The sequence below is a fragment of the Micromonospora sp. RTGN7 genome, assembly GCF_033804645.1.
Lineage (GTDB): Bacteria > Actinomycetota > Actinomycetes > Mycobacteriales > Micromonosporaceae > Micromonospora.
The window spans coordinates 278,910-320,951 of sequence record NZ_JAPZLF010000009.1 but is presented as its reverse complement, the minus strand read 5'-3'; the positions used below and the strand labels follow the sequence as shown (position 1 = coordinate 320,951).

Annotated in this window: 36 protein-coding genes (1 of these 36 cut by a window edge); 10 read left to right on the top strand and 26 right to left on the bottom strand. The window is 71.6% G+C overall.

Annotated features, from left to right (window positions below):
* The first annotated feature begins 336 nt into the window (after positions 1–336).
* The 3 genes from SNR22_RS16585 to SNR22_RS16575 all read left to right on the top strand — a co-directional run bounded on the left by SNR22_RS16585 (position 337) and on the right by SNR22_RS16575 (position 6,431).
* On the top strand, positions 337–2,640 hold the full coding sequence (locus tag SNR22_RS16585; RefSeq protein ID WP_320067464.1) for an immune inhibitor A domain-containing protein: 2,304 nt from the start codon (positions 337–339) through the stop codon (positions 2,638–2,640).
* Between the two features lie 314 nt (positions 2,641–2,954).
* A complete protein-coding gene (locus SNR22_RS16580) occupies positions 2,955–5,375 on the top strand; it encodes an immune inhibitor A domain-containing protein (RefSeq protein ID WP_320067485.1) in 2,421 nt (806 codons plus the stop codon).
* A 123-nt stretch (positions 5,376–5,498) separates the two neighbouring features.
* The gene (locus SNR22_RS16575; protein ID WP_320067463.1) at positions 5,499–6,431 is read left to right on the top strand and encodes an alpha/beta hydrolase; all 933 of its coding nucleotides are present in this window, start codon (positions 5,499–5,501) and stop codon (positions 6,429–6,431) included.
* Positions 6,432–6,471: 40 nt separating this feature from the next.
* On the opposite strand, the gene SNR22_RS16570 is transcribed toward SNR22_RS16575, so the two are convergent.
* A complete protein-coding gene (locus SNR22_RS16570; protein WP_320067484.1) occupies positions 6,472–6,837 on the bottom strand; it encodes a hypothetical protein in 366 nt (121 codons plus the stop codon).
* Positions 6,834–10,244: an SseB family protein gene (locus tag SNR22_RS16565; protein ID WP_320067462.1), complete on the bottom strand. Its 3,411-nt coding sequence runs from the start codon at positions 10,242–10,244 to the stop codon at positions 6,834–6,836. Before SNR22_RS16565 ends, SNR22_RS16570 begins: the two co-directional genes overlap by 4 nt.
* A gap of 152 nt (positions 10,245–10,396) precedes the next feature.
* On the opposite strand from SNR22_RS16565, the gene mycP reads away from it, so the two are divergent.
* A complete protein-coding gene (gene mycP / locus SNR22_RS16560) occupies positions 10,397–11,647 on the top strand; it encodes a type VII secretion-associated serine protease mycosin (protein WP_320067461.1) in 1,251 nt (416 codons plus the stop codon).
* Positions 11,648–11,890: 243 nt separating this feature from the next.
* Here mycP and SNR22_RS16555 read toward each other — a convergent pair whose 3' ends face one another.
* Together SNR22_RS16555 and SNR22_RS16550 are read right to left on the bottom strand one after the other, a co-directional pair.
* Complete coding sequence (locus SNR22_RS16555; protein WP_320067460.1) at positions 11,891–12,184, bottom strand: WXG100 family type VII secretion target; 294 nt, start codon at positions 12,182–12,184, stop codon at positions 11,891–11,893.
* 25 nt (positions 12,185–12,209) lie between these two features.
* A complete protein-coding gene (locus SNR22_RS16550; protein WP_320067483.1) occupies positions 12,210–12,527 on the bottom strand; it encodes a WXG100 family type VII secretion target in 318 nt (105 codons plus the stop codon).
* A 280-nt stretch (positions 12,528–12,807) separates the two neighbouring features.
* Here SNR22_RS16550 and eccE point away from each other — a divergent pair, with 280 nt between their 5' ends.
* The 4 genes from eccE (at position 12,808) to rarD (ending at position 16,644) form a co-directional block, all read left to right on the top strand.
* Positions 12,808–14,670, top strand: coding sequence for a type VII secretion protein EccE (eccE, locus tag SNR22_RS16545; RefSeq protein ID WP_320067459.1), 1,863 nt, complete (start codon positions 12,808–12,810; stop codon positions 14,668–14,670).
* A gap of 42 nt (positions 14,671–14,712) precedes the next feature.
* Entirely contained in the window at positions 14,713–15,099 is a 387-nt protein-coding gene (locus SNR22_RS16540) for a phage holin family protein (protein WP_320067458.1), read from the top strand.
* A 127-nt stretch (positions 15,100–15,226) separates the two neighbouring features.
* Positions 15,227–15,715 (top strand): GNAT family N-acetyltransferase, encoded by a 489-nt coding sequence (locus tag SNR22_RS16535; protein WP_320067457.1) that lies wholly within the window; start codon positions 15,227–15,229, stop codon positions 15,713–15,715.
* A complete protein-coding gene (gene rarD, locus SNR22_RS16530) occupies positions 15,712–16,644 on the top strand; it encodes an EamA family transporter RarD (protein ID WP_320067456.1) in 933 nt (310 codons plus the stop codon). Before SNR22_RS16535 ends, rarD begins: the two co-directional genes overlap by 4 nt.
* Before the next feature lie 99 nt (positions 16,645–16,743).
* Here rarD and SNR22_RS16525 read toward each other — a convergent pair whose 3' ends face one another.
* Positions 16,744–17,442: a zf-HC2 domain-containing protein gene (locus tag SNR22_RS16525; protein ID WP_320067455.1), complete on the bottom strand. Its 699-nt coding sequence runs from the start codon at positions 17,440–17,442 to the stop codon at positions 16,744–16,746.
* Entirely contained in the window at positions 17,439–17,933 is a 495-nt protein-coding gene (locus tag SNR22_RS16520) for a sigma-70 family RNA polymerase sigma factor (protein ID WP_320067482.1), read from the bottom strand. Before SNR22_RS16520 ends, SNR22_RS16525 begins: the two co-directional genes overlap by 4 nt.
* Between SNR22_RS16520 and SNR22_RS16515 the strand changes: the two genes are divergently transcribed.
* The gene (locus SNR22_RS16515) at positions 17,886–18,185 is read left to right on the top strand and encodes a hypothetical protein (protein WP_320067486.1); all 300 of its coding nucleotides are present in this window, start codon (positions 17,886–17,888) and stop codon (positions 18,183–18,185) included. The genes SNR22_RS16520 and SNR22_RS16515 overlap by 48 nt on opposite strands.
* 36 nt (positions 18,186–18,221) lie before the next feature.
* On the opposite strand, the gene SNR22_RS16510 is transcribed toward SNR22_RS16515, so the two are convergent.
* Positions 18,222–19,004 (bottom strand): IclR family transcriptional regulator, encoded by a 783-nt coding sequence (locus tag SNR22_RS16510; RefSeq protein WP_320067454.1) that lies wholly within the window; start codon positions 19,002–19,004, stop codon positions 18,222–18,224.
* A gap of 154 nt (positions 19,005–19,158) precedes the next feature.
* On the opposite strand from SNR22_RS16510, the gene SNR22_RS16505 reads away from it, so the two are divergent.
* On the top strand, positions 19,159–20,358 hold the full coding sequence (locus SNR22_RS16505; RefSeq protein ID WP_320067453.1) for an MFS transporter: 1,200 nt from the start codon (positions 19,159–19,161) through the stop codon (positions 20,356–20,358).
* 94 nt (positions 20,359–20,452) lie between these two features.
* On the opposite strand, the gene SNR22_RS16500 is transcribed toward SNR22_RS16505, so the two are convergent.
* The 19 genes from SNR22_RS16500 to SNR22_RS16410 all read right to left on the bottom strand — a co-directional run.
* Positions 20,453–21,535, bottom strand: coding sequence for a polyprenyl synthetase family protein (locus SNR22_RS16500; protein ID WP_320067452.1), 1,083 nt, complete (start codon positions 21,533–21,535; stop codon positions 20,453–20,455).
* An 88-nt stretch (positions 21,536–21,623) separates the two neighbouring features.
* The gene (nuoN, locus tag SNR22_RS16495) at positions 21,624–23,177 is read right to left on the bottom strand and encodes an NADH-quinone oxidoreductase subunit NuoN (RefSeq protein WP_320067451.1); all 1,554 of its coding nucleotides are present in this window, start codon (positions 23,175–23,177) and stop codon (positions 21,624–21,626) included.
* Positions 23,178–23,298: 121 nt separating this feature from the next.
* Complete coding sequence (locus tag SNR22_RS16490) at positions 23,299–24,831, bottom strand: NADH-quinone oxidoreductase subunit M (RefSeq protein WP_320067450.1); 1,533 nt, start codon at positions 24,829–24,831, stop codon at positions 23,299–23,301.
* Positions 24,832–24,895: 64 nt separating this feature from the next.
* Positions 24,896–26,839, bottom strand: coding sequence for an NADH-quinone oxidoreductase subunit L (gene nuoL, locus SNR22_RS16485; protein WP_320067481.1), 1,944 nt, complete (start codon positions 26,837–26,839; stop codon positions 24,896–24,898).
* A gap of 27 nt (positions 26,840–26,866) precedes the next feature.
* On the bottom strand, positions 26,867–27,166 hold the full coding sequence (gene nuoK / locus SNR22_RS16480; protein ID WP_320067449.1) for an NADH-quinone oxidoreductase subunit NuoK: 300 nt from the start codon (positions 27,164–27,166) through the stop codon (positions 26,867–26,869).
* A gap of 118 nt (positions 27,167–27,284) precedes the next feature.
* Positions 27,285–28,055, bottom strand: a complete 771-nt coding sequence (locus SNR22_RS16475) for an NADH-quinone oxidoreductase subunit J (RefSeq protein ID WP_320067448.1) — start codon at positions 28,053–28,055, stop codon at positions 27,285–27,287.
* Positions 28,052–28,693, bottom strand: coding sequence for an NADH-quinone oxidoreductase subunit NuoI (gene nuoI / locus SNR22_RS16470; RefSeq protein ID WP_320067447.1), 642 nt, complete (start codon positions 28,691–28,693; stop codon positions 28,052–28,054). Before nuoI ends, SNR22_RS16475 begins: the two co-directional genes overlap by 4 nt.
* Before the next feature lies 1 nt (position 28,694).
* Positions 28,695–30,047, bottom strand: a complete 1,353-nt coding sequence (gene nuoH / locus SNR22_RS16465; protein WP_320067446.1) for an NADH-quinone oxidoreductase subunit NuoH — start codon at positions 30,045–30,047, stop codon at positions 28,695–28,697.
* Entirely contained in the window at positions 30,044–32,539 is a 2,496-nt protein-coding gene (locus tag SNR22_RS16460) for an NADH-quinone oxidoreductase subunit G (protein ID WP_320067445.1), read from the bottom strand. Before SNR22_RS16460 ends, nuoH begins: the two co-directional genes overlap by 4 nt.
* A 118-nt stretch (positions 32,540–32,657) precedes the next feature.
* The gene (gene nuoF, locus SNR22_RS16455) at positions 32,658–33,974 is read right to left on the bottom strand and encodes an NADH-quinone oxidoreductase subunit NuoF (RefSeq protein ID WP_320067444.1); all 1,317 of its coding nucleotides are present in this window, start codon (positions 33,972–33,974) and stop codon (positions 32,658–32,660) included.
* A complete protein-coding gene (nuoE, locus tag SNR22_RS16450; RefSeq protein ID WP_320067443.1) occupies positions 33,971–35,047 on the bottom strand; it encodes an NADH-quinone oxidoreductase subunit NuoE in 1,077 nt (358 codons plus the stop codon). Before nuoE ends, nuoF begins: the two co-directional genes overlap by 4 nt.
* A 109-nt stretch (positions 35,048–35,156) precedes the next feature.
* Positions 35,157–36,482, bottom strand: a complete 1,326-nt coding sequence (locus tag SNR22_RS16445; protein WP_320067442.1) for an NADH-quinone oxidoreductase subunit D — start codon at positions 36,480–36,482, stop codon at positions 35,157–35,159.
* A 52-nt stretch (positions 36,483–36,534) separates the two neighbouring features.
* Positions 36,535–37,272 (bottom strand): NADH-quinone oxidoreductase subunit C, encoded by a 738-nt coding sequence (locus SNR22_RS16440; protein ID WP_320067441.1) that lies wholly within the window; start codon positions 37,270–37,272, stop codon positions 36,535–36,537.
* A 121-nt stretch (positions 37,273–37,393) separates the two neighbouring features.
* Positions 37,394–38,071, bottom strand: coding sequence for an NADH-quinone oxidoreductase subunit B family protein (locus SNR22_RS16435; RefSeq protein ID WP_320067440.1), 678 nt, complete (start codon positions 38,069–38,071; stop codon positions 37,394–37,396).
* A gap of 14 nt (positions 38,072–38,085) precedes the next feature.
* Complete coding sequence (locus SNR22_RS16430) at positions 38,086–38,451, bottom strand: NADH-quinone oxidoreductase subunit A (protein WP_088997021.1); 366 nt, start codon at positions 38,449–38,451, stop codon at positions 38,086–38,088.
* A gap of 136 nt (positions 38,452–38,587) precedes the next feature.
* Positions 38,588–39,865, bottom strand: coding sequence for a geranylgeranyl reductase family protein (locus tag SNR22_RS16425; protein WP_320067480.1), 1,278 nt, complete (start codon positions 39,863–39,865; stop codon positions 38,588–38,590).
* 132 nt (positions 39,866–39,997) lie between these two features.
* A complete protein-coding gene (locus tag SNR22_RS16420) occupies positions 39,998–40,228 on the bottom strand; it encodes a hypothetical protein (RefSeq protein WP_320067439.1) in 231 nt (76 codons plus the stop codon).
* Positions 40,229–40,295: 67 nt separating this feature from the next.
* Positions 40,296–41,006 carry a demethylmenaquinone methyltransferase gene (locus tag SNR22_RS16415; protein ID WP_320067438.1) on the bottom strand — a complete coding sequence of 237 codons (711 nt, stop codon included), beginning with the start codon at positions 41,004–41,006 and terminating at the stop codon, positions 40,296–40,298.
* A 132-nt stretch (positions 41,007–41,138) separates the two neighbouring features.
* A protein-coding gene (locus tag SNR22_RS16410) for a cell wall anchor protein (protein WP_320067437.1) crosses the window boundary here: on the bottom strand, positions 41,139–42,042 show its 3' portion. Its footprint extends 356 nt past the window's final position; 904 of the gene's 1,260 nt are visible here — the last part of the coding sequence; the start codon falls outside the window, past its right edge — the gene reads right to left on this strand; it ends in the stop codon at positions 41,139–41,141.

The following is a 42,042-nucleotide window of genomic DNA, read 5'->3' as shown; positions in this document are numbered from 1 at the left end:
CTCGCGCGCGCCCGGGTGGGGGGGGCCGCGGGGGGGCCCGCCGCGGGGGGCCGCCCCCCGTCGGGGGGCGGGCCCCCGCGCCTTCGCTCCGCCCCGGCGCCCCGCCCCCCGCCTCTCGTCGAATGATCGTGGCCGAAAAGTAATATGCAAATGCCTCACATCGACGCACCCATTAGCCCCGATTTGATGACCTTTACCGACCGTCCCGCCCGGTTGTCCACACTCTTCGGCCAGTGACAACGGCCGCCTCCTCTGCGAGGGTGGCAGACGAATCTCATGACAGCGCCGACTTCGGTCGAACCTGTCATGTAACAGTTCCAAGGAGGAGGAGGACCTTTGAGGAGACGAGTCACAGCCGGTCTGGCTTCGGCCGCGGCCGTGCTGCTGGCGGCCGGTGTCGTCACGGCCCCGGCGTCCGCCGCCCCGGCGGCAGAACCCACCCCGAGCGCTGACAAGGCCCAGCACCGCAGCGACAACCTCGCCGATCCCAAGGCCGATCAGCACCAGGAGCTGCGCAAGCAGGCGGTCGCCGACCTGCTGGCGGGCAAGGCCAAGCTTCTGACGCGCAACGGGTCGAAGGTCATCCAGGTCAAGAACGACAAGTTCGTCGAGTACCAGCAGGCGCCGAAGACCGACCCGATCTTCACGATGCTGGTCCAGTTCGGCAACCAGACCGACCCGCGGACCGCCGGAAGCGCCGGCCCGAAGGTCAACGAGATCCCCGCGCCGGACCGCAACTGGGACGGCAGCGCCGACGACGACAACAGCACCATGTGGCGGTCCGACTTCAACCGGGCCCACTACATGGACATGTTCTACGGCGAGGGCGAGTCGTTCCGGGACTTCTACCTCAAGCAGTCCGGCGGGCGTTACACCGTCAGCGGTGACGTGAGCGACTGGGTCACCGTTCCCTACAACGAGGCCCGGTACGGCAGCAACGCCATCTCCGAGGCCGACGGCTACTGGAACTTCGTCAAGGACAGCTCCACGTCCTGGTACGACTCCCAGGTCGCCACGGGCAAGACGCCGCAGCAGATCAAGGACTACCTCAAGCAGTTCGACATCTGGGACCGGTACGACTTCGACGGCGACGGCAACTTCAACGAGCCCGACGGCTACGTGGACCACTTCCAGGCGGTCCACGCAGGTGAGGGCGAGGAGGCCGGCGGCGGCGCCGAGGGCGAGGACGCCATCTGGTCGCACCGGTGGGCGGCGTTCCCGAACCTGGCCGGCAGTGCCGGCCCGGCGGGGAACCTCTCCGGCGGCGTGCAGATCGGTAACACCGGCATGTGGATCCGTGACTACACCACGGAGCCGGAGAACGGTGGTCTCGGGGTCTTCGCCCACGAGTACGGCCACGACCTCGGCCTGCCGGACCTCTACGACACCAACGGTGGCGACAACGGGGTGGGCTACTGGAGCCTGATGGCTTCGGGTTCGTGGCTGAGCCACGGCACCGACGACATCGGTTCGACCCCGGGCTACATGGACCCGTGGTCGAAGCTCTTCCTCGGTTGGCTGAACTACTCGACGGTCGACTACGGCAAGGGCACCACCATCCTGCCGCTCGGCCCGGCTGGCGACAGCAACGGGCCGAAGGCCCAGGCGGTCGTGGTGAACCTGCCGCCGCAGACCCAGACCACCTCGTACAACACCCCCTTCGCGGGTGCCAACGAGTGGTGGGGCGGCAGCGCCGACGACCTGAACACCACGCTGACCCGTCAGCTGGACCTGACCGGTACGACGTCCGCGTCGATCACCGCGAAGGCCTGGTACGACATCGAAGAGGACTACGACTACCTGTACGCCGAGGTGTCCACCAACGGTGGCGCCACCTGGGCGCCGCTGAGCAACTCGCTCATCGACGCCGGCGAGACCGGGCTCGACGGCTCCAGCAGCGGCAACTGGGTCGACCTGACCTACGACCTGTCGGCGTACGCCGGGCAGACCGTGCAGTTCCGCTACCGCTACCAGACCGACGGCGGCCTGAGCCTGGCCGGCGCGTTCCTGGACAACATCTCGCTGGTCAAGGGCAGCACCACCGCCTGGACCGACGGCGCGGAGACGCTGGACGCCGCGTGGACCGCCAAGGGCTTCACCCGGATGGGTGGCTCGGTCACCGACTCGTACCCCCGCTTCTACGTCGCGGAGAACCGGACGTACCTCGGGTACGACGACACCCTGCGCACCGGTGGGTACAACTACGGTTTCGCCAACACCCGCCCGAACTGGGTGGAGCGGTTCTCGAACCAGCCCGGCCTGCTGGTCTGGTACGTGAACTACGCGTACGGCAACAACAACACCTCGCAGCACCCGGGCTACGGCTTCAACCTGCCGGTTGACGTCCGCCCGGCCCAGATCAAGATCGGCGACCGCGCCATCACCAACCGGCGCAACGGTTACGACGGCACGTTCAGCTGGTACGCCAAGCCGGCGCAGACCTTCCACATCAACGGGGTGGCGGGCACTGTGCCGAAGCTCAACCCGAACCCGCAGTTCAGCGACAGCCAGATCGACCGTTACTGGTCGGCCGGCAACCCGCAGAACTCGGTGAAGGTGGCCGGTTCCGGCACCACGATCACGATCGTGACGCAGGGCAAGCAGCCGACCAGCAACATGATCGTTGCAGTCAAGAACTGATCTTCCGTGCGACGAAGGGGCCGGTGGCGGCGACGCCACCGGCCCCTTCCTTTTGCGCCGAACCCATTTATCGAAGATTGTCACTGCAATTTTCGGTGGGCGTCCCCGCTACTCAGCCACCCGGGAAGGGCAAGCGGTGTGACACCGAAGCGCATTCACCACAAAAGTTGGCAACAAATCGACGCGTGCATCTTCCCACCCGTCCCACGAAGTTCTATGTTCACCATTGGTCCCACTAGTGGGACGTCTCACCGGCCCGTACCCCCGTTGGGCCGGTTCCCTCACACCGGAGGTACCACGTGCGGAAAGTCGCAGTGGGTCTGCTCGGGCTTTCGCTGACGGCGACGGGGCTGGTGATCGGCACGTCCGCCAGCGCCGCGCCGACGCCGAAGCTCCCGGCAGCCGCCCCGTCGGCCACCGAGGCCGCAGCGGATCACGATCTGCCGGACAAGCTCGAGGACAAGCGCCGCGCGCTTCGCCAGGAGGGGGTCAGCAACGTCCTCTCCGGCCGGGCCAAGGCCCAGAAGATCAATGGCAGCACCGTCGTCAAGGTCGGCGAGACCGCCGGCGGCGCGGCGGCGGCCGTCGGCGCCCGCAGCGCCAAGGCAGGCCAGCAGGACCAGTACGTCGAGTTGGCCCGGGAGCGGACCGACAAGATCTTCGTGATCCTGGCCGAGTTCGGCGACGACCGGGACCCGGCGTACCCGGACAAGGACATGAACCCGACCATCGCGGGTCCGACCACCTTCGACGGGCCGGTGCACAACCAGATTCCCCAGCCCAACCGCGCGGTGGACAACTCGACCGTGTGGCAGGCGAACTACAGCGCGGACTACTTCCGCCAGCTGTACTTCGGCACCGGGCAGGGCGACGAGTCGGTCAAGCAGTACTACGAGGCCCAGTCGTCCGGGCGCTACACCGTGGACGGCCAGGTCACCGACTGGGTCAAGGTCAAGTACAACGCCGCCCGCTACGGCCGCTCGAACGACCCGAAGGCCGACAATGACCCGTCGGGCGACCCGGCGGTCTGCTCGGCCAACAACTGCCAGAACACCTGGGACCTGGTCCGCGACGCCGCCAACCAGTGGGTCGCCGACCAGAAGGCCAAGGGCCGCACCGACGCCCAGATCAAGGCCGACATGCAGTCCTACGACCAGTGGGACCGGTTCGACTACGACGGCGACGGCGACTTCAACGAGCCGGACGGCTACATCGACCACTTCCAGATCGTCCACTCCGGCGGCGACCAGGCCGACGGCGACCCGCACCAGGGTGAGGACGCGATCTGGAGCCACCGCTGGTCGGCGTACAACACCTCGCGCACCGGCCCGGTGAACTTCCCGATCGGCGGCACCCAGATCGGCAACACCGGCATCTGGATCCGCGACTACACGGTCCAGCCGGAGAACGGCGGCCGGAGCGTCTTCTACCACGAGTACGCACACGACCTGGGCCTGCCGGACGACTACAACAACATCAACGGCGGCGACAACAACAACGAGCACTGGACCCTGATGGCCCAGAGCCGGTTGAACGCCAAGGAGGACGCCGGCATCGGCGACCGCGGCGGCGACCTCGGCGCCTGGAACAAGCTCCAGCTCGGCTGGCTCGACTACGAGGTGGTCAAGGCCGGCCAGAAGAAGACCCTGGAGCTCGGCCCGCAGGAGTACAACTCCGCCAAGCCGCAGGCCGCCGTGGTGGTGCTCCCGAAGCGGGAGTACACCTTCGGCTACGGCGCGCCGTTCGAGGGCACCAAGCAGTTCTTCTCCGGCAACGACGACGACCTGGACAACAGCCTGACCAGGACGATCGACCTCACCGGGAAGACCTCGGCGGCGCTGTCGCTCAAGGGCCGGTTCAACATCGAGTCGGGCTACGACTACCTCTTCTTCGAGGCGTCGACCGACGGCGGGGCCACCTGGGCCGCACTGCCCGGCACCGTGGACGGCAGGCCGATTCCGCCGGTGTCGAACACCGACCCGACGCCGGGCCTCAGCGGCAGCAGCGCGGGCCGGTGGACCGACATCAACATCCCGCTGAACTCGCTGGCCGGCCAGGTCGCGCAGTTCCGGTTCCACTACCTCACCGACGGCGGCCTGTCCCCGGGCGGCTTCTTCGGTGACAACATCACGGTGACCGCCGACGGTCAGACCCTGTCCACCGACGGCGCCGAGACCGGCACCGGCGACTGGGCGGCCAAGGGCTGGAGCATCGTCGGGGAGAGCTACACCCAGCTCTTCGACAACTACTACATCGCCGGCAACCGGTCGTACGTCTCGTACGACAAGTACCTCAAGACCGGCCCGTACTACTTCGGCTACGGCACCACCCGCCCGGACTACGTGGACCACTACGCGTACCAGGAGGGCCTGCTGATCTCGTACTGGAACCTCCGGTTCGCGGACAACGACACGTTCGCGCACCCGGGTGAGGGTCGGAACATGATCATCGACTCGCACCCGCAGCCGATCTACAACCTGACCGGCAACCCGTGGCGGGCTCGCGTCCAGGTCTACGACGCGACGTTCAGCCTGAAGAAGGCGGACTCGTTCACGCTGCACATCAACGGTCAGGCCCAGTACGTCCGGGGCCAGGCCGCGCAGCCGCTGTTCGACGACACCAAGCAGTACTGGTACCCGGAGCTGCCGAACCACGGCGTCAAGGTCCCGGCCACCGGCACCAAGGTCAAGGTGCTGGAGCAGAAGGGGACCTCGATCAAGGTCCGCTTCTCCTGATCCACTGATCGACCGCACCACCGCGATGCCCGGGCGAGCCAACTGCCCGGGCATCGCCCTTTTCCACCCGAGAACCGGCAGCGGCCGGATCGGGCGGGCCCACCGGGGTCATAGGCTGTGGACATGACCGAGCAGCGTGGCGGGGCCGTCGACGAGTCCTGCGTCCTCACCGAGGGGCCGTGGACGCACCGGTTCGTGGGCGCGAACGGCAGCCGCTTCCACGTGGTCGAGGCCGGCGCCGGCCCGATGGTGCTCTTCCTGCACGGCTTTCCGGAGCACTGGTGGGCGTGGCACGACATCCTGCCGGCGGTCGCCGACGCCGGGTTCCGGGCGGTCGCGGTCGACCTGCGCGGCTACGGGGCCAGCGACAAACCCCCGCGCGGGTACGACGGCTACACCCTCGCCGCCGACGTCGCCGGACTGATCAGGGGCCTCGGCGAGCGTTCCGCCACCGTGGTGGGCACCGGGGCCGGCGGCATGATCGCCTGGACCGTCGCGTCGTTCCACCCGTCGCTCGTCCGCCGGCTCGTGGTGCTCGGCGCCCCGCACCCGCTCCGGCTACGGGCGGCGATCTTCGCCGACCCGCGCGGGCAGTTCGCCTCCTCGACACCGACCCTGAAGTTCCAGCTGCCCCGGTACGAGCACGTGCTCGCCCGGGACGACGCGGCGGCCGTCGAGGAGATGCTGCGCCGCTGGGGCGGGCCGCGCTGGGTGGACGGGCCTGACTTCGAGGCGTACGCCGAGCGCTGCCGGGAGGCGATGCGGATCCCGCAGGCCGCGTTCTGCGCCCTGGAGGGCTACCGGTGGGCGTTCCGGTCGGTGCTGCGACTGCACGGCTACCGGTTCGTCCGGCTGATGCAGAAGCCCCTGGTCACCCCGACGCTCCAACTGCACGGCGCACGGGACGTCGCCTCCCTGCCGCGCACCGCCCAGGGCTCCGGCCGGTACGTGGTGGCCCCCTACGAGTGGCGGCTGCTGGACGACGTGGGGCACTTCCCGCACGTCGAGGCCCGGGACGTGGTGCTCGGCGAGATCCTGCGTTGGGCCAAGTCCTGACCGACTCGGGCCCGCCTGCGACGGGGCGACGCCCGCCCGATCAGAGGCGCTGCTCGCGCAGGTCGGCGACCTCGCTGGCCGGAGCCCAACCCTGGTACACCCCGAAGTCGAAGATCTCCAGCCCCATCGCGCGGGCGACCGGCCAACGCCCGCCGGTGTATTCCACCCGCAGCCAGCCGTCGTGCTCGGCCAGGACGATGAACGGCTCCCCCTGCCAGGTGCAGGTGGTCCGGACGTACGTCAGCTCGTCGACCTCCGTCGCCGGGAGCACCCGCACATACCGACCGGGGCGGATCTCCTCGAACCCGTCGTCGGTCTCCGGCTGGTACAGCCGGACATCGTCACCGTCCGGGCTGGCCTGGTACTCCCGCCCGTGCCAGCGGGCCACGTAGCCGTCGCGCATCAGGACTCACCGACCCGTCGCCAGAGCAGGGCGTCGGTGTCCAGAATCGCGACCACCCGCTCGGTGCCGTCCGCGCCGATCCGCCACAGCTCCGCCCCGTGCGGGAGCCGGGCGCTGTCCACCTTGAACTCCGCCACCACGTCACTGCTCTCCCCCGGGGCGAAACCGTTGCCCCTGAACGGTGGACGCTCGATGACCCAGCCCTCCATGGCCCGCATGGCGCCCTCGTTCTGCCCGCCGTACGGGATCCGGTAGAGGCTCGGCCGGTGCGCCGGCCAGCGCAGCACGTAGATCTGCTCCGCGTCCTCGAAGAACGGCGAGTCAGGGTAGCCGAGCCCCAGTGCGGCGTGGAGCTCGACGGGGGTGCTCAGGTGGGCCAACTCGTTGGCCCGGTGCACGAAGCCGGAGACCCGGTCGTAGCCGCGCTCCAGGTAGTAGGAGAGCTGACTCGGGGCGATCGCCTTCTGCATCACGACCGGTCGGTTCGGGTCGACGGGCGGCGGGACGTGCCGCGATGTCTGGGTGAACACCTCGGCGGCGGGCGGCTCCGGTTCACTCCCGGCGTCGTCACCGAGCCCCACCTCGGCGGCCCAGTTGGCCAGCGCCACGATCTGCTCGCCGGGCAGCTTCGCCCCCACCGGCGTGTTCGGGTTCACCGCGAACGACCAGGCGTCGTCCGGCCAGCGGCGGATCAGCTGGACGAACTTGACCCGTACGGTCTCCACCGGCTCGTCGACGTGGTCGGCCAGCCGTTCCGGGGAGGTGTGCACCACCACGTACGTCTCGCCGTCCAACTGCTCGGTCCGCCAGACGAAGCCCGGGTCCCCCGGCCGGCTGTCGGGCGCCGAATCGGGTGCGACCGGCAGCAGCACCCGGGCCAGCAGCAGGGTGGACAGGAAGGTGTCGGTGCTGCCGGTGCCGGCGGCGGCGAGCAGGTCCTCCTCCACCTCGTTCGCCGGCTGAAAGTCGGGGGCCGGTGCCGTCGGCTCCGGCTCCGGGCCCGCCGCTCCGCCTACCGCCGGCTCGGCCACGATCGGCTCAGCCACCGCCGGCTTGGCCACCATCGGCTCAGCCACCGCCGGCTTGGCCACGATCGGCTCAGCCACCGCCGGCTTGGCCACCATCGGCTCAGCCACCGCCGGCTCGGTCGGCATGACACCGGCGTCGGGCCCCGCGTCGGCACCCGCGTCGGCGGCGGACAAAGTCGGGCGGAACAGGGACTCGGCCGACGGACCGGGCGCGGGCGGCGCCGACAGGGTGAACAGGGAGGCCGCCGGGCCCGGACCGCCCGTGACGGGCGGCGCGGAGTCGGCTCCGGCGTCGTCCCTGGCCTCTGAAGGCGGCACCGGGTGGCTCTCCACCCTGTCGAAGTCGACCTGCGCCGGGCCGAGACCACCGAACTCCCGGTCGAGGTCGCCCTGACTGAAGACACCCGGGCCGGGGTGGGGCAGCTGGTCGGGCCGGCCGTGATCGGGCGCGGGCGTCGCACCCGGGGCCGGAGCCGCCGGCCGGGGCCCACCGAAGACGGGCGCAGCGGGGGCGGGGCCCGGCGCAGCGAACGGCTCGGTCGCCGGCATGTCCCGCGACTCGATGATCGTTCCCTCGATCACGATGGGCGAGAAGGGGCGGCGGGACGAGGACGGCACGGAGGCCGGCTCGTCGAGCGTGTGCAGGTCCTCCGCCACCTCCTCCCCGGGCCCGGCGACGGGTTGCTCCGGGACGAACCGGGTGGGCTCCTCGTCGGCGGCACCGGGGCGGGGGCGCGGGAACGCCTGGGCGGCGCCTGCTCCCGGACGACGGGGCGGAAGCTCGCCACCCGTCCCGGCACCGCTCCTTCCCGAGGGTCGGGTCGGCTCGGCCCCCCCGTTGCGGCCGAGTGGACGGGTCGGCTCGTCCGCCACCGCGTCGCCGGTCACGCCGAAGGGGCGGGTGGGCTCGTCGTCCGGTGCGGCAGACCGGAACGCCCGGGTCGCCTCGTCCTGGGGCGACGGGCGGGGCGGCTCCGGCGACACGCCGACGCCGGCGCGCAGGGGCTGGGTCGCCTCCTCGGAACCGGCGGCGCCGGTGCGAAACGTCCGGGCCGCATCCCCGGGCCGGAACGCCCGAGTAGCCTCCCCGGAACCGAAAACGCCGGTACGCAGGGCCTGGGTCGCCTCGTCGGGACGGCCGCCACCAGGCCGGAACGCGCGGGTCACCTCATCGGCACCGACGCCACCGGGCCGGAACGCGCGGGTCACCTCATCGGCACCGACGCCACCGGGCCGGAACGCGTGGGTCACCTCATCGGCACCGGCACCATCGGGCTGGAACAGCTCGGCCGGCGGCGCGGCCGGGACCGCCACCGTGGGCGGTTCCGCGGCGGCGGTGGGTCGGAAGCCCTGGGGCGGTTGCTCGGGCGCGTCCGAGGCCGGGCGGCGGCGGGGGAAGGGCTGACCACCGCCGGCGAACCGCGATGGCGGGGCGGCCCGCTCAACGGGACGACGGGGCTCACCGATCGGCCGGCCGGCCCGATTCCGGCCGGACGCCGGCTCGAAGAAGGAGGCGGGCGGGGTAGGCGAGGTGGGCGGTGCCGGGCGTTCGACGGGTCGGCCGTTGCCGCTCGCCGACTCACCGGCCGGCGCCACCTCGGGTGTCCGTCGGCGGGGGACGTTCAACCACCCCGATCCGCTCGGCACGGGGTCGGCCGCCGCCGTTGCGCCGTCGGCCGGCTCGCCGGCCCGGGGCCCGGTGGACACGGGCCGGACCTCCGCACCCGCGCGTGCGTCCCCGTACGGACGGGCGGTTGCGGGCCCGTTCGCCTCGGCGGACGACCGGTACGACGAGGCGGGTGGGGCCGGCTCCGGCGGTGTGATCGCGGGCGGTGTGGCGGTGAAGGGCTCGGTCGTGGGGCGGCCCGAGGGTGCTCCCGGGGCCTGCTGGCCGGGCACCGGAACGTCCCGGCCGGGGACCGCCGCGGTGGCCCGGGTCCTGGCGACGTTCTCCGCGCGTTCAAGGCGGGCCCTGGCCCCCATCGTGCGGCCGGGCAGCCGCACGTCACCCCGGGACAGTTGGGAGACGAACCAGGCGGGAAGATACCCCTCGATGGGTAGGCCCGGGTTGACCGCCAGCCACCACTCGTGGTTCGGCCAGTCGGCGGCGAGGTCGGCGTAGGCGCTGCGCCGGCTGGCCGCAGGACTGCCGCCCAGACATGCCTGCAGCGCGGCGGGAGAGGTGAAGGCCAGCACGTGCGTCCGGTCACCGGTGGTCCAGGTCCCCCAACCCATCGGGGCCTGCCCCGCGAGCGCCTCCGCGGAGACCGGCAACAGCAGGTCGGTGCGGGCCAGGACACGGAAGTAGAGCTCTTGGTTGTTGGCGCGGAGCGCGTCGCGCATCGCCGCTTCGGCCTCGGTAGCCGGCTCCCAGTCGGTCACGGCCACCTCTCCTCCCGTGAACAGGCCATAGGCATCGCGTACAACCTACAAGGTGGTAACAAGATCACAATGGCTGGCCAACGACGCCCCGCCGGGCAACCCGACTGGGTCTAACATCCTGTTCCGGAGCCGACACGATATGGAGGCGATCGATGCCCCGGCCCATCGCGCGCCCGGCCCTCGCCACAGCAGCGGCGGCGGCGGCCCTGCTGACCGCGCTGCCTGCCGGCCCGGCCCACGCGACCGCCCCGGCGCACACGACCGGGCCCGTGGATGCGGCCCGCCCGGTGCCACGCTGCGCCGTCCCGCTCGCTCCCGTGCCGCCCGTCGCGGCCACCCCGTGGCCCCAGCAACGGTACGCCCCCGAACGGCTCTCCGCTCTGGCCACCGGTGCCGGGGTCACCGTCGCGGTGATCGACTCCGGGGTGGACCGGCGCCACCCTCAGCTGGCCGGGCGGGTCCTCGACGGGGCCGACTTCCTCGACGAGGGCGGTGACGGCAGCCGGGACTGCGCCGGGCACGGCACCGGCGTGGCGAGCGTCATCGTCGGCGTGCCCCGCCCCGGCGTCGCGTTCCAGGGGCTCGCCCCCCGCGCCCGGATCCTCCCCGTGCGGGTCAGTGAGCAGCAGGTCGTCGAGGGCCGCGAGTCGGGGCGCACGGTCGACGCGGTGGACTTCGCCCGGGCGATCCGCTGGGCGGTCGACCACAACGCGGATGTGCTGAACCTCTCCGTCGTTCTGTACGCCGACGACCCGGCCGTCCGGGCTGCGGTCCGCTACGCGGTGGCCCGGGACGTGGTCGTGGTGGCCGCCGCCGGCAACCTGCACGAAGGCGGGGACCCCCGCCCGTACCCGGCCGCGTACGACGGGGTGCTCGGCGTGGGCGCGATCGGCCCCGACGGCCGGCGCGCCGGCTTCTCGCAGACCGGCCCATACGTCGACCTGGTCGCCCCCGGCGGTGAGGTGCTGACGGCCGCGCCCGGGCAGGGCCACCGCCGGGCCGAGGGCACCAGCTATGCCGCCCCGTTCGTGGCGGCCACCGCGGCGCTCGTCCGGGAGCACCGGCCGGAACTGACCGCCGCCCAGGTGTCGCAGCGGATCATCGCGACGGCCGATCCCGCCCCGGGCGACGGCTCCGGTGACGGGTACGGCGCTGGGGTGCTCAACCCGTACCGGGCGGTCACCGAGACCGGGGCGGGCCGGGCGGAGCGTGCGCGTCGCGCCGGGTCGCTTCCCGCGGACCGGGCCGATCCGGCCCTGCTCGCTCGGCAAGCCCGGCGCGCGGCGGCCCGGGAGCGGGCGGTGGCCGTCGCCGCCCTCATCGGCGCCACCGTGGCGGGCGTGGTGCTACTCGCCGTGGTGCTCCCTCGGGCCACCCGCCGACGGTGGCGGCCAGCGGCCTGACCCGCCCTCCACGCAGTCCGACGCCGGTCCGCCCGCCGGGAAGGCCGCGCAGCTTACCTCGCGCCATGGCAGACATCAGCGGCGAGCGGCCCCGGGGTGCGACGGGAAAACGGCGAGCCGGGACCGGGCGGAACGGGTAAACCGCGAGCCGGGACGGGGAGGAACGGGAAAACGGCGAGCCGACCCCGGGACGGGACTTCCCGGCGGCACCCGAACTTCCGGCCGGACGCCGCCGGGGACGGCTCACTGGAACAGGTTGACGTTCCGCTTCTCCGTGTCGAGGTAGTCGGACGCGGAGTCGTCGACGGCGAGCTTGATGTCGCGCAGCATCGCCTGAAGGTCCTGCGACGCGGACCGCCACCGGGTCTGGCGCTGCTCGTACGCCTGCCGGGCCTCACCGTCCCAGCTCGCCACCAACGGCGCGGCGTCCCGCTCGAGCTGCCCGAGTTGGTTCTCCAGCGTGTTCAACGCCCGCTGGATGTCCGCGCCGGCCTGCTGCAACGCGGCGAAGTTGACGACCAGCACACCGTGGTCCATCGAATTGTCCCCTTTCCGGGAGGTTCTACAGCGGCAACTGGATGCCGCGGTTGGTGCCGGCGACCCGGCCGGCGGCCTCGCTGTCGGCGATGTCGTACTGCTGGCCAGCGGCGCGGATGGCGGTGGCGGTCTCCCGAAGCGCCCGCTGCAACGCCGACTGGTCCTGCGACCACTGCTGCTTCACCTGCTCGAACGAGCGCCCACCGGCGCCCCGCCAGGCCTGCTGCAACACTTCCAGCTCGGCCAACAGACCGGTCAGCATGGCTTGCAGGGACTGATCCACCTGCTCGAACTTCGCGGCGGCCTGCTGCATCACCGCGGCTTCTGCCTGGGTCTGGGACACCCCGGACGTCACCTCGTCTCCTCGATCGTGGCTGGCCGCCGGCGCGCCCGCTAGTGGACGCACCGCTCATCCCGCCGCACGGGCGGCGCCGGGGTGGGCAAGGCCGGGAACTCGTCGCTGACGGTAGCGGCCCTGTGCGGGTTTTGCTACCCCGCTGCGCTCCCCTGTGGACAACCACGGGCCCCGCCCTGTCGGGCCGGAGTCATACGATGACCCTGCGGTACCGACCGCGCCGGCCCGCCCGTTCGCGGCGTCGCCGGGTGAGCGCTGAGGAGGCGCGGTGACGGCCAGCACGACCACGGCCCCGGCCCAGCGGCGGGCCGCACCACCCGTCGGCCGGGAGCCCACCCCGGCGCACCGGCAGCCGCTGCCACCGCAGTGGATCCCCGCCAGCCTGCGGCGGTCGGCCGGGGCGCGCGCCGGCCAGGTGGTCGCCACGCAGGTGGCGGTGGCGCTGGTCGCCGCCGCGGCCGGCCGGGGGGCGGCACTGACCGGGGCCGCCGTGCTGGTGGCCGCACCGCTGTTGGCAGGCGCGTGGGTCCGGGTCCGAGGCCGCTGGCTCTTCACCTGGCTCGGCGTCGCCGCCGGCCACCTCTCCCGGCGGCACGCCCTGGCCGCCGGTGCCGGCCCGGACGCGCTGCTGGCCCTGGTTTCCCCCGGCGCGACGGTGCGCGAGGCGGAGCTGGCCGGCGGGCCGGCTGCGGTGGTCGACGACGCCGGTGGCCTGATTGCCGTGCTGGAGATCGGTGACCCGGGCGACCTGCTCGGCGACGGCCCCCGGGCCCTCCCCGCGCCGTCGACGCTGCTGCCTCCGGCCTCCCCGGAGCTGCCCCCGGTCCGGCTCCAACTCCTGTTCACCGGCTCCCCCGCCCCGGCCGCCACCGCGGGCGGCAGCACGGTGGCGACGTCATACCGGCAGCTGACCGACGGGCGGCTTGCCGGGCGGGACCGGGCGCTGCTCGCGGTCCGGGCGCTGCGGGTGGACGGGTGGACCGACGAGGACCTGCGGGCCGCCCTCTCCGGGGTGGTCCGGCGGATCATGCGCCGGCTCCGGCCGGTGACCGTGCGCCCGCTCGGCGCGCCCGCCACCCTGCGCGTACTGGCGGACCTGGCCCACCACGACGACGGCGAGCCGGTGCTGGAGTCCTGGCCGACGGTGCGGACCGGGCCGTTGCTGCAGACCACGTTCCGGGTGCGCCGCGGGCCGAACGTGCACACCGACGGCGGACGCCGGCTGGTACCCCGGCTGCTCGTGCTGCCTGCGGCGGCGACCACGGTCTCGCTCTGTCTCGGGCCGCGCACGGGCACCGACGACGCGGACGCACCAGCCGAACTGACCGTACGGGTGGCCGCCTGGACCCCCGGTGAGCTGTCGACGGCGGCGCAGGCCCTGCGGCGGCTGGTGGACTCCGCCGGCGGCGAGGTGGACCGGCTCGACGGCCAGCAACTCCCGGCGCTGGCCGGCACGTTGCCGCTCGCGTCGGCGGTCCCCGGCGCGGCGGTCGACGCCGCCGTTCTGGCCGGCCTGGAGCTGCCGATCAGTGCTGCCGGGCTCGTGATGGGCACCAACCGGCACGGCGGGGCGGTGACGATCCGGCTGTTCCGCCCGGAGGGCACCCGACTGGTGCTGGTCGGCGGGGTGCGGGCCGCGCAGTTGGTGGCCCTGCGGGCGATGGCGTTGGGAGCCCGGGTGGCGGTGCAGACGACCCGGCCGCGCGCGTGGGAGCCCTTCGTGCGGGGCGTCGGCGCGCCCGGAGGGCCGATCCCGGTGCTCCCGCCCGGCCGGCCGGTGGGCATCCCCGCCTCCCCCCTGCGACCGCTGCTGCTGGTGGTGGATGCCGGGCCGGCACCCTCGGCCGCCGGGCCGGAACCGGCCTGGCAGTCCACCCTGGTGGTCCGGGACGACCTCACCCCCGCAGACGTCGAACCGCTGGGCCGGGCGGACCTGGCCGTGCTGCAGCCACTGAGCCCCGCCGAGGCCACACTGGCGGGGGCCGCGCTCGGCCTCGGCGGCTCGGCGGAGTGGCTGACCCGGATCCGGGAGGACATGGTGGCGGTGGTGAACCGCCGGGCGCTGCGGTGGGCGCTGCTCTCGCCGACCCCGATCGAATCGCAGCTGATCGGCCGGCCGGGTCGGGGCTGACCGGGTTCCCCCGGTGGCGGGTCCGTGACACCATCCGTGACCATGGGTTTCCTGATGGGTCTTCTGGTCCGGCTGGGCAGCACGGCGGTAGCCTTCTGGCTGGCCACCCTACTCATTCCGGGCATCACGCTCGACACCGGCTCGGCCACCGAGGCCGTCGCCACGCTGCTCCTCGTCGCGGTCATCTTCGGCGTCGTGAACGCCGTGCTCCAGCCGCTCATCAAGACCGTCGGTTGCGGCTTCTACCTGCTGACCCTGGGCCTGATCGCGGTGGTGGTGAACGGCCTGCTCTTCCTGCTGACGAGCTGGATCGCCGGCGAGGCCGGCCTGCCGTTCCACGTGGATGGTTTCTGGCCGGCCGCGGTCCTCGGCGCGCTCCTCGTCGGAATCGTCACCTGGCTCCTGGGTGCCCTCCTCGACCGCGAGTGAACGTTCGACCGGGTAGCCCCGGACGGTCGTCGTCCCTCGGGTGGTGACCCCCGAGGTCCCGGGGAACTGGGCCGGCTGGCGGGAATTGGCTGGCGGGTGGCCGGGGCGACAGGGTTAGCGTCGGGGCGTGCTCACCCTGACCCGCGAAGACGGCCACCTGCTCAGCACCGACCCGTCCCGGCTCGACCTCGACCTGGTGCACCACTGGCTCTCCACGGACGCGTACTGGGCCCTCGGGCGGGACCGGGAGGCCGTTGAACGGGCGTTCGCCGGCTCGCTGCCGTTCGGCGTCTACCGGCCCGGTGACGGCCGCCAGGTCGCGGTGGCCCGGATGGTCACCGACGCAGCGACCTTCGCCTGGCTCTGCGACGTCTACGTGGACCGGGCGGCCCGGGGTCGCGGGCTGGGCACCTGGCTGGCCGAGGCAGTCCGCGACCACCTGGCCGAGCTCGGCGTACGCCGGATCGTGCTGGCCACCGCCGACGCGCACGAGGTGTACGCGAAGGTCGGCTTCACCCCGGTCGACCCGGGCCGGTGGATGGAGTACGACCAGCGGGTGAGCCGGGTCACCGGAAAGGAACCGGTGGCCGGTTCACCCCTTACGGTGGAGACGTGACCCCGCTCCGCCTCGGATATCTCTACGGCCTCGGCGCGTACCTGCTCTGGGGCTTCTTCCCGCTCTACTTCAAGCTGCTCCAGCCGGCCGGGCCGCTGGAGATCCTGGCGCACCGGATCGTCTGGTCCATGGTGTTCGTGACGCTGCTGCTCGCCGCGCTGCGCAACATCGGCTTCCTGCGCGCACTGGTCCGCCGTCCCCGGACCCTGGCCGGGATCGCCGCCGCAGCCATGCTGATCGCGGTCAACTGGGGCACCTACATCTACTTGGTGAACTCGGAGCGGGTGGTGGAGACCGCGCTCGGCTACTTCATCAACCCGCTGGTCTCGGTGCTGCTCGGGGTGACCGTGCTGCGGGAGCGGCTGCGCCCCGCCCAGTGGCTGGCGCTGGGCATCGGCGCGGCGGCGGTGGGCGTGCTTACCGTCGACTACGGCCGGCTGCCCTGGCTGGCGCTCACCCTGGCGGTCAGCTTCGCCGCATACGGGCTGGTCAAGAAGCGGCTCGGGCTGCCTGCGGCGGAGGGGCTCTTCGTGGAGTCGGCGGTCCTCGCCCTGCCCGCCCTCGGCTACCTCGGCTGGCTCGCCACCACCGGCGACCCCGCGTTCGGCCACGTCTCCGCCGGGCACACCGCGCTGCTGGTGCTGGCCGGGGCGGCGACCGCGATCCCGCTGCTGTTCTTCGCCGGGGCGGCCAACCGGCTACCGCTGACCGCGCTGGGCATGCTCCAGTACGTCGCGCCGATCCTCCAGCTCGGCTGCGGCGTGTTGATCTTCCACGAGCCGATGCCCCCGGCCCGTCTGGCCGGCTTCGCCCTGGTCTGGCTGGCTCTGCTGGTCTTCACCACGGACGCCCTACGCCGCTCCCGCCGCTCCCGCCGCACCGCAACCCCCGCCGATCTTGCACTCGCGGCCCCCGGTTCGCCGGGTTAGTCGGATTCGCCCGGGCCACAACTGCAAGATCGGCGGGGTGGGGGTGGGGTGGGGTTGGGGTGGGGTTGGGGGTGGGGTTGGGGTTGGGGTGGGGTGGGGTTAGTGGGGGTCGTAGGTCAGGACTGGGGTGCCGTCGGCGCGGAGGAGTTCCAGGCGGACCAGTTCGGCGCCGGTGAAGTGGGTTACGCCGGTGAAACGCAGCTCGTCGCCGGGGGCGGCCAGCCAGGAGCCGAGCTGCTCCGTCGCGCCGTCCGGGCCGTGCGCCACCAGCCGGAACGTGTATGCCTCGCGGTGGCCGTCCCGCCGGTCGTACCCGCAGCGCATGGTGACCTCGGTGCCCCACGTGGCACGGGTCAACGCGACCTCGGCGTGCACCGGCACCGCGCCGGCGATCGGCCGCATGGCGGCCATCGTCGCCTGCGGGGTAGGTGCCGGGGTCACCTCGACGGCCGGCCGGGAGGCGCCCGCGCCGAGCCCGGCGAGCAACGCCAGCACGGCGGCGGCCAGCGCCGTCAGGGCGTACCGACGGCGGGTGGCCGACCGCTCGCGGCGCCGGCGGTCTCGCGCGGCGGCCAGCAACGCGGGGACCCACGCGACCTCGGCCGCAGGCTCCAGGAACTGCTCCAGCCCCGCCGGGTCCAGGCGGCCGAGCAGGCCGGGCAGCACGGCGACCTCAGCCACCGATTCCCGGCAGGAGGCGCAGCCAGCCAGATGCCGCTCGTAGGCGGCCCGCTCGGCGGGGGCGAGCGCACCCAGCACGTACGCGCCGTCGTCGTGCGCGAACTCGCAGCGGGTCATTCGGTCACCCCCATCTCGGCCAGCACCAACCGTAGTGAGCGCAACGCGTAGTGGGTGCGGGACTTGACCGTCCCGGGTGGGACGCCCAGCCGCGCCGCCGCCTCGGCCACCGAACGCCCCCGGTAGAAGCACTCGACCAGCACCTCGCGGTGGGTCGGGCTCAGCCGGTTCAGCGCCTCGGCGACCGTCCACGCCTCCACCGCCCGCTCCGCCTCGTCGACCGCCTCCGGGGGCTCAGGCAACTCGTCGGTGAAGACCTCGCCGACCCGGGCGGAGCGCCGCCGCCACGCGTCGATGGCCAGGTTCCGGGCGGTGGTGAAGAGCCACGCCCGCACCGACCCGCGCGCCGGGTCGAGCGACTCCGGGTGCCGCCAGGCCCGCAGCAGCGTCTCCTGCACCAGGTCCTCGGCCCGCGTCCGGTCGCCGTTGACCAGCCGCAGGGCGTGCGAGTAGAGCGCGTCGGCGTGCTCGTCGTGCAGGGCGCGCAGCAGTTGGGCGTCGTGGTCGCTGATGTCGGCCTCCTCGGGCGTCGGGGAGTCCAGCGGTGCGTTCGTCCGAAGGCACGTCCGGCGGCCCCGATCGGTTCACCCGCAGGCCGACGGGTGTTCGTGGCGGTTCAGCACCCGGATGAGATCACCGGCGCGACGGTGGAAAACCCGGCCTCGACCTGGCCGGACGGCGACTACGCCAAGCCCGGTGTGGTGGTCGCCTGGCGCCTCGACGGTGGCCCGATCGGCAGCTGACCCGCCCGCCGCCGGCCCGGCACTCCGCTCACCTGGTCAGCTCTCGCCGGCGGCGGCGTCGGCCACGGCGCGGGCAACGGTGAGCAGCTTGGCCCGGACCACCCGGGCGGAGGTCATCATCTCGCTGGCGGGCAGCGAGCAGGCCAGCACCACCCGGCGTTCCATGTCCTTGTCCGGGGTGACCAGCACCGCGGCGCACGCCACGCCCTGCCGGTACTGCCCCATTTCGAGCTGCATCCCCCGCCGATCGCCGGCCGCCAGGTCCGCCTCGAGCGCCTCCCCGGTGGTCAGGGTGGCGCTGGTGAACGGGCGCATGCCGTACTCCCGCAGGTAGCGGAAGCGCTGCTCGGCGTTGAGGGTGGCCAGCAGCGCCTTGCCGAGCGCGGTGGCGTGCGCCCCCTCGTCGAAGCCCGGGACCAGGTCCTCCAGGTACGGAGAACGGTGCCCCTCGACGACGGCGGTGATCGCCACCTGGCCGCCGACGAATCGGCCCAGGTAGTGGCTATAGCCGGTGTCCAGAGCGGCCCGCCGCAGGCACTCACCGACCGATGCGGGCCCCCGGAACGCGGTGACCAGCTCACGGTAGCGGTCGGCAATCTGCAGCCCGACGATGTACGTGCCGTCCTCCCGACGGATCACGTAACCCTCGTACGCCAGGGTGCGGACCAGGTGGTAGGTGGTGGCCACGGTCAACTCGCAGCGCCGCGCGATCTGCTTGACGGTCAGCCCCTTCGGGGCACGACCGACCGACTCGAGCACACGTAGTGCGCGGGACACGCTCCGGATGAGATCCGAAGGTTCCGCCAAGGGGTCGCGCACAACCACCTCCGCCGAAGGGGACTTACACCATATGAAATCCAGGCGTTCGGCGAAATGCCTGTTCGGATCGACGACGCCAGATCATCCTAAACGGTCAGTGCCTCAAGCGACACGGTGAGTTGTCCGAGGTGGACTCACGTAGGTTTGTGGGACCATGAGCAGTACGATCCCGCTTTCCGCGTCTCCGGCCACTGACCACCACCCCCTCCGAGCCGGCGCGGGGGCCGTCGCCACCACGATCGCCTGCGTCCTACCGGTCTTCCTGGTCGGCGGTCTCGCCGTGCAGATGGGCGAGGACCTCGACTTCTCCCCGGCCGGGCTGGGGCTCGCGGTCTCGGTGTACTTCGGCGTCAGCGCGCTCGCCTCGGTGCCCTCCGGCGCCGCGGTGGAGCGGCTCGGCCCGGCCACGGTGGCCCGCGCCGGCATCCTGCTCTCCGCCGGGTCCATGCTGGCCGTGGCGGGTCTGGCCCGGTCGTACCCGGTGCTGGTCGTCCTGCTGGCGCTCGGCGCCGCCGCCAACGCCCTGGGACAGCTGTCCAGCAACGCGGTGCTGGTCCGGTACGTGCCGCCACGCCGGCAAGGGCTGTCGTTCGGGGTGAAGCAGGCGGCGATTCCGCTCTCCACCCTGCTGGCCGGCCTGGCGGTGCCGACCGTCGCCGTGACCGCCGGCTGGCGGTGGGCCTTCGTGGCCGGCGCGGTCGCCGCGCTGGCCGCGCTGGCGCTCGTACCGGCGGGGCAGGCCCACCCGGGGCGGCCGGCCGGCGACCGGCGGGCCGGTGGGGCGACGGGAGCCCTGGTGCTGGTCGGGGTGGCCGCGACGCTCGCCGCGGGCGCCGCGAACGCGCTCGGCACGTTCCTGGTCGACTCGGCCTCCGGCCGGGGCCTCTCGCCGAGCATGGCCGGGCTGACCCTGACCCTCGGCAGCCTGGTCTGTGTGGCCGCCCGGGTCGGCTTCGGTGCGCTGGCCGACCGCCGGGACGACGGCAACGTCACGCTCATCGCCGGCATGCTCGTGGTCGGCGCCCTCGGGCTGATGCTGCTGGCACTGAGCGGGCCGGTGCCGCTCGTGACGGGCGTGCTGCTCGGCTTCGGCCTGGGCTGGGCCTGGCCCGGGCTGATGACCTTCACGGTGGCCCGGCTGCACCCGCAGGCCCCGGCCGCCGCCACCTCGATCACCCAGACCGGCGTGTACGCGGGCGGCTGTCTGGGCCCCCTGGTCCTCGGCGCGACCGCCACCAGCTTCGGCTACCCAACGATGTGGCTCACCGCAGCAGCGGCCATGCTCATCTCGGCCACCCTGATGCCCACAGCCGCCCGCCTACTATCCCGCCACCCGGGCCCTCACCCTCGCTGATCATGAAGTTATTGCGGCCATCCTCGGCGTGTCGCGGGCAATAACTTCATGATCAGCGAAGCTCGGGGCGGGGTGGGGTGGGGTGGGGTGGGGTTTAGCTGGTGCGGTCGGCGATGTAGTCGCAGAGGGACTCGAGGGCGTGGCGGGACGGGCCCTGCGGGAGGGGTGCGAGCTGGTCGCGGGCGTCCTCGGCGTAGCTGCGGACGGTCTCCCTCGCGCGCTTGAGCGCGGGGGACTCGCGGAGCAGGCCCAGGGCCTCGGCGTGCAGTTCGTCGTCGACCAGCGGACCTGTTGCCAGGACCTCCCGCAGGCGCACCGAGGCTGCGTCGGAGTCGTCCGAGGCGAGCGCGTAGAGCACCGGCAGGGTCGGCACCCCCTCGCGCAGGTCCGTGCCGGGGGTCTTGCCCGACTGCACCGACTCGCTGGCGATGTCGAGCAGGTCGTCGGAGAGCTGGAAGGCCACACCGATGGTCTCGCCGTATCCGGCCAGGGCCTCGGTGTGCTCGGCGGGCGCCCCGCCGAACATGCCGCCGAAGCGGGCCGAGGTGGCGATCAGCGACCCGGTCTTCTCTGCGATCACTTGCAGGTAGTGCTCGACCGGGTCCTGCCCGTCGCGGGGACCGACGGTCTCGGCGATCTGGCCGTGCACCAGTCGGGCGAACGTGCGCGCCTGGAGCCGCACCGCCTCGGTGCCCAGGTCCGCCGAGATGTCCGCAGCGCGGGCGAAGAGGTAGTCGCCGACGAGGATCGCCACCGAGTTGGTCCAGCGCGAGTTGGCGCTCGGCGCACCCCGGCGCACCGCGGCCTCGTCCATCACGTCGTCGTGGTAGAGCGTCGCCAGGTGGGTGAGTTCCATCACCACGGCAGCCGGGACGACATCTGGGCCGGTCGGGTCGCCGAACTGGGCGCCCAGCGCGACCAGCAGCGGGCGGAACCGCTTCCCGCCGGCGTCGACCAGGTGCCGCGCGGCCTCGGTCACCAGCGGGTCGGCGCTCGCCACGCTGGCCCGCAGCTCCGTCTCCACGGATTCCAGCAGGCCCCACACGGACGCCTCGACGCGGGGATCGGCCAAGCGCAGGCCGAGCGCGCCGAACTGACCCGTGCTCTCCCGACTCCGCCGAGCGGAGCCGGTGGCACCTGAACGCTCGCCAGCCGGAATCACCACGCTATCCACCATGCCACACCCGTTCGACCTGCTACGGCCGGGGGATACGGCGACGGGGCCGGCCCGCTGTCGCGTGTCGGCCCCGTCACGGGAAAATCGGTCATCGTACGAATTCAGCTGCCCCGTTGGCGAGGTCGAGCAGCGGGCCCGGGGCGATGCCCAGAACCAAAGTGGCCAGCACACCGATCATGAGGGCCGCCGAGGTGAGCCCGCCCGGCACGGCCACCGTCGGGGTGGACTCGCCCGGCTCGGAGAGCCACATCATCACCACGACCCGCAGGTACGGGAATGCCAGCACCATGCTGGTCAGCACCCCGGCCACCACCAGCCACACGTGGCCGGCGTCCAGCGCCGGGGCGAAGACCGCGAACTTGCTCATGAACCCGCTGGTCAGCGGGATACCGGCGAAGGCCAGCAGGATGAAGGTGAAGATCGCCGCGAAGAACGGCGAGCGCCGGCCCAGCCCGGCCCAGCGGGACAGGTGGGTGGCCTCCCCGTCGGCGTCCCGGACCAGGGTCACCACCGCGAACGCGGCGAGCACCGAGAAGCCATATGCGACCAGGTAGAACATCGTGCCGGAGAGCCCGTCCTTGCTCGGCGCGAGCACCCCGACGAGCAGGTACCCGGCGTTGGCGATCGACGAGTACGCCAGCAGCCGCTTGATGTCGGTCTGGGTCACCGCAAGCACCGCGCCGACCAGCATGGTCAGCACGGCCAGCACACCGAGGACCGGCGTGAAGTCCCACGCCGCCCCGGCGAACGCCACGTGGAAAACCCGAAGCAGGGCACCGAAGGCGGCGACCTTGGTGCAGGCCGCCATGAAGCCGGTGATCGGCGTCGGCGCGCCCTGGTACACGTCCGGGGTCCAGACGTGGAACGGCGCGGCGGCGGCCTTGAAGAGCAGGCCGATGGAGAGCAGCGCCATGCCGGCGAAGAGCAGCACCTGGCTGGCCGGGGACTCGGACACCGCCGCGTGGATGGTGGCGAAGTCGACGCCGGCCGGCCGGCCCGGGATGCCCGACGTGAAGCCGTACACCAGAGCCACGCCGAAGAGGAAGAACGCCGAGGCGTACGCGCCGAGCATGAAGTACTTCATGGCCGCCTCCTGGCTCAGCAGCCGCCGGCGACGAGCCAGCGCGCAGAGCAGGTAGAGCGGCAGGGAGAAGACCTCCAGGGCGATGAACATGGTCAGCAGGTCGTTCGCCGCCACGAAGATCAGCATGCCGCCGATCGCGAAGGTGGTCAGCGGGTAGACCTCGGTCGCCCCGTTGCTCCCCTCGGCCTGCAGCCGGTCGTCGGCCGACTCTGCGGTGACGGCGGCCTGGGCGACGAACGCGCCGCCCCGCTCCACCGAGCGCTCACCGATCAGCAGCAGCGACATCGCTGCGAGGACCAGGATCGCGCCCTGGAGGAAGAGCGTCGGACCGTCCACGGCGATCGCCCCGCCCGCGGTGATCAGCCGGTCGTCGGAGTTCAGGATCACCATCACCAGCGCGGCGAGCACCGCCAGCAGCCCCAGGGAGAGCTGCACGACGTGCCGCAGCCGGCGGGGCACGAAGGCCTCGACCAGCACGCCCAGCAGGGCGGCGGTGAGCATGATCAGGATCGGAGCGAGCGCCGCGTAGTCGATCGACGGCAACTTCAGCTCGGTCATCGTGCCGTCCTTCCATTCGCGACTGCACCGGTCTCTGCCCGCGACTGCGGGACTCGCTCCGCTCGTTCCTCGCGCGGGCGACTGGGGCTCACTCGCTCCGCTCGTTCACTCCTCGCGCTCATCACTTCGCGGCCTCCTGGACGCTGCCGACCTCAGGGGCGGGATCGGTCCTGCCGACGTCCTCCATGGTGGCCCGGACGGCGGGATTGATGACATCGATGACCGGCTTGGGGTAGAAGCCGAGCAGCACGATCAGCGCGATCAGCGGCGCGACCACGACCTTCTCGCGCAGGTTGAGGTCGCGGCGCATCGGCTCGATCTCGGCCAGGGCCGGGTTGAGCGTGCCCTGGGTGGTGCGCTGCACCATCCACAGCACGTACGCGGCGGCCAGGATGATGCCGAGCGTCGCGATCACCGCGACCGGCTTGTTCACCGTGAACGTGCCGATCAGCACCAGGAACTCGGAGACGAACGGCGCGGTGCCGGGCAGTGCCAGCGAGGCCAGACCGGCGAAGAAGAGCACCCCGGCCAGCAGCGGCACCAGTTTGCCCGCGCCGCCGAAGTCACTGATCAGGGCCGAACCTCGGCGGGCCACCAGCATCCCCACCACCAGGAAGAGCAGGCCGGTGGCGAGGCCGTGGTTGAGCATGTAGAGCACCGCGCCGGTGCCGGCCTGGCTGGTGAAGGCGAAGATGCCGACCCCGATGAAGCCGAAGTGCGCGATCGAGGTGTACGACACCAGCCGCTTCAGGTCGTTCTGGCCGACCGCGAGCAGCGCCGCGTAGATGATGCCGATCACCCCGAGGGCCAACGCCCACGGGGCGAACCACTTCGACGCCTCGGGGAACAGCGGCAGGCAGTACCGCAGGATGCCGAAGGTCCCGACCTTGTCCAGCACGCCGACCAGCAGCGCGGCGGCCCCGGCAGGGGCCGCGCCACCGGCGTCCGGCAGCCAGGTGTGGAACGGGAAGAACGGCGCCTTGATCGCGAAGGCGAGGAAGAAGCCGAGGAACAGCCAGCGGCCCGTGCCGGTGGAGATGTCCACCTGGGTCAGCGCCTGCCAGTCGAAGGTCTTCCCGCCGACCACCCAGAGGCCGATCACCGCGGCGAGCATGAACAGGCCGCCGACCAGCGAGTAGAGGAAGAACTTCACGGCCGCGTACTGCCGCTGGTGGCCGCCGTAGCTGCCGATGAGGAAGTACATCGGCACGAGCATGACCTCGAAGAACACGTAGAACAGGAAGACGTCGGCGGCGGCGAAGACGCCGATCATCGTGCTCTCGAGGATGAGCAGCAGGGCGAAGTACACCGGCACCGAGCGCTTCGACGACTCGGCGTCGTGCCAGGACGCCAGGATCACCAGCGGCACCAGCACCGCGATCAGCATCAGCATCACCAGGGCGATGCCGTCGGCGGCGAAGGTGAACCGGGCGTCCCACTGCGGGATCCAGGTGTACGACTCACGGAACTGGAGTCGGTCACCGTCGGCCTTGAAGCTGATCCACATGACGACGGAGAGCACCAGCACCAGCAGCGACCACCCGAAGGCCACCTGCTTGGCCAGGTCCGGCCGGCGGCGCGGCAGGAAGGCCACGACCAGTGCGCCGACCAGCGGCGCCACGGTCAGCACCGAGAGGAACGGGAAGTTGGACATTATGCGGCCTTACCTCCGTCGTCACTGCGTGGTCCGCCGGCGGGGGCGGCCGGGAAGAGGTCGATCACGCCAGCCACCCCGCCTGCACGGCCAGGAACGCCGCCACCACCAGCAGCGCGCCGGTCAGGATGGACGTCGCGTACGACCGGACGAAGCCGGTCTGCAGCCGCCGGAGCCGGCCCGAGCCACCGCCCACCGCGGCGGCCAGGCCGTTGACCAGCCCGTCCACGCCCCGGTTGTCGAGGAAGACCAGCGCCCGGGTGAGGAAGATGCCCGGCTTCTCGAAGACCGCCTCGTTGACGGCGTCCGTGTAGAGGTTGCGTCGGGCGGCGGTGACCAGCACCCCCGCCGGCTGCGGCTCGGTGGCCGTGCCGTTGCGGAACAGGAACCAGGCGAGCCCGGCCCCGGCGACCGTGACCAGCAGCGAGAGCGCCGTGATCACCCAGTGCGCGAGGACGGCCTCGTGGTGCTCCTCCCCGCCGCCCAGCCCGGCGGTCGCCTGCAGCCAGTCCGGCACGGAGGTGTACAGCAGGAAGCCGGCGACGACCGAGCCCAGCGCGAGCAGGATCAGCGGGATCGTCATCAGCTTCGGCGACTCGTGCGGGTGCTCGATGTCCTCGGTCCACCGCTTCGGGCCGTGGAAGGTGAGCACGAACAGCCGGGTCATGTAGAACGCGGTCAGCCCGGCACCGAGCAGCGTGGCCCCGCCGAACAGCCAGGCCGTCCAGTCCTCCCGCTCGAAGGCCGCCACGATGATCGGCTCCTTGGAGAAGTAGCCGGAGAACGGGAACATGCCGATGATGGCGAGCCAGCCCATCATGAAGGTCAACCAGGTGATCCTCATGTGCTTCGAGAGCCCGCCGAACCGGCGGATGTCCACCTGGTCCTTCATGCCGTGCATGACCGAGCCGGCGCCGAGGAACATGTTGGCCTTGAAGAAGCCGTGCGCCAGCAGGTGCACGATGGCCAGCGCGTACGCCCCGCCACCGAGGCCGACGCCGACGAACATGTAGCCGATCTGGCTCACCGTCGACCAGGCGAGCACCCGCTTGATGTCGTCCTTGGCCGCACCGATGATGCAGCCGATCAGCAGGGTCAACGCGCCGACGCTGACCACCACGAGCTGGAGCGTCGAGTTGGCCGAGAAGATCGGGTTCGACCGGGCGATCAGGTAGACGCCCGCGGTGACCATGGTGGCGGCGTGGATGAGCGCCGACACCGGGGTCGGGCCCTCCATCGCGTCCGGCAGCCACGCCTGGAGCGGGAACTGGCCGGACTTGCCGGCCGCGCCGAGCAGCAGCAGCAGGCCGAGCACCAGCACCGTGGTCGCGGTCATCGAGCCGACCCCGTTGAACACCTCGTCGTACTGGGTGGTGCCGAGGCTGGCGAACATGATGAAGATGCCGATGGCCAGGCCGGCGTCGCCGACCCGGTTCATCAGGAACGCCTTCTTGCCGGCGGTGGCCGCGCTCGGCCGGCCGTACCAGAAGGAGATCAGCAGGTACGACGCCAGACCGACGCCCTCCCAGCCGAAGTAGAGCATCACGTAGTTGTTGCCGAGCACGAGCAGGAGCATCGCGGCGACGAAGAGGTTGAAGTAGGCGAAGAACCGTCGCCTGCCCTCGTCGTGCGCCATGTACTCGACCGCGTACAGGTGGATCAGGAAGCCCACCCCGGTGATCAGCAGGACGAAGACCGCGGCCAGCGGGTCGAACAGCAGGCCGAAGTCCACCTTGAAGTCACCGACGACGATGAAGTCCCACAGGCTCTGCTCGACCGACTTGTTCTCCAGGCCGCGCAGCTGGAAGAAGTAGGTCAGGCCGAGCACGAAGGAGGCGCCGATCGCGGCCACCCCGAGCCAGTGCCCCCAGCGGTCAGCCCGCCGGCCGAGCAGCAGCAGGATCGCCGCGCTGACCAGCGGGATTGCCACGAGCAGCCAGACGCTGCTCAGCAGCCCGCTCGCCGTGGCATAGGCGACCGCGCCTGCCGGCTCAGCCGGGGCGTTCATCAGAGTCTCTCCCACCGCAGGGCCCCTCTAGTACTTGAGCAGGTTGGCGTCGTCGACGCTCGCGGAGCGCCGGGTCCGGAAGATCGACATGATGATCGCGAGGCCGACCACGACCTCGGCCGCTGCCACCACCATCACGAAGAACGCCATGATCTGGCCGTTCAGGTCACCGTTGATCCGGCTGAACGTGACCAGCGTCAGGTTGGCCGCGTTGAGCATCAGCTCGACGCACATGAACAGCACGATCGCGTTGCGCCGGATGAGCACCCCCACCGCGCCGATGGTGAAGAGCACCACGGCGAGGACGAGGTAGTAGTCCGGGGTCATGCCTGAGCCCGCCTTTCGTTCGCGACTGCGGGGCTCCGCTCCGCTGCACTCCTCGCGCTCACTGGAGCCCGCCTTTCGTTCGCGACTGCGGGGCTCCGCTCCGCTGCACTCCTCGCGCTCACTGGTCTGTCCCCTTCAACGAGGTCTCCTCGGCGGTCATCTCCCGGACCGGCATGATCTGCGAGATGCCGCGATCGGTCAGCCGGCCGTCGGGCAGGCGGGCCGGGGTGGCCACCGAGGATGAGGTGGCGAAGACGCCCGGGCCGGGCTTCGGGCCGGGGTAGTTACCGGGGGCGAAGCGGGCCTTCATCGTGGCGACCTGATCCATCTTGTCTTCCTTGCGCCGCTCGACGTGCGCCAGCACCATCGCGCCGACCGCGGCGGTGATCAGCAGTGCCGAGGTCAACTCGAAGGCGAAGACGTACTTGGTGAACAGCAGCCGGGCAATGCCCTGCACGTTCCCCTCGGCGTTGGCCTGCTCCAGGCCGACCGCCTGGACGCCGTCCAGCGCCCGGTACAGGCCGCCGCCGAGCAGGCCGGCGAAGCCGAGGCCGAGCAGCACCGCGGCGGCCCGCTGGCCGCGCAGTGTCTCGATCAGCGAGTCCGAGGAATCCCGGCCGACCAGCATCAGCACGAACAGGAAGAGCATCATGATCGCACCGGTGTAGACGATGATCTGCACCATGCCGATGAACGGCCCGGCCTGGAGGACGTAGAACACCCCCAGGCTCAGCATGGTCAGCACCAGCCAGAGCGCCGAGTGCACGGCATTGCGTGCCGCGATCATGCCGATTGCGCCGATCAGCGCCAGCGGGGCGAGGATCCAGAAGGTGACCTCCTCGCCACCGGATACCCCGCCCGCTGCGGCGAGCACCGTCTGCGTGGTCATGCCTCGTCTCCCTTGCCTGCCGCCGCCCGCTGGGCCTGCTGCTCGGCGCCGGGGAAGGTCACCCCGGGATGCTCCTGGACCTGGTACCTGCCCGGGCTGTTGACCGCGTGCTCGGCCCCGGCGGAGGTTCCCGGGTTGGTCAGCGCGCCGATGTAGTAGTCCTTCTCGCTGTCGCCGAGCCGCATCGGGTGCGGCGGCTGCTCCATGCCGGCCAGCAGCGGCGCGAGCAACTGCTCCTTCGTAAAGATCAGGTCCTGCCGATTGTCGCGGGCCAGCTCGTACTCGTTGCTCATGGTGAGCGATCGGGTCGGGCAGGCCTCGATGCAGAGCCCGCAGAAGATGCAGCGGGCGTAGTTGATCTGGTAGACGGACGCGTGCCGCTCACCCGGGGAGAGGCGGTTCTCCTCGGTGTTGTCCCCGCCCTCGACGTAGATCGCGTCGGCCGGGCAGGCCCAGGCGCACAGCTCGCAGCCGATGCACTTCTCCAGGCCGTCCGGGTGCCGGTTCAGGATGTGCCGCCCGTGGTAGCGCGGCGCCGAAACCGGCGGCTTGAACGGGTAGTCGGTCGTGACGACCTTCCTGAACATGTGCGAGAAGGTGACTCCGAATCCCTTGAACGTTCCGGTGATCGCGCCCACGTCACACCTCCCTGGAGTCCGAGCCGGCGGAGACGTTGGCCGGCTCCCGCTCGGCGACCACGCGCTTGGTGCGCGGGCTCGGTGGCACTTGTAGGTCCATCGGTGGCAGCGGGAAGCTGCCGTGCGGACGGCTGGTGGCCTGTTCCTGGAGCGACAGCTTCGGCTTCGGCTTGCGGCTCGGCCAGAGCAGCGTCGCCAGCAGCAGGATGCCCGCGCCGATGCCGGTCACCAGCAGCCGGTCCCTGCTCTGCCAGTCCTCGATCGACCGCAGGCCGGCAAGGACCAGGATCCAGACCAGGTTGATCGGCAGCAGCACCTTCCAACCGAGGCGCATGAACTGGTCGTACCGAAGCCGGGGCAGCGTGCCGCGGAGCCAGACGAAGACGAAGACCAGGGTGATCACCTTGCCGAAGAACCAGAGCAGCGGCCACCAACCGGAGTTGGCGCCCTCCCAGAGGGTGATCGGCCACGGGGCTCGCCAGCCGCCGAGGAACAACGTCGTGGTGACCGCGGACATGGTCACCATCGCGACGTACTCACTGAGCATGTAGAGCGCGAACTTCAGCGAGCTGTACTCGGTCATGTAGCCGGCGACCAGCTCCGACTCGGCCTCGGGGAGGTCGAACGGCGCCCGGTTGGTCTCACCGACGGTCGAGATGAAGAAGATGATGAAGCTCGGCAGCAGCAGGATCGCGTACCAGCCGGGGGCCGGCACCTCGGTGCCGAAGATGGTCAGCCGGGTGGCGTCCCCTTGAGCGGCGACGATCCCGCTGGTGGACATCGTGCCGGCGGTCATGAAGACCGCCACGATGCTCAGCCCCATCGCGACCTCGTACGAGATCATCTGGGCGGTGGAGCGCAGGCCACCGAGCAGCGGGTACGTCGAGCCGGAGGCCCACCCGCCGAGCACGATGCCGTAGATACCCATCGACGAGCAGGCCAGCAGCACCAGCACCGCCACCGGCACGTCGGTGACCTGGAGCGGGGTCTGGTGGCCGAAGATGCTCACCATCGGGCCGAACGGCACCACCGACAGGGCGGTGACCGCACAGACCACCGAGATGGTCGGCGCGAAGAAGAAGACGATCTTGTCCGACGCCTTCGGGAGGATGTCCTCCTTGAAGGCCATCTTCAGGCCGTCGGCGAGGGTCTGGAGCAGGCCGAACGGGCCGGCCTGGTTCGGGCCGGGCCGCACGGCCATCCGGGCGACGACCCGTCGCTCGAACCAGACGCCGAGCAGCGTGGCCAGCACGGCGATGACGAAGGCGAAGACGACCTTGATCAGGACCAGCCACCAGGGGTCCTTGCCGAAGTCGGCCAGCGTCGGGTCCTGTGCCAGGTAGACCGCGTTCACTGGGAAACACCCCCGGTGTTGAGGAGCGGGCCCGGCCGGCTGGCCGCGTCGGCGGCGACCGGGCCGGTCGCGTCCGGCGCGGAGATCCGTACCACCGTGCCGGAGGTCGCGCCGAGGGCGCGCCGCACGGTGGAACCGGGTGAGTTGGTCGGCAGCCAGACGACGCCGTCCGGCATCTCGGTGATCGCCGCCGGCAGGGTGATCGCCCCGCGGTCGGTGCCCACCGTCACCGGGTCACCGTCGGCGACGCCGAGCGCCTCCGCGGTGCCCTTGCCAAGCCGCGCCACCGGCGGCCTGGCCGTCCCGCCCAGGTGCTCGTCACCGTCGGTGAGGCTGCCCAGGTCGAGAAGTTGGTGCCAGGTGGCCAGCACGGCCTCGCCTGCGCCGGGCTGCGCGACCGGGGCCGGCTCCACCGACGGCGCGGACGGCCGGTCGGCCCGGGTGGGCGTCAGGCTGCCCAACTCCCGGCGGATGCTGAGCACATCGCCGGTGCCGAGCTGCACGTCGAGCAACGCGGCGAGCGCGTCCAGGACCCGGCCGTCGGTCATCGCGGCGGTGTGCAGCACCGCCTCGAAGGGGCGCAGCCGCCCCTCCCAGTCCAGGAAGCTGCCGGCCTTCTCGACCACCGGGGCGACCGGGAGGACCACGTCCGCCCGGCGGGCCACCGCGCTGTTGCGCAACTCCAGGCTGACCAGGAACGGCACCGCGTCGAGGGCCGCCTCGGCCAGGCGCGGGTCGGCCACGTCGGCCGGGTCGACCCCGGCCACCACCAGCGCGCCGAGCTGGCCGTTCGCGGCGGCGGCGAGGATGCCGTCGGTGTCCCGGCCGGCCTGGCTCGGGATCACCCCGGCCGCGATGTCCCAGGCCTCGCCCAGCTCGGCCCGGGCGGCCGGCTCGGTGACCGGACGGCCGCCGGGGAGCAGGTTCGGCAGGCAGCCCGCGTCGACCGCGCCACGGTCACCCGCGCGCCGCGGCACCCAGGCCAGCTTCGCGCCGGTACGCCGGGCGACGTCCGCCGCCGCCGACAGGCCGCCGGGCACCTCGCCCAGCCGCTCGCCGACGATCAGGATCGCGCCCGGGGCGCTCAGCGCCTCGGCCACCGTGGCGTGCTCGGCGAGGACGCTCGCCTCCTCGCCCGGAACCACCCGGGCCAGCTTGGCCCCGAGCTTCTCCAGGCCGGGGGTGGCGAACGGCGCGAGCGCGTACACCGTGAGCTTCTTCTTCAGGTACGCCTTGCGCAGCCGCAGGAAGAGGATCGGGCACTCCTCCTCCGGCTCCAGGCCGACCAGCACCACGGCGGGCGCGTTCTCCACGTCCGCGTAGGTGACGTCGGTGCGCCCGGCGACCGTGCTGGCCAGGAAGTCGGACTCCTCGCGGGAGACCGGCCGGGCCCGGAAGTCGATGTCGTTGGTGTTCAGGGCGACCCGGGCGAACTTCGCGTACGCGTATGCGTCCTCGACGGTCAGCCGGCCGCCGGTGAGCACCGCCGTGCCCTGGCCGGCGTCCCGGGCGGCCCGCAGCCCCTCGGCGGCGACGGTCAGCGCCTCGCTCCACGACGCCTCGCGCAGCTCACCGGTTTCCGAGTCGCGGACCAGCGGGTTGGTGAGCCGGTCGAAGGCACGGGCGTACTGGAAGCCCCAGCGCCCCTTGTCGCAGTTCCACTCCTCGTTGACCTGCGGGTCGTCGCCGGCCAGCCGGCGGGTCACCTTGCCGCGCCGCCAGTCGGTGCGCTGCGCGCAGCCGGCCGAGCAGTGCTCGCAGACGCTCGGGCTGGAGACCAGGTCGAACGGGCGTGCCCGGAACCGGTACTGCGCTCCGGTCAGCGCGCCCACCGGGCAGATCTGCACGGTGTTGCCGGAGAAGTACGAGTTGAACGGCACGTCGCCGGCGTCGCCCTCCGCGCCGTACGCGTCGTCCCGGTAGATGTTGATCTCCTCGGCGGACGACCGGCCCATCAGGTCGATGAACTTGTCCCCGGCGATCTCCTCGGAGAAGCGGGTGCACCGCTGGCAGAGCACGCAGCGCTCGCGGTCGAGCAGCACCTGCGTGCTGATCGCCATCGGCTTGACGTACTCCCGCTTGTGCTCGTGGAACCGGGAGTCCGTCCGACCGGTGGACATCGCCTGGTTCTGCAGCGGGCACTCACCGCCCTTGTCGCACATCGGGCAGTCGAGCGGGTGGTTGAGCAGCAGCAGCTCCATGACCCCCTCCTGCGCCTTCTTGGCGACCGGCGAGGAGAGCTGGGTGCGGACCACCATGCCGTCGGCGACGGTCTGGGTGCAGGAGGCCACCGGCTTGCGCTGGCCCTCCACCTCGACCAGGCACTGCCGGCACGCGCCGGCCGGAGCCAGCAACGGGTGGTCGCAGAAGCGCGGAATCTCGGTGCCCAACTGCTCGGCGACCCGGATCAGCAGCGCGCCCTTGGGTGCGGTGACCTCGACGCCGTCGATGGTGAGCGTGACGGTCTCGGTCTGCTTGGCTACGTCGGTCACAGTGCTTGCCTTTCGCTCGCGACTGCGGGGCTCGCTCCGCTCACTCCTCGCGCTCGCATCAGTGCTTGCCTTTCGCTCGCGACTGCGGGGCTCGCTCCGCTCACTCCTCGCGCTCGCATTAGTGCGCTCCCACCAGCTGCTTGTCGGACAGCTTCGGCGCGGTACGTCCCTCGATGTAGTCGAGGTAGTCCTGCTTGAAGTACGTCAACGAGGAGGTCACCGAGCTGGTCGCACCGTCGCCCAGGCCACAGAACGAGCGGCCGAGGATGTTGTCACAGGTGTCGAGGAGGGTGTCCAGGTCCTCGTGGGTGCCCTGGCCGGCGAGAATCCGCCGGTAGACCCGAACCATCCAGTAGTTGCCCTCGCGGCACGGAGTGCACTTGCCGCACGACTCGTGGTGGTAGAACTCCAGCCACCGGTACGTCGCGTAGACCGGGCAGTCCTGGTCGGAGAAGATCTGGGTGGCCGTGGTGCCCAGGATCGAGCCGGCCCCCGCCACCCCCTCGAAGTCCAGCGGCACGTCCAGGTGCTCGGCCGTGAGCAGCGGGGTGGACGAGCCGCCCGGGGTCCAGAACCGCAGGTTGTGCCCCGGCTGCATCCCACCGGCCAGCTCCAGCAACTCGCGCAGCGTGACGCCCATCGAGCACTCGTACTGGCCCGGGTTGGCGATCCGGCCGGAGAGCGAGTAGATCATCGGCCCGGAGGACTTCTCCGTGCCCATGGTCTTCCACCACTCGGCCCCGCCCAGCACGATGTACGGCACGCTGGCGATGGTGCCGACGTTGTTGACCACCGTCGGGCTGGCGTAGAGGCCGTGGGTCGCCGGGAACGGCGGGCGCAGCCGGGGCTGGCCCCGGAAGCCCTCCAGCGAGTCCAGCAGCGCGGTCTCCTCACCGCAGATGTACGCCCCGGCGCCCGAGTGCACCACCAGATCCAGGTCGAACCCGGAGCCGAGGATGTTGCGCCCGAGGTAGCCCTTGGCGTACGCCTCCTGAACGGCGTTGCGCAGCCGGCGCGCGGCGTGCACCGCCTCGCCCCGGATGTAGATGTACGCCCGGCTGGCCCGGATCGCGTACGACCCGATGATCACGCCCTCGATCAGCGAGTGCGGGTCGTGGGTCATCAGCGGCAGGTCCTTGCAGGTGCCCGGCTCGCCCTCGTCGGCGTTCACCACCAGGTAGTGCGGCTTGCCGTCGCCCTGCGGGATGAATCCCCACTTCAGGCCGGCCGGGAAGCCCGCGCCGCCACGCCCGCGCAGACCGGAGTCCTTCACGAGCTGGATCAGGTCGTCCGGGTGGGCCTTGAGCGCCTTGCGCAGGGCGGCGTAGCCGTCCAGCTTCTCGTACGTGCCGATCTGCCAGGCGTCGGGCGACAGCCAGCGCTTGGTCAGCACCGGGGTGAGCCTGGCCAGGGTCTCCGGCCGGGGAGTGGTCACTTCTGGGCCTCCTTGAGGGAGCGCTCCTGGGCGTCGGCGGAGTCACCGGCGGGTTTGCCGTCACCGGCCGGTGCGTTCGCGGCGGTGCCCGCTGCCTCGGCCTTCTGTGCGTCGCGCGGGGTCGGGGCCGACGAGTCGACCGGCACCTTCGTGCCCGGGGCGTCCGGCACGGCGGTGTGGGCGTCCGGCTGCCGGGTCTCGGCGGCCCGCACCTGGGGCGACTTGTGGTCCGGCGCCTTCACGTCGGGGGCGGTGCTGCCGGTCGCGGGAGCGGTGGGGGTCGCAGCAGCGGGGGCCGCCGGGGTGGGAGTCGCAGCAGCGGGGGCCGGCTGGGCCTTGGCGGCCTCGGCCTTCGCCTTCGCCTCGGCGGCGGCCTTGTCGGCCTCGGCCTTGCTCCGGATCGGCGTGTTCGGGTCGAAGCCCGGCACCGAGATGCCGTTCTGCTCGGCCAACCGCAGGCCGCGCAGGCTGGGCTCACCCGGGCCGCCGTCGGCGACCGCGCCCTCGCGCTCGTCGGCGAAGCCGGCGAGCTGCACCGCCATCTCCTTGAGCGTGCAGAGCCGGGCGCCGCGGGTCGGCATCGGCCGACCGCCGGAGCGCAACTCCTCGACCACCCCGAGGGCGGACTGCGGGTCCACGCCGTCGAAGAAGTCGTAGTTGACGGTCATCACCGGGCCGTAGTCGCAGGCCGCCAGGCACTCGGCGTGCTCCAGGGTGACCTTGCCGTCGGCGGTGGTCTCGTCGTGGCCGACGCCGAGGTGCTCGGCGAGGGTGTCATAGACCTCCTGCCCTCCGAGCACGTTGCACATCGTGTTGGTGCAGACGCTGACCAGGTAGTCGCCCGTCGGCTTGCGCTTGTACATCGTGTAGAAGGTGGCCACCGCGCCGACCTGGGCCTTGTTCAGGCCGAGCACGTCGGCGCAGAACTCGACGCCGGCCGGGGAGACGTACCCCTCCTCGGACTGCACGAGGTGCAGCAGCGGCAGCAGCGCGGACCGGGAGCGGTCGGCCGGGTACCGGGCGATGATCTCCCGCGCCCGTTCCCGCGTCTGCTCGGTGAAAGTCGTCGTCATCGGTGTCGCCCTTCGTTCGCGACTGTGCGGTTCTCAGCCCGCGACTGCGGGGCTCGCTCCGCTCGCTCCTCGCGCGGGCGGTTGGGGCTCGCAAGCTCACTCCTCGCGCTCACCGGTCACATCCACCCATCACGGGGTCCAGCGAGGCGCCGCCGGCGATCACGTCGGCGATCAGGCCACCCTCGGACATCGCCGGGAGGGCCTGGAGGTTGACGAAGCTCGGCTCCCGGTAGTGCACCCGGTAGGGCCGGGTGCCGCCGTCGGAGACCGCGTGCACGCCCAACTCGCCGCGGGGCGACTCGATGCCGACGTACACCTGGCCCGGTGGGACCCGGAAGCCCTCGGTGACGAGCTTGAAGTGGTGGATCAGCGACTCCATCGACTGGCCCATGATCTTCGCCACGTGCTCCAGCGAGTTGCCCATCCCGTCGACGCCGATGGCGAGCTGCGCCGGCCAGGCGATCTTCCGGTCGGCCACCATCACCGGCCCCGGCTTCAGCCGGTCGAGCGCCTGCTCGACCAGCTTCAGCGACTCCCGGATCTCGGCGAGCCGGACCAGGTAGCGGCCCCAGACGTCGCCGTCGGGGTGGGTCGGCACGTCGAAGTCGTACGTCTCGTAGCCGCAGTACGGCATGGTCTTGCGCAGGTCCCAGGCAAGGCCGGCGGAGCGAAGCACCGGGCCGGTGACGCCCAGCGCCAGACAGCCGGTCGCGTCGAGCACCGCGACGCCCTTGGTGCGCTCGGTCCAGATCGGCTGGCCGGAGAGGAGGTCCTCGTATTCCTTGAGCCTCTTCGGCATCAGCTTGAGGAACCTGTGGATCTTGGCGATCGCCTCGTCCGGCACGTCCTGCGCCACACCGCCCGGACGGACGTACGCGTGGTTCATCCGCAGGCCGGTGATGCTCTCGAAGATGTCGAGGACGTACTCCCGCTCGCGGAAGCCGTACAGCATCATGTTGATCGCGCCGAGCTCCATGGCCGTGGTGGCCACCCAGACCAGGTGCGAGGAGATCCGGTTCAGCTCCATCATCAGGACCCGGATCGTGGTGGCCCGCTCGGTGATGTCGTCGGTGATGCCGAGCAGCTTCTCCACCGCGAGGCTGTACGCCGTCTCGTTGAACAGCGGGGCGAGGTAGTCCATCCGGGTCACGAAGGTCGTGCCCTGCACCCAGTTGCGGTATTCGAGGTTCTTCTCGATGCCGGTGTGCAGGTACCCGATGACCGAGCGGGCCTCCCGGACGGTCTCGCCCTCCAGCTCCAGGACGAGCCGGAGCACCCCGTGGGTGGACGGGTGCTGCGGACCCATGTTGACGACGATCCGCTCGTCGTTGATCGGATCCGTGCTGGAGACGATCTGGTCCCAGTCCCCACCGGTGACGGTGAAGACCCTGCCCTCGGTGGTCTCGCGCTCGGTCGCGTAGTTGGACGTGGTCACTGTGCCGGCCCTCCGTTCACGACTGCGGGGCTCGCAAGCTCACTCCTCGCGCTCACTGGTAGGACCTCCTCCGGTCCGGCGGCGGGATCGTGGCGCCCTTGTACTCCACCGGCACGCCGCCCAGCGGGTAGTCCTTGCGCTGGGGGTGTCCCTCCCAGTCGTCCGGCATCAGGATCCGGGTCAGGTTGGGGTGGCCGTCGAAGACGATGCCGAACATGTCGTACGCCTCCCGCTCCTGCCAGTCGGCGGTCGGGTAGACGGCGGTGACGCTGGGCAGGTGCGGGGCCTCGGCGGAGACCGCGGCCTCCAGCCGCACTCGGCGGCGGTACGTCATGGAGGTGAGCTGGTAGACCGCGTGCAGCCGCCGCTCGTCGGCACCCAGGTAGTCCACGCCGGACACCGAGGAGCAGAGCTCGAAGCGGAGCGCGAGGTCGTCCCGCATCACCTGGCAGACCTCGGCGATCCGCTCGGGGCGGACGTGCAGGGTCAGCTCGCCCCGGTCCACCACGACCTTCTCGATCGCGTCGCCGAAGGCCGGGTACGCCTCCTCCAGCGCGTCGCGGACCTCGTCGAAGTAGCCCCCGTACGGCCGAGCGGCATCCTCGATCGGCTGGCGCTGACGGACCAGGCCCCCGAAGCCGGAAACGTCGCCGGTGCCCTGGTTGCCGAACATGCCGCGCCCGGCGGGGCTGGACGGCGGGTACTCGGCCGGCGCTCCGCTGCTGGCCCCGGCCGGCGTCGTCGGCACCGGCAGGCCGCCCGTGTTCGGCTTGTCGGAAGGTGCGGTCACCGTGCCTGCCCTCCGTTCGCGACTGCGGGGCTCCGCTTCGCTGCACTCCTCGCGCTCACCGCGGCCTGCCCTCCGTTCGCGACTGCGGGGCTCCGCTTCGCTGCACTCCTCGCGCTCACGATCACTTGATCCCCCCGTGCGGGTGGAGGTGGTTCTCGGCCTTCATCCAGTTCGCGATCCGCAACTGCTCTTCGCGCCCCTCGCGGACCGCCTTCGTCCACTCGGCACGCCGGGTCTTGTCACTGCGGTACGACGACGGCATCGCGCCGTACGGAACGATCGGCAGGTCGCCGCGCTCCGTGCGGGCCTGGAGCATCTTGCGGCCGTTCGGGCCCAGCGGCTCGTGCATGACCTTCTCGCGGAGCTTGAGGATCGCGTCGATGAGCATCTCCGGCCGGGGCGGGCAGCCTGGCAGGTACATGTCGACCGGGACGATGTGGTCGACGCCCTGCACGATGGCGTAGTTGTTGAACATGCCGCCGCTGCTGGCGCAGACGCCCATCGAGAGCACCCAGCGGGGCTCGGCCATCTGGTCGTAGATCTGGCGCAGGACCGGGGCCATCTTCTGGCTGACCCGGCCGGCGACGATCATCAGATCCGCCTGCCGGGGCGAGGCCCGGAAGACCTCCATGCCCCAGCGGCCCAGGTCGTAGTGCGGGCCACCGGCCGCCATCATCTCGATGGCGCAGCAGGCCAGGCCGAAGGTGGCGCCCCAGAAGGACGTCTTCCGCGACCAGTTGACCAGCTTCTCCACGGAGGTGAGCAGGACGCCGGCGGGGAGCTTCTCCTCGATACCCATCTGACGTTCCTTCCTCAGTCCCAGTCCAGGCCGCCGCGCCGCCACACGTAGGCGTACGCAACGAAGACCGCGACGATGAACAGGACCATCTCCACGAAGCCGAAGATCGGCAGGGCGTCGAACGAGACCGCCCAGGGGTAGAGGAAGATGATCTCGATGTCGAAGACGATGAAGAGCATCGCCGTCAGGTAGAACTTGATCGGGAACCGGCCGCCCCCGACGGGCTGCGGGCTGGGCTCGATGCCGCACTCGTACGCCTCGAGCTTGGCCTTGTTGTACCGGCGCGGGCCGGCGAAGCGGGCGGCGGCCACGGAGAACAGCGCGAACGCCGCGGCGATGGCGAACAGCCCGATGATGGGTGCGTAAGGAGAGAGCGTCATCGTGGTCTCCTGCTCGTCCTTCCCTGGCCTCGGCGGCGGTTAGCGAAAATCACACTATTCACGTCCCTCTCGACTGTTGTCGGCGGGGTCGATCCCGGTCCGGCCGGTGGTCTCCGTCGACCGCCGGCTCAGCGGCTCACACGGCTGGTGCCGCCTTCGTCATAGCGTTGATGACCCGGTCCATCGCGTCCCCGCCACGCGGGTCGGTCAGGTTGGCCAGCAGCTTGAGCACGAAGCGCATGAGGACGGGGTGCGGCATTCCGTGCTTGGTGGCCATCCGCATGATCTCCGGACGGCCGATCAGCTTCACGAAGATCCCGCCGAGCCGGTAGTAGCCGCCGAACCGGGCCTTCAGCTCCTGCGGGTAGGCCATCAGCGCCCGCTCCCGCTCGGCACCGGCCGGCCGGGCGAGGGCCTGCAGCGCGATTTCCGCAGCCAGCTCGCCGGACTCCATCGCGTACGCGATGCCCTCGCCGTTGAACGGGTTGACCATGCCGCCGGAGTCGCCGACCAGCATGACGCCGCGGGAGTAGTGCGGCACCCGGTTGAAGCCCATCGGCAGCGCCGCGCCGAGGATCGGCCCCTCGGCGTTCGCCTCGTCGGTCATTCCCCAGTCCTCGGGGGTGTTGGCCAGCCAGTCGGTGAGCAGCCGCCGGTAGTTGGTCTTGCCGAAGGCGCTGGACGAGTTGAGCACGCCGAGGCCGACGTTGACCCGCCCGTCGCCGAGGCCGAAGATCCAGCCGTAGCCGGGGAGCAGGTTGTCGCCGCTGGCCTTGCTGCGCAGCTCCAGCCAGGACTCCAGGTAGTCGTCGTCGTGCTTGGCGGGCGAGTGGTAGTACCGCCGGACGGCCACCCCGATCGGCCGGTCCTCCCGCTTGGCCAGCCCGAGCGAGAGCGGGAACCGGCCGGAGACGCCGTCCGCGGCGACCACCAGCGGCGCGTGGAAGCTGGCCAGTTCCTTGTCCGGGCCGACCTCGGCCTGCACGCCGATCACCCGGTCGTCGGCGTCGAGCACCGGACCGATCACGTTGACGCTGGTGCGCAGCTTCGCCCCGGCCGAGACGGCACGCTGGGCGAGCAGATCGTCGAAGTCGAGCCGGGTGCGGACCAGGCCGTAGTTGGGGAAGCTGGCCAGGTCGGGCCAGTCCAGCTCCAGCCGGACGCCGCCGCCGATGACCCGCAGGCCCCGGTTGTGCAGCCAGCCCGCCTCGGGTGAGGTGTCCACGCCCATCCGGATCAGCTGCCGGACCGCGCGCGGGGTCAGCCCGTCGCCGCAGACCTTCTCCCGGGGGAACTCGGTCTTCTCCAGCACCAGCACCCGCACGCCGTGCCGGGCGAGGTGGTATGCCGTCGCCGAGCCACCGGGTCCGGCGCCCACGACGATCACGTCGGCGTCGTTCTCCACCGCGGTCATCTCCACCTCCTCCCGCATGCTCGTGAAATCCTTCACAAGCATTCAGGAGGAGTCTATGACCGGCGCTATGCACCCGCCCGGTTAGGTGAACCTAACCCGCCGAGGTGAGAGCGGCCAAGGTCCACATCGGGGTCAACGCGGGGCGGCCCCGGTTGGCGCGTCCAGGCCCGCGTCGACCCGGATCGCCTCGGGCAGGTGCTCGCGCAGCGCACCGCCGGCCACCCGATCCAGGGCCGCCAGCACCTCCGCGACCACCTGCCGAACCTCGGCCGGATCGGCCCCGGCCAGCTCCCTGAGCTGGGCGACGAGTTCCGCGGCGTCGTCGTCACCCGACATCGGGCTCGCCTGGTCTGCCTCCGCCATGGAGGGAGCTTACCGGGCAAAGTGGACGAATTGCGGGCATTCAAGAAACCCTCGCGGGTCGGACCCGTCAGTCCCGGACCGCACGGTGCAGGGCGACCACGCCGCCGGTGAGGTTGCGCCACGCCACCCGGCCCCAGCCGGTCGCGCCGATCCGCGCCGCCAGGGTCGGCTGGTCCGGCCACACCTGGATCGACTCGGCGAGGTAGACGTACGCGTCCGGGTTGCTGGAGACCGTCCGGGCCACGGCCGGCAGCGAACGCATCAGGTACGACAGGTAGACCGTCCGGAACGCCGGGTTGACGGGGGTGCTGAACTCGCAGACCACCAGCCGGCCGCCGGGCCGGGTGACCCGGGCCAACTCGCGCAGGGCAGCGTCGGTGTCCGACACGTTACGCAGAGCGAAGGAGATGGTCACCGCGTCGAAGCTCGCGTCGGCGAAGGGCAGCCGCAGCGCGTCCCCGGCCAGCAACGGGACCCCCGGACGGGCCTGCTTGCCGGCGTACAGCATGCCGAGGGAAAGGTCTGCGCCGACCGCGTACGCCCCGGACTGGGCCAGTTCCTCGGTCGAGACACCGGTGCCCGCGCCGACGTCCAGCACCTGGTCACCGGGGCCGAGCCCGAGGGCCGCCCGGGTGGCCCGCCGCCAGAACCGGTCCTGCCCGAACGAGAGGACGGTGTTGGTCAGGTCGTAGCGGGCCGCCACGCCGTCGAACATCGCGGCGACCTCGTGCGGCTGCTTGTCCAGACTGGCGCGCTGGCCCTGCGGGGTACGGCTCACCCCTCCACTCTGCCAGCCGCCGCCCCGCCGACGGGCGTCGGGGCGCGGTCGGGGCGGCGCGGGCGGGTCGACCTGAACCTGCGAACGGGCGGGATGGTCGCCCACCCCGCCCGTGTCGTCGTACCGCAAGCGTCAGCCGTTCGCCTTCTCGTCCTGCGGGGTCACCAGCACCACCCGGCGGCGATAGGCGAGCACCAGCAGCGCCCCGCCGGCCAGCAGCACGACGCCGCCGATCCCACCGATCAGCCCAACCTGCACACCGGTGACGGGCAGCCCGCCACCGCCACCGCCACCATCGCCACCGTCGGTGCCCGGCGACCCGGAGAGGGTCGGCATCCCGGACGGGCTGCCGCTCGGACCGGGGGTCGGCTCGTCGGTCGGTCCGGCCGTCGGGGTCGGGGTGGGCTGGGCGGACAGATCCACGAAGACGTCGAAGACGGCCTGGTTGTCCACCACGTCCGCCTCGGCGAAGGCGCGGCGTTGCGCCGGGGAGGCAACCTGCGGCTCCGACTCGGGGGCGCCCTGCGCCGCGTCCAGCCCGTACGCGTACAACTCGCCGATGCGCAGCACCGGCTCGGCCGCGTCCTGGGCGACCTTCACCCGTACGTCGTCGGTGTAGTACTCGCCCGGCTCGACGACCGCGCCGGCGTCCTCGCAGAACGCCTGGGCCAGGCCACCGATCTCCTGCTCGACGCAGCTCTCGGGCAGCTTCGCGAAGCTGACCTTGGCCGGCAGCGTGATGGCGTAGAAGACGCCGGTCGCCCTGCGGCTGCCGTCGTTGTAGACCGCCCAGTCCAGTGGGGCGGTTGCGCCACGCGGAATCGGCTTTAGGTCCGGCTCGTTGCTCTGCGCGCCGTCGACCACGACGTTGGCGTACCCGTCCTGGACCCAGGAGGTGAGGTCGTACCCGGGGCGGGTAACGGTGATGTCCACGGTCTCGGTGTTGTCAGCGGTCTTCGGGTCGGCGGTCGCCGCGGTGATCGTCACCGTCAGCGAGCCGCCCTTGCCCCGGGTTCCGGTGCTGAACAGCGGGACG

Coding starts and splice junctions, on each gene's coding strand:
- SNR22_RS16575 (WP_320067463.1), top strand. CDS start 5,499: ATGACCGAGCAGCGTGGCGGGGCCGTCGACGAGTCCTGCGTCCTCACC.
- mycP (WP_320067461.1), top strand. CDS start 10,397: ATGCCCCGGCCCATCGCGCGCCCGGCCCTCGCCACAGCAGCGGCGGCG.
- SNR22_RS16555 (WP_320067460.1), bottom strand. CDS start 12,184: ATGGACCACGGTGTGCTGGTCGTCAACTTCGCCGCGTTGCAGCAGGCC.
- SNR22_RS16540 (WP_320067458.1), top strand. CDS start 14,713: ATGGGTTTCCTGATGGGTCTTCTGGTCCGGCTGGGCAGCACGGCGGTA.
- SNR22_RS16525 (WP_320067455.1), bottom strand. CDS start 17,442: ATGACCCGCTGCGAGTTCGCGCACGACGACGGCGCGTACGTGCTGGGT.
- SNR22_RS16505 (WP_320067453.1), top strand. CDS start 19,159: ATGAGCAGTACGATCCCGCTTTCCGCGTCTCCGGCCACTGACCACCAC.
- SNR22_RS16500 (WP_320067452.1), bottom strand. CDS start 21,535: ATGGTGGATAGCGTGGTGATTCCGGCTGGCGAGCGTTCAGGTGCCACC.
- nuoN (WP_320067451.1), bottom strand. CDS start 23,177: ATGACCGAGCTGAAGTTGCCGTCGATCGACTACGCGGCGCTCGCTCCG.
- SNR22_RS16490 (WP_320067450.1), bottom strand. CDS start 24,831: ATGTCCAACTTCCCGTTCCTCTCGGTGCTGACCGTGGCGCCGCTGGTC.
- nuoL (WP_320067481.1), bottom strand. CDS start 26,839: ATGAACGCCCCGGCTGAGCCGGCAGGCGCGGTCGCCTATGCCACGGCG.
- nuoK (WP_320067449.1), bottom strand. CDS start 27,166: ATGACCCCGGACTACTACCTCGTCCTCGCCGTGGTGCTCTTCACCATC.
- SNR22_RS16475 (WP_320067448.1), bottom strand. CDS start 28,055: ATGACCACGCAGACGGTGCTCGCCGCAGCGGGCGGGGTATCCGGTGGC.
- nuoE (WP_320067443.1), bottom strand. CDS start 35,047: ATGACGACGACTTTCACCGAGCAGACGCGGGAACGGGCGCGGGAGATC.
- SNR22_RS16435 (WP_320067440.1), bottom strand. CDS start 38,071: ATGGGTATCGAGGAGAAGCTCCCCGCCGGCGTCCTGCTCACCTCCGTG.
- SNR22_RS16430 (WP_088997021.1), bottom strand. CDS start 38,451: ATGACGCTCTCTCCTTACGCACCCATCATCGGGCTGTTCGCCATCGCC.
- SNR22_RS16425 (WP_320067480.1), bottom strand. CDS start 39,865: ATGACCGCGGTGGAGAACGACGCCGACGTGATCGTCGTGGGCGCCGGA.
- SNR22_RS16420 (WP_320067439.1), bottom strand. CDS start 40,228: ATGGCGGAGGCAGACCAGGCGAGCCCGATGTCGGGTGACGACGACGCC.